The 57,671-nt window shown below is 45.0% G+C and carries 53 protein-coding genes and 1 pseudogene (2 of these 54 running past the window's edge); 38 read left to right on the top strand and 16 right to left on the bottom strand.

Going from position 1 to position 57,671, the window contains the following annotated elements; genetic code table 11:
- The 9 genes and pseudogenes from hflK to rlmB form a co-directional block, all read left to right on the top strand.
- Positions 1 to 47, top strand: partial view of an FtsH protease activity modulator HflK gene (gene hflK / locus EL341_RS01710; RefSeq protein ID WP_047779772.1) — the 3' portion only. Its footprint begins 1,243 nt before the window's first position; the window shows 47 of its 1,290 coding nt (coding positions 1,244-1,290); the start codon falls outside the window, past its left edge; it ends in the stop codon at positions 45 to 47.
- Between the two features lie 6 nt (positions 48 to 53).
- Positions 54 to 1,058: a protease modulator HflC gene (gene hflC / locus EL341_RS01715; protein ID WP_047779773.1), complete on the top strand. Its 1,005-nt coding sequence runs from the start codon at positions 54 to 56 to the stop codon at positions 1,056 to 1,058.
- Positions 1,059 to 2,292: 1,234 nt separating this feature from the next.
- Positions 2,293 to 2,343 (top strand): annotated as a pseudogene (locus tag EL341_RS17760) (ESPR-type extended signal peptide-containing protein); the annotation flags it as partial.
- A gap of 45 nt (positions 2,344 to 2,388) precedes the next feature.
- Positions 2,389 to 9,381, top strand: a complete 6,993-nt coding sequence (locus EL341_RS01720) for an autotransporter outer membrane beta-barrel domain-containing protein (RefSeq protein ID WP_232036579.1) — start codon at positions 2,389 to 2,391, stop codon at positions 9,379 to 9,381.
- 243 nt (positions 9,382 to 9,624) lie between these two features.
- Positions 9,625 to 10,923, top strand: coding sequence for an adenylosuccinate synthase (locus EL341_RS01725; protein WP_047779774.1), 1,299 nt, complete (start codon positions 9,625 to 9,627; stop codon positions 10,921 to 10,923).
- 472 nt (positions 10,924 to 11,395) lie between these two features.
- Positions 11,396 to 11,959 (top strand): YagU family protein, encoded by a 564-nt coding sequence (locus tag EL341_RS01730; protein ID WP_126466848.1) that lies wholly within the window; start codon positions 11,396 to 11,398, stop codon positions 11,957 to 11,959.
- 430 nt (positions 11,960 to 12,389) lie between these two features.
- Positions 12,390 to 12,851: a nitric oxide-sensing transcriptional repressor NsrR gene (gene nsrR, locus EL341_RS01735; RefSeq protein ID WP_126466851.1), complete on the top strand. Its 462-nt coding sequence runs from the start codon at positions 12,390 to 12,392 to the stop codon at positions 12,849 to 12,851.
- Positions 12,851 to 15,283 carry a ribonuclease R gene (gene rnr / locus EL341_RS01740; RefSeq protein WP_126466853.1) on the top strand — a complete coding sequence of 811 codons (2,433 nt, stop codon included), beginning with the start codon at positions 12,851 to 12,853 and terminating at the stop codon, positions 15,281 to 15,283. Before nsrR ends, rnr begins: the two co-directional genes overlap by 1 nt.
- Positions 15,284 to 15,361: 78 nt before the next feature.
- Positions 15,362 to 16,096, top strand: a complete 735-nt coding sequence (rlmB, locus tag EL341_RS01745; protein WP_047779778.1) for a 23S rRNA (guanosine(2251)-2'-O)-methyltransferase RlmB — start codon at positions 15,362 to 15,364, stop codon at positions 16,094 to 16,096.
- 60 nt (positions 16,097 to 16,156) lie between these two features.
- On the opposite strand, the gene EL341_RS01750 is transcribed toward rlmB, so the two are convergent.
- On the bottom strand, positions 16,157 to 16,834 hold the full coding sequence (locus EL341_RS01750) for a glutathione S-transferase family protein (protein WP_126466855.1): 678 nt from the start codon (positions 16,832 to 16,834) through the stop codon (positions 16,157 to 16,159).
- A gap of 76 nt (positions 16,835 to 16,910) precedes the next feature.
- On the bottom strand, positions 16,911 to 17,867 hold the full coding sequence (locus tag EL341_RS01755; protein WP_047779780.1) for an AEC family transporter: 957 nt from the start codon (positions 17,865 to 17,867) through the stop codon (positions 16,911 to 16,913).
- A gap of 276 nt (positions 17,868 to 18,143) precedes the next feature.
- Between EL341_RS01755 and EL341_RS01760 the strand changes: the two genes are divergently transcribed.
- The 6 genes from EL341_RS01760 (at position 18,144) to EL341_RS01785 (ending at position 20,950) form a co-directional block, all read left to right on the top strand.
- Positions 18,144 to 18,689, top strand: a complete 546-nt coding sequence (locus EL341_RS01760) for a YbaK/EbsC family protein (protein WP_126466857.1) — start codon at positions 18,144 to 18,146, stop codon at positions 18,687 to 18,689.
- Between the two features lie 265 nt (positions 18,690 to 18,954).
- Positions 18,955 to 19,353 (top strand): 30S ribosomal protein S6, encoded by a 399-nt coding sequence (gene rpsF / locus EL341_RS01765; protein ID WP_047779782.1) that lies wholly within the window; start codon positions 18,955 to 18,957, stop codon positions 19,351 to 19,353.
- A 9-nt stretch (positions 19,354 to 19,362) separates the two neighbouring features.
- Entirely contained in the window at positions 19,363 to 19,680 is a 318-nt protein-coding gene (gene priB / locus EL341_RS01770; RefSeq protein ID WP_047782450.1) for a primosomal replication protein N, read from the top strand.
- Between the two features lie 4 nt (positions 19,681 to 19,684).
- Positions 19,685 to 19,912, top strand: coding sequence for a 30S ribosomal protein S18 (gene rpsR / locus EL341_RS01775; RefSeq protein WP_000135199.1), 228 nt, complete (start codon positions 19,685 to 19,687; stop codon positions 19,910 to 19,912).
- A 36-nt stretch (positions 19,913 to 19,948) separates the two neighbouring features.
- Entirely contained in the window at positions 19,949 to 20,401 is a 453-nt protein-coding gene (rplI, locus tag EL341_RS01780) for a 50S ribosomal protein L9 (RefSeq protein ID WP_074820531.1), read from the top strand.
- A 159-nt stretch (positions 20,402 to 20,560) separates the two neighbouring features.
- Positions 20,561 to 20,950, top strand: coding sequence for a DUF488 domain-containing protein (locus tag EL341_RS01785; protein ID WP_074820529.1), 390 nt, complete (start codon positions 20,561 to 20,563; stop codon positions 20,948 to 20,950).
- Here EL341_RS01785 and EL341_RS01790 read toward each other — a convergent pair.
- Both EL341_RS01790 and EL341_RS01795 read right to left on the bottom strand, forming a co-directional pair.
- Positions 20,910 to 21,614 (bottom strand): LysM-like peptidoglycan-binding domain-containing protein, encoded by a 705-nt coding sequence (locus EL341_RS01790; protein WP_074820527.1) that lies wholly within the window; start codon positions 21,612 to 21,614, stop codon positions 20,910 to 20,912. The two genes, EL341_RS01785 and EL341_RS01790, sit on opposite strands and share 41 nt — an antisense overlap.
- Before the next feature lie 138 nt (positions 21,615 to 21,752).
- On the bottom strand, positions 21,753 to 22,679 hold the full coding sequence (locus EL341_RS01795; RefSeq protein ID WP_074820525.1) for a LysR family transcriptional regulator: 927 nt from the start codon (positions 22,677 to 22,679) through the stop codon (positions 21,753 to 21,755).
- A 100-nt stretch (positions 22,680 to 22,779) separates the two neighbouring features.
- Between EL341_RS01795 and EL341_RS01800 the strand changes: the two genes are divergently transcribed.
- Positions 22,780 to 23,994, top strand: a complete 1,215-nt coding sequence (locus EL341_RS01800) for an MFS transporter (RefSeq protein ID WP_074820523.1) — start codon at positions 22,780 to 22,782, stop codon at positions 23,992 to 23,994.
- A 102-nt stretch (positions 23,995 to 24,096) separates the two neighbouring features.
- Entirely contained in the window at positions 24,097 to 24,717 is a 621-nt protein-coding gene (gene fklB / locus EL341_RS01805) for an FKBP-type peptidyl-prolyl cis-trans isomerase (RefSeq protein WP_047779788.1), read from the top strand.
- A gap of 78 nt (positions 24,718 to 24,795) precedes the next feature.
- On the opposite strand, the gene ytfE is transcribed toward fklB, so the two are convergent.
- A complete protein-coding gene (gene ytfE / locus EL341_RS01810) occupies positions 24,796 to 25,461 on the bottom strand; it encodes an iron-sulfur cluster repair protein YtfE (RefSeq protein ID WP_074820521.1) in 666 nt (221 codons plus the stop codon).
- A gap of 190 nt (positions 25,462 to 25,651) precedes the next feature.
- On the opposite strand from ytfE, the gene cysQ reads away from it, so the two are divergent.
- Positions 25,652 to 26,428: a 3'(2'),5'-bisphosphate nucleotidase CysQ gene (cysQ, locus tag EL341_RS01815; RefSeq protein ID WP_126466859.1), complete on the top strand. Its 777-nt coding sequence runs from the start codon at positions 25,652 to 25,654 to the stop codon at positions 26,426 to 26,428.
- A 249-nt stretch (positions 26,429 to 26,677) separates the two neighbouring features.
- Positions 26,678 to 26,884: a DUF1107 domain-containing protein gene (locus tag EL341_RS01820; RefSeq protein WP_047779790.1), complete on the top strand. Its 207-nt coding sequence runs from the start codon at positions 26,678 to 26,680 to the stop codon at positions 26,882 to 26,884.
- 91 nt (positions 26,885 to 26,975) lie between these two features.
- On the opposite strand, the gene EL341_RS01825 is transcribed toward EL341_RS01820, so the two are convergent.
- Complete coding sequence (locus EL341_RS01825; RefSeq protein ID WP_047779791.1) at positions 26,976 to 28,340, bottom strand: hemolysin family protein; 1,365 nt, start codon at positions 28,338 to 28,340, stop codon at positions 26,976 to 26,978.
- A 146-nt stretch (positions 28,341 to 28,486) separates the two neighbouring features.
- The gene (gene msrA, locus EL341_RS01830) at positions 28,487 to 29,125 is read right to left on the bottom strand and encodes a peptide-methionine (S)-S-oxide reductase MsrA (RefSeq protein ID WP_074820516.1); all 639 of its coding nucleotides are present in this window, start codon (positions 29,123 to 29,125) and stop codon (positions 28,487 to 28,489) included.
- Positions 29,126 to 29,320: 195 nt separating this feature from the next.
- On the opposite strand from msrA, the gene tamA reads away from it, so the two are divergent.
- The 3 genes from tamA to EL341_RS01845 are packed head-to-tail and all read left to right on the top strand — an operon-like array spanning position 29,321 to position 35,156.
- Positions 29,321 to 31,045: an autotransporter assembly complex protein TamA gene (gene tamA / locus EL341_RS01835; RefSeq protein WP_047779793.1), complete on the top strand. Its 1,725-nt coding sequence runs from the start codon at positions 29,321 to 29,323 to the stop codon at positions 31,043 to 31,045.
- On the top strand, positions 31,042 to 34,806 hold the full coding sequence (gene tamB, locus EL341_RS01840) for an autotransporter assembly complex protein TamB (RefSeq protein WP_074820514.1): 3,765 nt from the start codon (positions 31,042 to 31,044) through the stop codon (positions 34,804 to 34,806). The genes tamA and tamB overlap by 4 nt, the downstream gene beginning before the upstream one ends.
- A gap of 2 nt (positions 34,807 to 34,808) precedes the next feature.
- Positions 34,809 to 35,156, top strand: coding sequence for a gamma-glutamylcyclotransferase family protein (locus tag EL341_RS01845; protein WP_047779795.1), 348 nt, complete (start codon positions 34,809 to 34,811; stop codon positions 35,154 to 35,156).
- A 77-nt stretch (positions 35,157 to 35,233) separates the two neighbouring features.
- Here the strand turns inward: EL341_RS01845 and ppa are convergent, their stop codons facing one another.
- The 3 genes from ppa to fbp form a co-directional block, all read right to left on the bottom strand.
- Positions 35,234 to 35,767 (bottom strand): inorganic diphosphatase, encoded by a 534-nt coding sequence (gene ppa, locus EL341_RS01850; protein ID WP_047779796.1) that lies wholly within the window; start codon positions 35,765 to 35,767, stop codon positions 35,234 to 35,236.
- Positions 35,768 to 36,130: 363 nt separating this feature from the next.
- Complete coding sequence (locus EL341_RS01855) at positions 36,131 to 36,877, bottom strand: sulfite exporter TauE/SafE family protein (protein WP_047779797.1); 747 nt, start codon at positions 36,875 to 36,877, stop codon at positions 36,131 to 36,133.
- Between the two features lie 190 nt (positions 36,878 to 37,067).
- Positions 37,068 to 38,072 (bottom strand): class 1 fructose-bisphosphatase, encoded by a 1,005-nt coding sequence (gene fbp, locus EL341_RS01860; protein WP_047779798.1) that lies wholly within the window; start codon positions 38,070 to 38,072, stop codon positions 37,068 to 37,070.
- Positions 38,073 to 38,243: 171 nt separating this feature from the next.
- Between fbp and mpl the strand changes: the two genes are divergently transcribed.
- Positions 38,244 to 39,611: a UDP-N-acetylmuramate:L-alanyl-gamma-D-glutamyl-meso-diaminopimelate ligase gene (gene mpl / locus EL341_RS01865; RefSeq protein ID WP_047779799.1), complete on the top strand. Its 1,368-nt coding sequence runs from the start codon at positions 38,244 to 38,246 to the stop codon at positions 39,609 to 39,611.
- A 109-nt stretch (positions 39,612 to 39,720) separates the two neighbouring features.
- Here mpl and argR read toward each other — a convergent pair whose 3' ends face one another.
- On the bottom strand, positions 39,721 to 40,191 hold the full coding sequence (gene argR, locus EL341_RS01870; protein WP_047779800.1) for a transcriptional regulator ArgR: 471 nt from the start codon (positions 40,189 to 40,191) through the stop codon (positions 39,721 to 39,723).
- A gap of 296 nt (positions 40,192 to 40,487) precedes the next feature.
- On the opposite strand from argR, the gene mdh reads away from it, so the two are divergent.
- Positions 40,488 to 41,426: a malate dehydrogenase gene (mdh, locus tag EL341_RS01875; RefSeq protein WP_047779801.1), complete on the top strand. Its 939-nt coding sequence runs from the start codon at positions 40,488 to 40,490 to the stop codon at positions 41,424 to 41,426.
- Between the two features lie 69 nt (positions 41,427 to 41,495).
- On the opposite strand, the gene EL341_RS01880 is transcribed toward mdh, so the two are convergent.
- On the bottom strand, positions 41,496 to 41,756 hold the full coding sequence (locus EL341_RS01880; protein ID WP_047779802.1) for a helix-turn-helix domain-containing protein: 261 nt from the start codon (positions 41,754 to 41,756) through the stop codon (positions 41,496 to 41,498).
- A 608-nt stretch (positions 41,757 to 42,364) separates the two neighbouring features.
- Here EL341_RS01880 and EL341_RS01885 point away from each other — a divergent pair.
- Both EL341_RS01885 and EL341_RS01890 read left to right on the top strand, forming a co-directional pair.
- A complete protein-coding gene (locus tag EL341_RS01885; RefSeq protein WP_047779803.1) occupies positions 42,365 to 42,742 on the top strand; it encodes a DNA-binding protein in 378 nt (125 codons plus the stop codon).
- A gap of 29 nt (positions 42,743 to 42,771) precedes the next feature.
- On the top strand, positions 42,772 to 43,146 hold the full coding sequence (locus EL341_RS01890; protein WP_047779804.1) for a DNA-binding protein: 375 nt from the start codon (positions 42,772 to 42,774) through the stop codon (positions 43,144 to 43,146).
- 58 nt (positions 43,147 to 43,204) lie between these two features.
- Here EL341_RS01890 and ispB read toward each other — a convergent pair whose 3' ends face one another.
- Positions 43,205 to 44,176: an octaprenyl diphosphate synthase gene (ispB, locus tag EL341_RS01895; protein ID WP_074820641.1), complete on the bottom strand. Its 972-nt coding sequence runs from the start codon at positions 44,174 to 44,176 to the stop codon at positions 43,205 to 43,207.
- Between the two features lie 271 nt (positions 44,177 to 44,447).
- On the opposite strand from ispB, the gene rplU reads away from it, so the two are divergent.
- From rplU to cgtA, 4 genes are all read left to right on the top strand, one after another.
- The gene (gene rplU / locus EL341_RS01900; RefSeq protein WP_047779805.1) at positions 44,448 to 44,759 is read left to right on the top strand and encodes a 50S ribosomal protein L21; all 312 of its coding nucleotides are present in this window, start codon (positions 44,448 to 44,450) and stop codon (positions 44,757 to 44,759) included.
- A gap of 19 nt (positions 44,760 to 44,778) precedes the next feature.
- A complete protein-coding gene (gene rpmA / locus EL341_RS01905) occupies positions 44,779 to 45,036 on the top strand; it encodes a 50S ribosomal protein L27 (protein WP_047779806.1) in 258 nt (85 codons plus the stop codon).
- 160 nt (positions 45,037 to 45,196) lie between these two features.
- Positions 45,197 to 46,159: a DMT family transporter gene (locus tag EL341_RS01910; RefSeq protein ID WP_047779807.1), complete on the top strand. Its 963-nt coding sequence runs from the start codon at positions 45,197 to 45,199 to the stop codon at positions 46,157 to 46,159.
- 127 nt (positions 46,160 to 46,286) lie between these two features.
- Positions 46,287 to 47,465, top strand: a complete 1,179-nt coding sequence (cgtA, locus tag EL341_RS01915; RefSeq protein ID WP_126466861.1) for an Obg family GTPase CgtA — start codon at positions 46,287 to 46,289, stop codon at positions 47,463 to 47,465.
- Positions 47,466 to 47,534: 69 nt separating this feature from the next.
- On the opposite strand, the gene dacB is transcribed toward cgtA, so the two are convergent.
- The gene (gene dacB, locus EL341_RS01920; RefSeq protein WP_126466863.1) at positions 47,535 to 48,965 is read right to left on the bottom strand and encodes a serine-type D-Ala-D-Ala carboxypeptidase; all 1,431 of its coding nucleotides are present in this window, start codon (positions 48,963 to 48,965) and stop codon (positions 47,535 to 47,537) included.
- 381 nt (positions 48,966 to 49,346) lie between these two features.
- On the opposite strand from dacB, the gene greA reads away from it, so the two are divergent.
- A complete protein-coding gene (greA, locus tag EL341_RS01925) occupies positions 49,347 to 49,823 on the top strand; it encodes a transcription elongation factor GreA (RefSeq protein ID WP_047779810.1) in 477 nt (158 codons plus the stop codon).
- Positions 49,824 to 49,910: 87 nt separating this feature from the next.
- Here the strand turns inward: greA and yhbY are convergent, their stop codons facing one another.
- On the bottom strand, positions 49,911 to 50,204 hold the full coding sequence (gene yhbY / locus EL341_RS01930) for a ribosome assembly RNA-binding protein YhbY (protein ID WP_047779811.1): 294 nt from the start codon (positions 50,202 to 50,204) through the stop codon (positions 49,911 to 49,913).
- A gap of 113 nt (positions 50,205 to 50,317) precedes the next feature.
- On the opposite strand from yhbY, the gene rlmE reads away from it, so the two are divergent.
- The 6 genes from rlmE to EL341_RS01960 all read left to right on the top strand — a co-directional run bounded on the left by rlmE (position 50,318) and on the right by EL341_RS01960 (position 57,131).
- Positions 50,318 to 50,947, top strand: coding sequence for a 23S rRNA (uridine(2552)-2'-O)-methyltransferase RlmE (gene rlmE / locus EL341_RS01935; protein ID WP_047779812.1), 630 nt, complete (start codon positions 50,318 to 50,320; stop codon positions 50,945 to 50,947).
- A 101-nt stretch (positions 50,948 to 51,048) separates the two neighbouring features.
- Positions 51,049 to 52,944, top strand: coding sequence for an ATP-dependent zinc metalloprotease FtsH (ftsH, locus tag EL341_RS01940; protein WP_373876079.1), 1,896 nt, complete (start codon positions 51,049 to 51,051; stop codon positions 52,942 to 52,944).
- 253 nt (positions 52,945 to 53,197) lie between these two features.
- A complete protein-coding gene (gene folP / locus EL341_RS01945; RefSeq protein ID WP_074820505.1) occupies positions 53,198 to 54,031 on the top strand; it encodes a dihydropteroate synthase in 834 nt (277 codons plus the stop codon).
- 6 nt (positions 54,032 to 54,037) lie between these two features.
- The gene (glmM, locus tag EL341_RS01950; protein ID WP_047779815.1) at positions 54,038 to 55,378 is read left to right on the top strand and encodes a phosphoglucosamine mutase; all 1,341 of its coding nucleotides are present in this window, start codon (positions 54,038 to 54,040) and stop codon (positions 55,376 to 55,378) included.
- A 92-nt stretch (positions 55,379 to 55,470) separates the two neighbouring features.
- The gene (locus EL341_RS01955) at positions 55,471 to 56,193 is read left to right on the top strand and encodes a glycoside hydrolase family 25 protein (RefSeq protein ID WP_047779816.1); all 723 of its coding nucleotides are present in this window, start codon (positions 55,471 to 55,473) and stop codon (positions 56,191 to 56,193) included.
- 107 nt (positions 56,194 to 56,300) lie between these two features.
- Positions 56,301 to 57,131: a hypothetical protein gene (locus EL341_RS01960; RefSeq protein ID WP_074820502.1), complete on the top strand. Its 831-nt coding sequence runs from the start codon at positions 56,301 to 56,303 to the stop codon at positions 57,129 to 57,131.
- 135 nt (positions 57,132 to 57,266) lie between these two features.
- Here EL341_RS01960 and EL341_RS17535 read toward each other — a convergent pair whose 3' ends face one another.
- A complete protein-coding gene (locus tag EL341_RS17535) occupies positions 57,267 to 57,431 on the bottom strand; it encodes a hypothetical protein (protein ID WP_158487408.1) in 165 nt (54 codons plus the stop codon).
- A gap of 32 nt (positions 57,432 to 57,463) precedes the next feature.
- On the opposite strand from EL341_RS17535, the gene secG reads away from it, so the two are divergent.
- Positions 57,464 to 57,671, top strand: the 5' portion of a protein-coding gene (gene secG, locus EL341_RS01965; RefSeq protein ID WP_047779818.1) for a preprotein translocase subunit SecG. 125 nt of this gene lie beyond the right edge of the window; 208 of the gene's 333 nt are visible here — the first part of the coding sequence; it begins with the start codon at positions 57,464 to 57,466; its stop codon lies off the right edge, out of view.

Consider the following 57,671-nt stretch of genomic DNA (forward strand, 5'->3'; position numbering starts at 1 on the left):
ATGCTTACAATGACCGCCTTAGTTCTATCGGCTTAGGAAGAGGATAATCACTGATGCGTAAATTACTTATTCCTATTATTGTTATTGTCGTCGTAGGTATTTTTACTTCCCTGTTTGTTGTGGAAGAAGGAAGCCGCGGGATTGTATTACGTTTCGGTAAAGTGTTACGTGATTCACAAGATAATCCGAAAGTTTATGAACCGGGTCTGCATTTCAAAATGCCATTAATAGATTCGGTAAAACTGTTGGATGCACGTATTCAAACTATGAATAATCAGGCTGACCGCTTTGTTACCAAAGAGACTAAAGACCTGATTGTTGACTCTTACGTGAAGTGGAAGATTACTGACTTTAGTCGTTATTACCTGGCAACGGGTGATGGTAATCGTGCCAATGCGGAACGTATTTTAAATAGTAAACTGAGTGACCGCCTGCGTTCTGAGATTGGTCAGCGTGATATTAAAGATTTAGTGACTGACTCCCGTGGCCAGTTAATGCAGGACGTTCGTAATGCATTGAACAATGGTTATCAGGATAAGCCATCTGAAACTCCAGCGGTTGAAGCAGCGAATACTGATACAGCTCCAGCGGCAGATACGTTGCCGGTTGATAACAAACTGCCTTTAGTTAACGCTAACAGCATGGCTGAGCTGGGCATTCAAGTTATCGACGTGCGGATTAAGCAGATTAACCTGCCAACTGAGGTTTCTGATGCGATTTATCAGCGTATGCGTGCAGAACGTGAAGCGGTAGCTCGTCGTCATCGTTCACAGGGTCAGGAAGAAGCTGAAAAAATTCGTGCCTTGGCTGACTATCGTGTTACTAAGACTATCGCAGAAGCAGAGCGTGAAGCGCGTATGACCCGAGGTACCGGTGATGCGACAGCGGCTAAGCTGTTTGCCGATGCATTCAGCCAGAATCCTGATTTTTATGCCTTTATTCGTAGTTTACGGGCATATGAAACCAGCTTTAGTGGCGGCAACGATGTGATGGTACTTCGTCCGGATAGTGAATTCTTCCGTTATATGAAGTCGCCATCTGTTGGGCTGAAGCAGTAAGTTCTCAAACGAATGTAATAGGTCAGGATGAGTTAATCTGGTCTATTTTATAAAACGGTCTCCTTAATAGGAGGCCGTTTTTTTTATTAGATAACATTCTTTTGGGGTGATATTAGCGAATCATTTATTGCTCTTATTGATATATTATCAATAAGACTTATTGTCGGAAAAGGAATAGGAGAAGAGCGATAAATGGTACTGCTTTAGTGTTTCATGGGAGGGAATAGGGTATTTACTTTTTATGGAAGCTGAATGGATATCATTACTATCTATTAATATGCTATTTAGATTGATTATTTATCGTCTTCGGCTAACTTTAAATGGATTATATTTTTAATAAATTATATTAATTTAAGGAGGAATGTTATTTTAATAATAGGATTGATACAACTGTATAATTTAAGCCTATTATATTTAACACACTTTATAATTTACTAGTGGGTTTTATATTGTATTTCCCTATGGTTTTTCATTTGATAGCCTTTTATTGAAAAGCATTTGTAACTAAATATTTCTCTTTTGGTATCGATTTTCAGCGGTTTTTCTAAAATAACAGAGATCTTGAATGCTATATTGTTAATACATTGTTTATATTGAGCTGATTTATCAATATTATTGAGCTGTTATTTACCCAAACTGTCTATTACTTAGCAGGCTAAGTGATTGTGGTGTATACAAGTTGTTGTTTTTATCTAAACCTTAAATGAAACGGTTATATCCATTCTGTATCGTGGATATGTATAGGTGCTGTAACTGGTATTATCTATTTTTCTTGATGATTTAATTAATTTATATTCCATAAGTAAATTATTATTTTTTATTTTAACTCCTTATTCTACAAGGTGGATTTCATTAATATAATTCCTTTTTAATTTAATATTTTATTTGTAATTTTATTTTATATTTTTATTAAATTTATTTTATATAAACAAAAACTTGTTTTTAATTAAACTTTAATTTTATTATCTTTTTATAAACTATTTTCCGTTGTTGTTAAAATTATATTGTTCATTAAATTCATGTGGTTATGTTTTTTTATTTTTGTTTTTTTAGAGGAAGTAAGAAAATTTACTTTTTTATCTATCAAATAATGGATTTCTATCGAGAATATCAATTTGATGAAGGGTCTGTGCGGCAACTACTTTTTAATATGGATATCACTCTAATTTGTATCCATGTGTGGTGGAGTTTATTAATTTCATCATTATTTATTGTTGTGCGTAGAGTAATGGAAATGAATAAAATATATCGAGTTATATGGAATAGCCATTTATGCCAATGGGTTGTTGCTTCCGAATTATGTCGGGGGAAAACAAAAAGTACGGTTAAAATGGACTCATTAGCAGAAAAAGTAGGTTTGTATGGACGAGCAGTGCTTACGGGTGCTGCTATCGGTATGTTTACTCTGGGTAGTCTGGCTGTAAATGCAGTAGATATTACTATCGAATCAATGATTAAACCTGATGATTTTAATTATGGGATGGGTAGTGTTTTAGTGAGTGATGGCATCACTAATATGTCAGGCTCCACAGTATTTAGTAGCTCGGTAGGATCGTCGGTTTACTATATGTCTTTAGTGAAAGGCTACCGCGATAACTTGATTAAAGGTGATGATCCTAGTGAGTTATTTAGCCTGGCAAATGGAGCCAAAAATAATATTATTGTGATTGTCGATTCAGTTACCGGCGGAATGACAACAATCAATACTTATAATAGCGATAATATTGAGCAAACTTATACTAATGGAAATTGGCAGATTGCGTTTTATAAACCATCAGCTGAAGGGACTACGCCGTTTATTCAATCGCAAATCGCTAATGTCACCGGGGGACAATTTAATTTTGATGTCAGTGGTGATATTGGCGATTCTTCAGTTAAAGATACCGTATATATTAAAGTCACTAACGGTGAGGCTAACTGGAATTCAGTCAATACCGTTACGGCGGCACCAAATAATTCAGGTATCGCAGCTGGTGGGGGAACCATAAATACCCAAACCATTACCTCCGCTAATTATGCTGGCACTTTCACAGTGAAAACTAGCGACGGAATACAAACAAAGCATGTCAATAATATTAGCGAACTAAAAGATTATAATAATTGGCTGATACAGCAATTACGTGACGGTAAGTTGGGTGAGGGACCAGTTGCTCAAGAGAACTATAATAACGCTTATGAAGCGGCTTATAGCTTTACCAATCGCACTTACACCATTAATCGTACTCCGGAAACATCATCACCGGACGATCCACTATATATTCTTCCCGGTACTCGCGCGGCCATGCAGGCTGATGGTAGTGGATCTACTGCAACAATTGGTGCTACCGGCGCGATTACTTCATTGGCGGGTTATGGTTTATATGCCACGAATGGCGGTACTGTTGTTAATCAGGGGATATTGACCACTTACGGCAATCAAAGCACTGCTGGAATGTGGATAGAGAGCGGCAGTTCGGGGATAAATAACGGTGTTCGTTATGCGGGGCGGCCGAGTGGGGGGAGTGCGGCCGAGGTGGGAACCGATATGGTAACCGGTTTAGGCTCAACCTATGAAAATACGGGGATAGTCAATATAACTGGCTGGAACTATAACAAATTAGGCGGTGGTAATTCCCATGGGCTCTTTGTTTATGCCGGGGCATCAGCGACGAATAATGGCGCATATAACGTAGGTACGACGACCCAAATTAACGCCGGGATTCCAATTGGCGTGGTGGTCAATGGTGTCGGCAGTGCTTTTACTAATAAGCTTCGAGGTGTGATGTATCTCGGCCGTGGACAAAGTGCCGATATAACATCAGCACCCATCAACCGTGGCGGCGCTGATGTTGAACAGCCCAATGGTGGTCGATTAATCTCTGTTGGCGCCGGCGCTACGGTTAGAAATGAAGGTTCGCTGATTATTGGCGATCTGGTGCAAAACGGAGTGGCGATATTTGCTGGTCATGCTGGATACATGAATGTCGTTAACGAAGGCACTATTGATATTAATGGTCATTACAGTCAGTCACCAGACGTTAATTATGGAATATTGAGTCTCAGTTCGGATGCTAATTCTGTCGTCAATAATGAAGGTATTATACGTGTGCTGGGCATTAATGGCGTGGGTATTCAGACTATGAGCGGGGGGCTAGCTTCGTCCAGCGGTATGATTTATGTTTCCGGGGAAATGAGCCCATCCGGATTACGTAATTACGGTATTTGGTCTCAGGATGCGGGTAGCAAGGTAACGTTAAGTGGCACCATAAATTTATCGGGCAATGGTGGTATTGCTGCCCATGCGCGTTCTGGTGGCAGCATTGCCATTGAGGGGAATGGGCAAATTAGATTTAGCTCCGGTAAAGGCCATATTGGCTTCCTGATTTATGGTGCTGATGCCAGCCTGAATAATAACGGTACAGGCGCAATGAATGTCTCTACCGAGAATTCAACCCTGTTCCGTATGGAGGATGGCGCTGACTTTATCCGAGATATTGAAGCTCACTCGATACTTACTGCTTCAGGCAAAAATTCTACTGCAGTACACGTATCTGGTTTTACCAACACCAGCTCAGGTATTGATGTTTCAGCCTTTAACTCCGGTAAAATGACGCTAAACCTATCAGGTTTAGGGGCTACCGGCATTCTGGTTGCCGGTGGGGCTCAGGGTAAGATTGAGCCAGGTACTATTATCAATCTTACTGGCGTTGGCGCTATTGCCGGGGTTGCCGATGGTCAGAAGTATGATCTGTCTGGCGCGATGGTCGGTGATAAGGTTGCCGGTTTATTGGCAAATTCTGCACTCAGTGCGGGGGATTCTGCTTTTGGCAGCGGCACAATTTTAGTCGCAGGTGCTGACTTAAACTCCTCACTCAATAACGTGACTGGCTATATCAGCAGAAATACTGCCTTGTTACATAATTCCGGCAATATCAATTTTACCGGCGAAAAGACCACCGGTATTCGTGTTGAAACCGGATCTGTTGCGGAGAACTCCGGCAATATTTCCGTTGATGGTGTTGCTATTCACGTTGAGGGTCAGGACTCAAGAGTCAGCAACGTGGGGGGAAATATTGTTGCTTTAGGCGGGGAAGCGGCAATTAAAGTCGGTAACGGAGCATCGCTAAACCTGACGGGTAACGGTTTAGGAAATATCGAGGGCCGGGGTACTGCCCACGGTGTGCTATTAGCCAGCGGTGCAAAAGGGCTAATCGTTGACGGTGCAGTTATCAACGTTAATGCGGCTGGAGCTACTGGTTATGGCATTGAAAACCAAGCAGAGATTAGCGGTATTCAGCTAAAAGACACCACTATCAACGTTGCGGATGGTATCGCGGTCAGAACAGCGGCTTCTTTAGCCCAAACCAACAGTGGAACGATCAATATCAGCGGTAGTGGAACCGGATTGGCATTTCATGATGCTGCCGGAGGTAATATTACTGGCGATTTAGATTTATCCGACTCGGCCAACTTAGTGATTAATCTTAAGGGTACTGGTGGAACGGGGGTTCTGGTTAATGCCGAAGATGACTTTACGGTTAAAACCGGTGCCAGCGTAAATGTGGTACAGGCCGATGGTGGCGTGGCATTGGTGGTTAAGAATGCCGCGAAAGAAGTGATTCAGAGTGGAAATTTGATATCAAACTCTCTGAGTCAGCCAGTGGTGGATGCTGGCAAGGTTAGTGCTTTTACTAATCAAGGAAAAATCTTTGCTAGTTCTAATACGGCATTGGTTATGGCGTTTCAAGATGCGGTGAATACCATTGTCACTAATGACACCGGGGCTGAAATTCGTGGTGCCGTGGCGTTGAACGGCGGTGATAATCAATTATTGCTCCGTAATGGTAGTTCCCTGGATGGGAAAGTATCACTGGGCGATGGTAATAACTTAATTATGTTGGAAGGCAGTGCTCAGGTTAAGCATGTAGAAGCCGGTAGTGGGAATAACACCTTTATTATCAAAGAAGGCGGGGCACTATTTGATCTGCTGGATGGGGGGATTGGTGCAGGTCGTGATGAATTGATCTTTGATGGTGCGGTGCATACTGTCGCATCAACCGCCGCAATAAAAAATATTGAGGCGATGAAGTTAAAGAATCAATCACGGGTAACCATTAGCGAAGCGTTAGTGTTGACTGATAATGGAGACGATGTTGGCACCGTTGATATTGAAACTGACAGTGAACTGGCTATTAATCCCTCGTTGGCCGGAGATTTCATTTTTAAGCCAACATTAACCGGTGGTGGCATGCTGTCTGCCGAATTGGATTCAACAACATCCGCATTTTCTCTGGATGGAACTGTGGGTTCAGGCTTTAGCGGAATTTTACGGCTTGGTACCAGCCGTTTTGACCTGTCATCACTTAATACCTTGGGGCTAACCCAAGCCACGCTACAGTCAGACCTTGGCAATATAACGACGGTAGGTAGCGGTATTCAGAATATCGGTGGGTTCACGTTTAACGGCGGCAAGTTGGTTGTCGGCACCATTGCGCCGGGCGATAAGGTTAGCGATAGCCGTATAGAAACCTCCGGAACCTTGGATGTTCGCAGGGCTGGAGTGGTACAGGTAACGATGCCAACCAGCGTGATTAATCATGTTCCCTCAGTGAATACTCATAACAATCTGATGGAACAAGATGATGAGATGGCTTTAGTTAATCTGGTCACGGCAGCAGGTAGCGTAATTGGTACCGGCGGACAGTTGGTTTTGCAGGATGAAAACGGCAACGTGATCAGTGACGCGCAACTGTTTGATATTAATCAGAATGGCGTGGTGGTTGCTGAAGGCACTTACGATTATCAATTATTAACCAGTTCTAATGGCGTAGACAGCGATGGTTTATATATTGGTTATGGCCTAAAAGAGTTAGCGCTCCTTGGTACAGGCAGTGATGCTTTAATACTTACACCTAACGCTGGGGCAACAGGATTGGCAGCAGATTTACGAGCCAAGCTGACCGGTGATGGCGATCTGGCGATTGAGGCCGGTAATCAGACCGTTTCGTTATCTAATGGGGGGAACGATTATACCGGAAGCACCACGGTACGGTCGGGAACCTTGCTGCTGGCGAATAATAACGCATTGGGTCAGACCGATATCCTGAGCATTGAAAATGCGGCCAGCGTTAATACCGGTGAATATAGCCAAACTATAGGTGCGTTGAATGCTGCTATTGGTTCACGGTTAACTATCGCCGACGGTGGTCTACTGACAATTAGTGATAGTCAGCGCACCCTCGGTATCACGGATGGAGGTTTGATTGAAGCTGATACCTTATTCGGTGGCGGTGGCTTAGCGTTAAAGGGCAGCGCGCTGACGGTTAATGGAGCAAATAATGGTTATAGCGGGAACGTCTCCTTAACCGATAGTTCCTCTTTATTGATCAATGATGTTGCTGGATTAGGGCGTATTGGCCTGATTACCTTAAATGGTGCATCGGATATTCTGGATATTAATCTGGTGTCGGCATCTGACCTGACTAAATCGCTTTCTGGTCTCGGACAGGTGACATTACGTAATAATACGGACTTACAGCTATCAGGAGATAGCAATGGTTTCAGCGGCCAGTTTAATGTTGAATCTAACGCGGTATTAAGAGCCGCCAAAGCATCAGCGTTAGGCTCTGCTGAAATTGTTAATGATGGAGTGACGCACTTAACCGCAAATACCCACTGGGAATTCATTAATCCTATGACCGGACAGGGAGGATTGATTAAGTCGGGGCAGGGGAATCTGGTTATCAATCATGATTTACAGTATACCGGAAATACAACGGTAGAATCTGGCACCCTAATTATTGGCGATAGCCTCAGTTCATCCGGTGCATTATCCGCAAGTTCACAGGTCAATGTGCTGAGCAATGCGGCATTGGCGGGAACCGGGACGATTAACGGGCCCGTTGATAATCAGGGGATTTTGACATCGTTAAATGCTTTGGCAGGGTACGACGTTGATGCGAGTAATTTGAGTGTTGGTTCATTAAATAACCAAGGGGTTGTTCAGTTAGCGGGGTACCGTATTGGTAATACGCTGACAGTTAACGGCAACTACGTAGGTGATGGCACATTAATTTTAAATACTCGATTAAATGATGATGCCTCCGTGACCGATAAGCTGGTGGTGACTGGTGATACTGCTGGTCATACTGGGGTGGTGGTGAACAATACCGGTGGTCAGGGCCAGCAAACCACCAAGGGCATTGAAGTTATCCGCATTGGCGGCGTTTCAGGTGGAACATTTCGTCTGATGAATAGGGTCGTTGCCGGTGCTTATGAATATTTCCTGTTTAAAGGGGATGCGAGTGGCTCAGAGAGCAGTTGGTATCTGCGATCAGTATCACAGTCTACTTCACCGCTTCCCGGCGAAGAGGAAGGTGGCAATAAACCTAAGCCAGAAGATAACACACCGGTATATCGTCCTGAGGCCGGTAGCTATATTTCAAATATGGCCATTGCCAGTACATTGTTTAATCTGCGACTGGCGGATCGCGAAGGTCGAGCTGAAAACTCGAGTATGTGGCTACGCCAGGTTGGGGCACATACTCAGTTCCATGATGCTTCTGGTCAATTGAAGACTACCAGCAATCGTTATGTGGTACAGGGCGGTGGTGAAATATTTGCTACTCGACTAGCAGAGACCGATCGTTTAGGTGTGGGCGTTATGCTGGGCTATGGTAGAGCCAGTAACCACACGGATGCACGCAGTGGTTATTCGTCTAAAGGTGAGATCGATGGATACAGCACCGGTATTTATGCTACGTGGTATCAGGATGCTCAGACCCTTAATGGGGCATACCTTGATAGCTGGGTTCAGTACAATTGGCTGGATGGTAAAGTGAATGGTGAGCAGTTATCGACTGAACGCTATGATATCGATGGCTTTAGCGCCTCGGTAGAAACCGGCTATCGTTATCCGGCTTATCAAGGGGTTAGTGGGGATGTATTTATCACGCCTCAGGCTCAGATAACCTGGAGTGGTTTGAAAGCTGACGATCATACGGAAGCCAATGGTATTCGCGTACGGGTTGATGGCGATGATAATATCCAAACCCGCCTTGGGCTGAAGGTTTCCCGTGATGGTTTTAGCGACCAAGATCGAAACCGAAAACTGTTTACCGCTTATGCGGAGGTGAACTGGTTACACAATAGTGAGCTTACTGGTGTGGTTATGGATAGTACCTCGGTGCAGCAATCAGGCAGTCGTAATCTGTATGAGGTGAAGCTAGGGGCTGAAGGTCGTTTGAATGAAGGACTAAATCTCTGGGCTAACGTTGGACATCAGCTAGGTGATGATAGCTATGGTGATACCTCAGTTGTGTTAGGGGTAAAATATCGCTTCTAACTGATATCAATAAGATGAAATAAATACGGGCATCTTAGGATGCCCGTATTTATTGACATGAAAAATTCGATAAACCGTAGCAGCATGCTGAACAATTCATTGAGTAAAAACAAGAAAACCTAACTTTTTTAAGCAATAAAAAAGGAGGCACTGGTCTGATTTGAGAAAACTGTGTTAAAAAGTACTGAAAGTAAAAAAATGTAATGGTAGAATTCTTTTTTAACTGACTTGGTGAATAGTGAGATGGGCAAAAACGTCGTCGTACTGGGCACTCAATGGGGTGACGAAGGTAAAGGTAAGGTCGTCGACCTGCTGACTGAACGGGCTAAATATGTTGTACGCTATCAGGGCGGACACAATGCAGGCCATACTCTGGTCATTAACGGTGAGAAAACCGTTCTTCATTTGATTCCTTCAGGTATTCTTCGCGAAAACGTTACCAGCGTAATTGGTAACGGTGTGGTGTTATCTCCAGAAGCTTTGATGAAAGAGATGCGTGGCTTGGAAGAGCGCGGCATTCCTGTGCGTGAGCGTCTGCTCCTGTCAGGTGCTTGCCCGCTGATCCTACCTTATCATGTGGCGCTTGATGCAGCCCGTGAGAAAGCGCGTGGCTCTAAAGCGATTGGTACAACTGGTCGTGGTATTGGACCGGCTTATGAAGATAAAGTCGCACGTCGTGCTTTACGTGTTAGCGATCTCTTTAATAAAGAGACCTTCGCAACAAAACTGAAAGAAGTGATGGAATACCATAACTTCCAGTTAGTCAATTACTACAAAGTTGACGCGGTAGATTATCAAACCGTTCTGGATGATGTCATGGCAGTTGCTGATATATTGACCGCTATGGTGGTGGATGTATCTGAGCTGTTGGACAACGCCCGTAAAAAAGGCGAGTTAATGATGTTCGAAGGCGCACAAGGTACGCTGCTGGATATCGACCACGGTTCTTTCCCTTATGTAACGTCTTCAAATACCACCGCAGGTGGTGTTGCAACGGGTTCGGGTTTAGGTCCGCGCTATGTTGATTATGTTTTAGGTATTGTTAAAGCTTATTCAACTCGTGTAGGTGCAGGTCCGTTCCCGACCGAATTGTTTGATGATGTTGGTGAGTTTCTTTGTCAGAAAGGCAATGAATTCGGGGCAACAACCGGTCGCCGCCGCCGTACTGGCTGGTTAGATGCGATTGCCGTGCGTCGTGCAGTACAGCTGAACTCGCTGTCAGGCTTTTGTCTGACCAAGCTGGATGTATTGGATGGCTTGAAAGAAGTGAAGATTTGCGTTGGTTATCGTATGCCGGACGGCACAGTGGTTGAGACTACACCACTGGATGCTGATGCCTGGGAAGGTATTGAGCCGATTTATGAGAGTTTACCGGGCTGGTCTGAAAGTACTTTTGGCGTGAAAGAGTTCAGTAAGCTACCTCAGGCAGCGCGCGACTATATCAAACGTGTTGAAGAGTTAACCGACGTGCCTGTAGATATCGTTTCTACTGGTCCAGATCGTTCTGAAACAATGATTTTACGCGATCCGTTTGACGCATAATAACGATTGTTATTTATCGTTATAAAAGACGTTAGATAATCGAATACCAGTCAGTTTAGTCTGACTGGTATTTTTTAGTGTTATGTTTGTTTTTTTACCCTTCTTTTACTCCTCAGGATTATTCCTCTTTATTGGTTATTACGTTATCTGAGTTTGATTTTTATCTCTATTAACAAGTTGGCAATATATTTAGCAATGTATACAGAGTTTGTTTTATTAACGTTTTTGACTAATATTGAGATTGAATTAGCAATGTAGATTTAATTAGGATGCTAGATTTATTATTTGACACTTAACCAGATTATAATTTATTAATACGTTACCCATAATTACAGATTTATCAGTTCTGAATTTTTAATATGTATTATGGGGGGTGCAATAGTTGCTCAGTTTTTATTGAGTTATTTTGCAATTTTAATCTTTATCATTGGATATTACATTTTATAATGTAACTATTCTTTAAGGTAATAAAATGATATTTAAAGGATTGTTCGTTCAAACGGAACCATCCCGTCGTCGATATGGATTGGCGTTTTTGATTGGCATTATTTCTGGTGTTGTATCAGGCTTTGTAAAATGGGGGGCGGAAGTACCATTACCACCACGTACTATTTTGGATGGTCGCGCAGAATTTAATCCCCCTTATCTATTTTTACGTGATTATTTAGGTATAGATCCAACTGCGACAGTATATACATTCTCAGAACATATTATTAACCCAGTGATGGTGACTCATGTCATATTTTCTGTGGTTTTTGCTATTGGTTACTGTGTTGTGGCTGAGCGCTTTCCAAAAGTTAAATTATGGCAAGGCGTTATGGCCGGTATTATTGCCACGGTTGTTGTTCACGGAATCAGCTTCCCACTGCTTGGATTAACACCTCCGCTAACAATGTTACCTCTTGATGAATATATTTCTGAAATTTTTGGCCATATCGTTTGGTTCTGGTCGATAGAAATTATTCGCCGGGATTTACGTAACAGAATAACGCATGAGCCAGATGCTGAAGTGCCATTAACTTCACCTTATCGTTAATTTGGTATTGTAAAGTGTTAGAGGGGAACGTTGTGCTGAAAGCACACTTCCCCTAAATCCCCATTCAGCTTCCCAGAATATCAATGTTGTTCCTATTTCTGACCGCTGGTGTTTGTCATTGACCTTCCTCGGTTTTGTTGAGCGTTTTTTCTGTTTTAGCGCTCTGAAAATTATTAGCTTTTGGCGCCAATCGTTTATAATTAACACATCAGTTTTATTCAGTTATTTCGCTAAAAAGGTCGCTATCCGGATAATTTTCGAGCGTGCAGTGGGTAGGTTTGTTATTCTGACCGCAGAATATGTGGTGGGGTGCGTGAGCTCGAACGGCCGTAACGTTATAATTTATTGTTAATAATGGATTTTATTTTCAAAAATGTAATTATTGTCAAGTTAACGCGGCTCTGAATAGGATTTTAGCAAAGGGGTATTTGTGCAATTAACCAGTTTTACCGATTATGGTCTACGGGCTTTAATCTATATGGCCTCACTGCCTACGGGTGAGCTGACTAGCATCTCTGAAGTCACCAACGTTTATGGCGTTTCCCGTAATCATATGGTGAAAATAATTAATCAACTCAGCCGGATTGGTTTTGTGGATGCTGTTCGCGGTAAGAATGGTGGTATTCGCTTAGGTAAGCCTGCGGTAGACATTAAAATTGGTGATGTTGTTCGAGCTATTGAACCGCTGGCTTTAGTGAACTGTAATTCTGAATTTTGTCACATTACTCCCGCTTGTCGACTAAAATTAGTGCTGGATAGCGCAATTAACGTTTTTTTAAAAGAATTAGATAATTACACTCTTGCCGATATGATCGTTGATAACAGTGATCTCCAGGAACTGCTATTTATGGCGCATCCTGCGATATCGACAAATAAAAATAAGGATAACTAATGTCAAAAGATCCTTTCTTGGCCCGTGAGGCTGAAAAATACGGGGACCCCATTCCCAGCCGTGAATATATTTTGGATTTATTGTCTAAACGACAAACTCCTGCTAGCCGTGATGAGCTGGTAACAGCGCTGGAACTGGAAAGCGAAGAACAACAAGAGGCGCTGCGTCGCCGTTTGAGAGCGATGGAGCGTGACGGTCAGTTGGTGTTTACCCGCCGTCAATGCTATGCCCTACCTGAACGCCTGGATATGGTTAAAGGTACGGTGATTGGGCACCGTGATGGTTATGGATTCCTGCGGGTTGAAGGTAAAAAAGATGATTTATATCTTTCTCCTGAGCAGATGAAGTTAGCGATTCATGGCGATGTGGTCTTAGCCCAACCGATGGAAGAGGATCGTAAAGGTCGCCGTGAGGCGCGTATCGTCCGAGTTTTAGTGCCTAAAAATAGTCATATTGTCGGTCGTTATTTTACCGATGCGGGTATTGGCTTTGTGGTGCCGGACGATAGTCGTCTGAACTTTGATATTTTGATTCCACCAGAAAGTATTATGGGTGCCCGTATGGGGTATGTGGTGGTGGTTGAATTAACTCAGCGTCCTACCCGTCGTACTAAGGCTATTGGTAAAATCATCGAAGTGTTGGGCGATAATATGGGAACGTCAATGGCGGTGGATATCGCCTTGCGTACTCATGAAATCCCTTATGTTTGGCCTGATGCCGTACTGAATGAAGTCAACGGTCTGAAAGAAGAAGTGCCGGAAAAAGCGAAAAAGGGTCGTGTAGACCTGCGAGATTTACCTTTGGTCACCATTGATGGTGAAGATGCTCGCGACTTTGACGATGCAGTTTGTTGTGAGAAGAAGAGCGGCGGCGGCTGGCGTTTATGGGTAGCCATTGCTGACGTTAGCTACTATGTCCGTCCGGGAACGTCTCTGGATGCCGAAGCGCGTAGTCGGGGTAACTCGGTTTATTTCCCTTCTCAGGTTATTCCAATGCTACCGGAGGTGTTATCCAACGGTCTGTGTTCGTTGAATCCTCAGGTCGATCGCTTGTGTATGGTTTGCGAAATGACGGTGTCTAAAACCGGCAAACTAACGTCTTTTGAATTCTACGAAGCGGTTATGAATTCCCATGCTCGTCTGACTTACACCAAAGTTGCGCATATTCTGGACGGGGATGCAGAGCTACGTGAGCACTATCAGCCATTGGTGCCGATGCTTGAAGAGCTACATGCCTTATATAACGTGTTAGATAAATCTCGCGAGCAACGTGGCGGCATCTCTTTTGAGACCGATGAGCCGAAGTTTATCTTTAATGCAGAACGCCGCATTGAGCGTATTGAATCCTTGGTGCGTAATGACGCCCATAAGATCATTGAAGAATGTATGATTCTGGCAAATATCTCGGCCGCTCGATTTGTGGAAAAAGCGGAAGAGCCTGCGCTATTCCGTATCCACGATCGTCCGAAAGGCGATAACCTGGCCTCGTTGCGCAGTGTTCTTGCTGAACTGGGATTAAGCTTGGGTGGTGGATTAGAACCGGCACCGAAAGATTACGCTAAGTTGATGGATGCGGTAGCGGATCGCCCGGATCGTGAAATGTTGCAAACCATGCTGCTACGCTCAATGAAGCAGGCGGTATATGACCCGGAAAACCACGGTCACTTTGGTTTGGCATTAGATGCCTATGCTCACTTTACTTCACCGATTCGTCGCTATCCTGACCTTTCTCTGCATCGGGCAATCAAGTTTTTGCTGGCGGGTAAAAAAGGCGGTTCAACATCTAGCGGCGGCTGGCACTATTCAACCGAAGAAATGTTACAGCTGGGTGAGCACTGTTCAATGACTGAGCGTCGGGCTGATGAAGCTACTCGCGACGTTGCGGATTGGCTGAAGTGTGACTTTATGCAGGATCACGTTGGAGAAGCCTTTACCGGCACCATTTCCAGCGTCACCGGCTTTGGTTTCTTTGTGCGTTTAGATGATTTGTATATTGATGGTCTGGTGCATGTTTCCACACTGGAAAACGACTACTATCGCTTTGATAACGTCGGGCAGCGGCTAACCGGGGAGTCCTCTGGTCAGACTTTCCGTTTGGGTGATAAAGTTGAAATTCGGGTTGAAGCGGTTCATCTGGATGAACGTAAAATTGACTTTGCGTTGGTGTCCAGTGAACGCCGTCCGCGTGGTGAAGGTAAAACCGCTAAAGATCGGGGCAAAAAAGGCGATAGATTGAAAGCCGATGGGTATGCTGCCGATGCTAAGGTGCAGGTGAAAAAGCCGAGAAGAAGTAAGCCAAAGCCTGAAGAGAAAGGAAGCAGTAAACCGGCAGCTAAAGCGGCTAAACCGAAGGCGAAAAAGCCTTCGGCCAAAACCAAAAAGATAACGTCGGCATTAAAAAGCAAAAAGGCGAAAAAAGCCGCTGAGCTTTAATACGCTCGAAATGTGATGACAGGGCGGCCTAGCGTGTCGCCCTGATTTTTTATAATAGATTTTAGAAGAACTAATGTTATGAGCGAAATTATTTACGGTATTCACGCCGTTAAGTCATTATTGGAGCGCGATCCACAGCGCTTTATTGAAGTATTTATTCTTAAAGGTCGTGAAGATCGTCGTTTACTGCCGCTGGTGCAGGAAATTGAACAGCATGGTATCTCTGTTCAGGTGGCTAACCGTCAATGGTTGGATAATAAAGCTGAAGGTGCGGTGCATCAGGGCATTATCGCCAGAGTGAAAGAAGGGCGACAGTATCAGGAAAACGATTTGCCAGATTTGCTGGAGGGTTTGGATAAACCCTTCCTGCTGGTGCTGGATGGCGTGACTGACCCTCATAACTTGGGGGCTTGTTTGCGCAGTGCTGATGCTGCCGGAGTTCATGCGGTGATTGTTCCGCGTGACCGTTCCGCTCAGTTGAATGCTACCGCGAAGAAGGTCGCCAGTGGGGCGGCGGAGACCATCCCATTAATTCGCGTTACCAATCTGGCTCGCACTCTGCGTTATCTGCAAGAGCAGAATATTTGGATTGTCGGAACCGCCGGTGAAGCAGATCATACGCTGTATCAAACCAAGTGTACCGGACCGGTAGCTTTAGTGATGGGAGCTGAAGGTGAAGGCATGCGTCGCCTGACCCGTGAACACTGTGATGAACTGATTAGCATTCCGATGGCGGGAAGCGTGTCATCGTTAAACGTGTCGGTAGCAACCGGGGTATGTTTATTTGAGATCGTCAGACAGCGCGGCGAGTAAGGTTGCGTTGTTTTAGCATACATCGGGCGGTTAACGTAACCGCCCGATATTTATTAGTCTTTAAGCTCGCAGATCCTGAAGGATGATACCGACCTCCTGCGTTTCTCGTTCGTGCTCTTCCTCACGCCAAACTTCTTTCAGGGCTTCCTCTTCCCATTCCATCATCGATTGCAGGTTTAGTAATCTTTCCGCATAAGCCTTAGCCGCTGGGGAAACAGGGAGATCGTAACTTTGAATACGAAAGGCTACTGGCGCGAAGAATGCATCAACCGCAGTAAATTTTTTCCCCGCCAGGAAATGACCGCCAAACAGGTTCAGACCCTGCTCCCACAATTCACTCAAACGAGCCAAGTCTTTGAGCAGGGCCTCAGAATGTTGATGTGGTCGTACGCGTATCCCCACGTTCATTGGGCAGGTATTGCGCAAAGCGTTAAAACCGGAATGCATCTCCGCACTGGCGCAGCGTGCCCAGGTGCGGGCTTCTCGTGACTCAGGCCAAATTTCCGGGTGATCTTCAGCCAGATACTCGGCAATCGCGAGGGAATCCCAGACGGTAATCTCTCCGTCGGTCAGACAAGGTACTTTTCCCGATGGTGAGAAACTGCGAAAGCTGTCCCAGTTGGTGTCGGTAAAAGGAACGATAATTTCCTCAAAAGGCAAACCTAGCTGGCTGAGTAAAATCCAGGGGCGAAGTGACCATGAAGAGTAATTTTTATTGGCAATATATAACTGGTACATAAAGGGCTTCTCCTGATAGTTTATCGGTGAGTCGGTAGTTTGCTATTTCAGTGTAGGACAGAATCCATTTAGACCTTTAAACACGCACGCCAATCAGGGTGAGAATCAGCGGGGTGGTGATAGCCGAGAGTACGGTAGAAATCACCAGACTCGACGCCGCAGGGCCCACAATCACGTTAAACTGGCGCGACATAAGATAAACGTTAACGCCAACGGCCATCGAACCCAGTAGTACCACCACCTGTGTCTCCATCGGCGGCAGTCCAAGAATGATGGCTAATAACCAGACAATGAGCGGCTGTACGATCAGTTTTAAGGTACAGATCATCGAACTTATCTGCCAGCCGTCGCGAATCCGGTATTCAGCTAACCCCATTCCCAGAGCAATTAATGACATTGGTGCGGCTATTTGCCCCAGCATACTGACGGGCTGATCGATAAAGCCGGGTAAATCATAACCGGTCAGGCTAAATAAGGTACCTGAGACAATGCCGATAATCAGTGGGTTTTTTAGTACGTTTAGTGCGGTATGGGTAAAGCCTTTAATTGACAGAGAGCCGTTTCTTGACCACTCCACGGAGATGGTGACCAGAGTCCAGAGTATCAGGCCATTAAACACCAAAACCAGTGCCACGGAAGGCAGAGAGGCTTCACCGAGGGCCACCGTGGCAACCGGGATCCCCAGCATCACGTTATTCGAGAATATGCCGCCTAAGGCAAATACCGAACCGGAGGTGCCATCAAGCTTTAATACTTTTGCTGCCAAAATCCGGCCAATCACGAATACAATCAGGCAACTGCCAAAAAAGGCGATTAACAGGCGGGCATCAACTGGTGGCTGTTTTGAAAAATTACACATCATGCGAAATAGCATGGCGGGGAGAGCGACCGAGAACACAAATTTGGTTAAACCATCAGCGACATTTTTATTCCATTTAGCCCAGCGGATTAAGCCGTACCCTAAGATGGCTAAAATAAACAGAGGTGCAGAGAGCACAATCTGATGCCATAAGGGAAGAAGAAAGCTTTGCATGGATTCCCGCTTAATATAAAAAATAATGGATTATCATATTGGCTGTTGTATGGGAACGGCCAAATGAGCAGAGGACGAGTACCGATCGTTCAACCGATCCTCTTACGACTATACGTTGCGTCGGATAAAGGTCAATACGCCCACGGTGATTCAGAAATAAGTGCTTTATTTGGTTGTTCAATCGCGAAATAACCCTGTCATACCGACTTTTATAGAAAGAGTTGTTGGTTAAGTATTGCGGTGGTATCCCTTGATTTATCAGGGATACCCTTCATTATGATAGCCGGACTATGGCTAACTAGATTACGATTAAGAGAGAACACCGTGTCATCAATTATTTTTAATCAGCTTATTTCCTTACTGGAACAGGGAAATGCACGCTTCCGAGTAATGGAACATGCGAGCGCCGGACGCTCGGAAGACGCGGCGAAGGCCAGGGGAACCAATATCGAGCAGGGCGCCAAGGCGCTGGTTTGCCACGTAAAAGGCAACGGTATTAAACAGCATGTGTTGGCGGTGTTACCCGCCCACCGTAAAGCTAACTTGTCGGTGTTGGCGCAACAGGTCGGTGGCACTCGGGCTTCACTGGCTAGTCCGAAAGAGGTAATGGAATTAACCCAGTGCGTTTTTGGCGCGATTCCTCCCTTCAGCTTTCATGCCGATCTGCAATTAGTGGTTGATCCGTTGGTGTTCCAGCAAGAGGAAGAGATGGTATTTAATGCCGGTTCGTTGGAACGCTCTATTTTGTTAAACGTTGAGGATTACCAGCGGATTGTTCAACCATCGCTGATTGCATTTTCTGAGGCGAATATCACTGAATAGTGAATAAAGGTGTCGTTGGTTACACCTTCCTTGCCGGTATTTAGGCTCGGTGCTTGAAATAGAAGCTATTGACCAAGTTGAATCCCTCATTAATTCAAAGAGATTCCGTTGATTGATAAACAAAGACTGAATCTCCTTGAAGTTCCTACGCCATAAACGTACAATTCAGCGTCATTTTTTTCAGCCGTACACTTAACACGTTCCTTGCTTCCATGGGCCACGGCTGACCCTGACAGGAGGCTGAATAATCCGTAAGGAGCAATTGATGCGTCATTACGAAATCGTTTTTATGGTCCATCCAGACCAAAGCGAACAAGTTCCAGGCATGATCGAACGTTACACCGGTGCGATCAAAGCTGCAGGTGGTGAAATTCACCGTTTAGAAGATTGGGGTCGTCGTCAACTGGCTTACCCAATTAACAAACTGCATAAAGCTCACTACGTTCTTCTGAACGTTGAAGCACCGCAGGAAGCGATCGATGAACTGGAAACTAACTTCCGTTTCAACGATGCCGTTATCCGTAGCATGGTAATGCGTACTAAGCATGCCGTCACTGAAGCTTCTCCAATGGTTAAAGCGAAAGATGAACGCCGCGAGCGTCGCGAAGATTTTGCTGAAGAACTAATGGATGAATCAGATGATGCTGAGGATTCTGAAGAGTAATTGCCTGTGTTGACTGCAAACCGTTTGGTATTGTCTGGTATCATTATCAAGACCCCCATTCGAAAAGTAAGTCCATCTGGGGTCCCGCATTGTCAGTTTGTGCTAGAGCACCGCTCACAACAGCAGGAAGCCGGTTTTAACCGACAAGCATGGTGCAGAATGCCCGTGATTGTTAGTGGACAGCAGTCTCAAGCGTTAACTCACAGTATAACGGTCGGCAGTAGCCTGAAAGTAACCGGTTTTATTAGCAGCCATCAAGGCCGCAATGGGCTGAATAAATTAGTGTTACATGCCGAGCAGATTGAATTGATAGATTCTGGAGACTAGCCATATGGCACGTTATTTCCGTCGTCGCAAGTTCTGCCGTTTCACAGCGGAAGGCGTTCAAGAGATCGACTATAAAGATATCGCAACGCTGAAAAACTATATCACCGAGAGCGGGAAAATTGTCCCGAGCCGTATTACCGGTACTCGTGCTAAATACCAGCGTCAGCTGGCTCGTGCTATTAAGCGCGCACGTTACCTGTCTTTGTTACCGTATACTGATCGTCATCAGTAATCGGCAACGATCCACGAACTTTAAGAGGATACGGTAATGCAAGTTATTCTACTTGATAAAGTAGCTAACCTGGGTAGCTTAGGTGATCAGGTTAATGTTAAATCGGGCTATGCTCGTAACTATTTGGTACCGCAAGGTAAAGCGGTTCCAGCAACCAAGAAAAACGTTGAGTTTTTCGAAGCTCGTCGTGCAGAGTTAGAAGCTAAATTGGCTGAGACTCTGGCTGCTGCTGAAGCTCGTGCTGCTAAGATCACTGGTCTGGGCAACGTGACTATCGCTTCTAAAGCAGGCGATGAAGGTAAATTGTTTGGTTCTATCGGTACTCGCGACATCTCTGATGCAGTTACTGCAGCAGGCGTTGAAGTGGCTAAGAGCGAAGTTCGTCTGCCAGAAGGCGTTTTACGCGCTGTTGGTGAGTACGAAGTGAGCTTCCAGGTTCACAGCGAAGTATTTGCTAAACTGAACGTTATCGTGGTTGCTGAAGACTAATTATTAGTTTTCTTACCATGTTTAAAACGCCGGCTTATGCCGGCGTTTTGCTATTTGTCGGTTGGACTTCATCGATTTCTTGTCTGGATTAGCGGGGGATCGGTTTGGATAGGATATATTGTTAAACAATATGATGTTCACTGCTTAACCGGAGTCGCTATGGCGAATATTCAATTAGTCAGAGTTTATGATATGACCACGCCAGTGGCTGAAAACAGCTTTCTAACGGATCGACTTTGGCCTCGAGGAATAAGTAAAGCCAAGTTAGTCGACGTCACTTGGTTGAAAGACGTTGCGCCAAGTAATGATTTGCGTAAGCGATTTCACGCTGATACCACTCGCTGGGATGATTTTCGCCGCGATTACTATGCGGAATTGAACGCGGGAAACGCATGGTTACCGTTACTGGCATTATTGCGCCAGGGGAAAAATATTACGCTAATGTTTGGTAGTAAGAACATTGAACATAACCAAGGCGTAGTATTGCGTGATTTCTTACTGGAAAAGTTTAATGGTCTCGACGAAAGCGTCCATTACTCTGGCGAGTAAATAGCGCCGATTTATTTGCCGAAAGTTCCACTTCTAATGCGGTCACCTGTTTATCACTGGTGAGCTTCACCCTGATTTTTTGCCCAATTCTTAATGCGTTAACCGGTTTTCCTGAGCCTTCGACCTGAGCCAGCAAAAATGCATCACTTACAATAAAATGATTATCTCTGAATAACTGCGTTAGCGTATGGCCTTTTTGAATGGTGAACTCTTGCCATTGCTCATTATCGGCTTGGGGAGCAGCAGGTTGCTCAATTGGCGATGGTTCTGGTTGGGGGGCTATCTGAGGTGTAGCTTGAGTTTGTGCTATTTGCGGAGCAGGTTCCTCAATGGGGGCGGGTGTTTCTGGTTGCTGATTCAAAATACGATTGGCCCGCTCCATTTCTGCATTATCCTGAGGAGGAGAGCTGGTCTGGGCGGTACTGGGGGTTGATAAATCAACGGGCGTGGAGCTATGACCGATTTCTATGTCACCATTTTTTTCATTTGGCCAAAGAAAAGCACAGAGAATCAGCAGCGCTGCCATTAGCACGCCTCGTCGATGAGCATAAGGTAATGGCTCCATCCAGTTAAAGCTATCGGGCAGATGCCATATCTTTAATAATACGGTGTTAAGCGGATTATTACCGGTATTCAGCCGCTCTCTGCCTTTGTTTGCCTGCATTGCTGTACCCCATCTATAACTCGGTCAGGTTTGCACTGATTAATTTGAGCAATCTGTCATCTGATTTGCGATAGTGCAATTTTACCCATAATAGACCGAATAACATAGGTTATGTAAACAATATAAATATATCCTGTTCTATTCATTCATCGCATTGGATGGGGTGTCATCGCTGGCAGCCGTGTTTTGCTCGGCAATGGCCTCTTGCATCAATTGTAAAAAGCATTCGGCGGCTTTTGATGGTGATGGTCCCCAAACGCAATGCACTTTTCGCCTTGGCTCTTCCTTGATGGGAATAGATATCAGTGAATGAAGGCGCTGAGCGGTTGATATGGGTACGATACCGATAGCCAATCCCTGACGAACCAGATTTTCCAGCCACTCAATATGATCTATTTCGAAGCTGACATGACGTTTAATCCCGGCGGCCTGAAAGGCACGGTCAGTTTGTTGACGTGCGCCACAGCCAGCGCAGTAGTCAACCAGAGATTCTCCGGCCAGCGTCTGTAGAGTAACCTGTTTCATTTTTGCCAGTGCATGGCTAGGTGACAGTAGAGCAACCAGTGGTTCATCTGCTATTTGCTGGTGGGGCAATGAAAGTATGCGTTTTTCACCGGGCCAAATGCCGGTAAAGGCAATATCGGTTTTCTGCTGTTGAATATCCGTCATCAAATTTTCACTCATACCAACGTATAGTCGGATATTGACCTGAGGGTAGCGTTGGTGAAATTGATACAGAAGAGCCGCCAGATCGATAGCATTAAGCGTAGATATGGTGCCGATAGTTAACTTGCCAGAAATTTGATTATTGCTGGCAGCCACTTCATCAATCAGATGCTGTAGTGAATCCAGTACTTTTCGAGTGGGAGCGATAATCGCCTGACCGGCAGGTGTGAGTTTGACCTGTCGAGAGGTGCGGTTAAATAATTCGCAGCCCAGTTCCTCTTCCAACTTAGCGATTTGATGACTTAAAGCTGACTGGACAATATGACAGCGTTGGGCGGCGCGGGTGAAGCTTTGCTCTTCAGCGACCGCCAGAACATAAGTGAGCTGCTTTAAATTCATATCTATCTCTTTATGAGATGAATAAAATGAAAATTATAAATTAGGCCTATGGATAAAACTACCTGATAATCGCGGTATCATCATTTTAAGAATCTCCATAATGAATCAAAGTACAGAGAATAAAGTATTAACGCCAGCGCTGATTGTCGTGATGTCAATCGCTACCGGTTTAGCCGTTGCCAGTAACTATTACGCGCAGCCTTTATTGGAAACGATAGCAAAAGCGTTCTCGTTATCCGTCAGTCAAGCCGGGTTTATCGTAACCGCAGCCCAATTGGGCTATGCCGCCGGATTAATGTTTATTGTTCCCCTTGGCGATCTGTTTGAACGGCGTCGGCTTATTGTGTTGATGACGTTACTTTCCGCCCTCGGTATGCTGATAACCGCTATGTCTTCTACCGTAATCGGCGTGATTATTGGCACTGCTCTCACCGGACTGTTCTCTGTGGTGGCACAGATTCTGTTACCTCTGGCAGCAACTCTAGCTGAGCCCGCGAAACGTGGAAAAGTCGTCGGCATGATTATGAGTGGCCTGCTGCTGGGTATTTTGTTGGCAAGAACCGCGGCTGGACTATTGGCTTCTTTGGGCGGCTGGCGTACCGTTTATTGGGTAGCGGCTGGCTTGATGGTGGTGATGGCGCTGGTGCTGTGGATAGTTTTGCCGCGCTATAAACAAAGTAATGGCCTTAATTACCCGCAATTGCTGATTTCTATTATCGTGCTGTTTTCCCGTAACACCACCTTACGTACTCGCGCTTTTCTTGGCGCTCTGTCATTTGCCAATTTTAGTATGCTGTGGACATCCATGGCTTTTCTGCTGGCTTCCCCACCCTATAACTATTCTGAAGCGGTAATTGGTCTATTTGGTTTAGTTGGTGCCGCCGGTGCTTTAGCCGCCAGTGGGGCGGGTCAGTTGACAGACAAAGGGAAATCCAGCTTGGTAACGACGCTGGGGTTAGTGCTGTTGTTTGTTTCATGGTTGCCGATTGCTTTTGGTCAGTACTCTATTTGGGCATTAGTCATTGGCATCGTGTTGCTCGATCTGACGGTGCAAGGTGTACACGTCACTAATCAGTCAATGATTTATCGTATGATGCCGGAGGCTCGAAGCCGTCTGACCGCAGGTTATATGACCAGTTACTTTATTGGTGGTGCGCTGGGCTCACTAATTTCTGCGGTGGCGTATCAATATGGGCAATGGTTGGGCGTCTGCATTGCTGGAGCAATATTAAGCCTGATAGGGATTGTTATTTGGTGCCTGACTAAACGAAAAATTGAGCAGGAAGCTGTGCTATATATGGATTCTGCGATATAGCTGGTCATCAGCTTTTTGCAGTTGACCTTTTTCCCGTTGAATTACCTGTGCTATGCTTTGGCCTTAATTTATCTTTCCAAGTTTATTTTCTAAGGAAAAACGATGACACAGCCATCTTTTGACAGCATAGAATCACAGGCCAGCTATGGCATAGGCTTACAGGTTGGGCAGCAATTACAAGAGTCTGGTCTGGAAGGCCTGGTACCTGAGGCGCTATTAGCCGGTTTAACTGATGCTCTGAATGGTAATCATCCATCTGTGCCGGTTGACGTTGTTCACCGTGCGCTGCGTGAAATTCATGAACGCGCTGATAACGTTCGTCGTGAAAAGCAGGAGAAAATGGCCGAGGAAGGTGTACGCTACTTGGAAGAGAATGCTAAACGTAGCGAAGTGAACAGTACCGAGTCTGGATTACAATTTGAAGTCTTGACTCAGGGAGAAGGTTCTATCCCGGCTCGTCAGGATCGCGTACGTGTTCACTATACCGGTAGTCTGATTGACGGCACGGTATTTGATAGCTCAGTTAAACGTGGCGAACCGGCTGAATTCCCGGTAAGTGGTGTGATTCCTGGCTGGATTGAAGCGTTGACGTTAATGCCAGTAGGTTCAAAATGGAAATTAACCATTCCTCATAACTTGGCTTACGGCGAGCGTGGTGCGGGTGCTTCTATCCCACCATTTAGCACGCTGGTCTTTGAAGTCGAGCTGTTAGACATTCTGTAATGATTGCCGCTCTCTGATGAGGCGATTCATCAATAAAACAGCCGGGTAATACAGCCCGGCTTTTTTACGCCATTTGTCTTATTCCCCGCGCAGAGCCCGTGGGAACAGAATATTATTTTCCAGATGGATGTGGTCCATCAGGTCAGTAATAAATTCATCAATGGAAGAATAAAGGGCTCGCCAGGTGTTACAGGCCTCTTCAGGTGCTGTCAGGTTATTGGTGAGCTGCTTAATGATTTCTACATCATCACCGGCCTGATTATGTTCTCTTTCCATGACGCTGACCGGACCGCTAGCCTGAGCCCCCATTCCTTGCTGAATCATTGGGAACAGAATTTGTTCTTCTTTCATCATATGCTGAACCAGATCCTGATAAACGATATCTAATCTGTCAGCCAGTCCGTGCGGACAGCTGGGTTTATTGCCATGTACCCGTTCAACTTTTTGCGCCAGTAAAATCAGTTCAGGTAACTGTTCGCGATGGCGTTGGTGGTAGCGTTGTAAAATATGGGGAATCATCTCTGAGTAAGAGGCAGTGAGCCAATTCTTGTCATCAGTAGGCTTGGCGGCAAGTTGTGTCAGTTGCTCATTTAATACATCAATGTTGAGCATCTTTCTGGTGGCGGCTCGGGTCAGGGTTTGTTTACCACCACAACAGAAATCGAGATCGTATTGACGGAATAACCGAGTAGCGCCGGGAATAGCAATAGCCAGTGCGCCAAGAGATTGAGCTGAGTAGTCCATAAAGCACCTTATTTAATTGATTTAATAAAATGTATTTTAAATACATGTTTAATAAATTCAATCTATTTTTGCTGGTATTCTTTGGCGTAAGGTCGTTTAAAGGGAGGCTAGTTTATTGATTGGTTGGTTATTATGGTAAAAGCCGCTAATCTAAATTATTCGTGTTTTATCTCAGAAACAGGTGTGAATTATGGTGCAGGTATCAGAAACGTTAGAGGCAATCTGCCAGCTATCTCTTCAGGCCGGTGAGGCGATTATGGCGGTTTATCAGGGAGATAAACCGGTAGAAGCTAATATCAAGTCTGATAGCTCACCGGTAACGGCGGCTGATTTGGCCGCCCATCAGATTATTGTCTCAGGGCTATCTGCACTCACCCCGGATATTCCGATATTGTCCGAAGAATCCCCTCAGGAATGGGAGATCAGGCGTCATTGGCAGCGTTACTGGTTGGTTGATCCGCTGGATGGTACTAAAGAGTTCCTGAATCGTAATGGTGAATTTACGGTCAATATTGCCTTGGTTGAGCAGGGGATTCCGGTCATGGGGGTGATTTATGCCCCGGTATTGGATGTGCTTTATGCGGCAGAAGGTCGTAGCGTCTGGAAACAGTTTGCAGGGAAACGTCAGGCGATTGCTCCTCATGGCGGCTACCCGCCAAAAGTAGTGTGTAGCCGGTCACATCGCGATCATCAACTGGAACAGTTTTTAGCCTCCCTCGGCGATTATGAAACGACCGCGGTAGGTTCATCACTTAAATTCTGTTTGATTGCTGAAGGCCGTGCCCAGATTTATCCGCGTTTTGGGCCAACCTGTATTTGGGACACCGGAGCAGGACACGCAATTGTTTTAGCTGCTGGGCTACAGGTGAATAATTGGCAGGATATTCCGCTTAGTTATGCACCTGCGCCATCGTTTATTAATCCAGGATTCTACGTTTCGGCAAACCCAAGGAATAAAATGAGCTAAATTAGCAACAAATATTGTCATGATAAAATTTACAGGTTTTTTATTCGAATAATTTAAGGTTGTAACCTATAGTTAGTGGCAGACATAGCTTTCCTAATATTTCATTAAGTTATGTAAATAAGATTAAAGAGGCTATGTGTACAGCCCAAAAATAGTGTTAACTGTATGTAATAGCTAGCGCCACTAAGACGCTTTTTGAGTGGCCGGGCTATCGTGGCGTTAGTCTGAAATAAGAATGGAGGACGTGAAATGAAAATCTTCCCTAGCTACAATCCACAAAGGATTGCGCTATACGTGAAGACGCTCTTTCGTGGCAGACTTTACATCAAAGGTATTGGTGCTTTCGAGTTTGACATGGGGAAAATTCTGCTTCCAAAGGTAGGCGATAAGATTCACTTTAATGTAATGTCAGAAGTAAACCGCGAAGTTCAGGAGTTACGCGCACAATTTGCTTAAAAGTGAATAATTAATCATTGAAGTATTGAACCTGTGGCCATCTAATAAGATGGCCATTTTGTTGCTTAGCGTTAGGTTTGGCGAGGTGGGATTACTGCTCTGACTTGCCCTCTTTTTCCTCTTTCTTCTCTTTAGCTATTTCTTTGGCCAGCTCTTCAGCAGCGATGACTGAGCTATTATGCAATTGAGTCACCAGAAGTTGGTCTATTTTGTAGCTATCAATATCTACCACTTCAAATTTGTAGCCAGCAAATTTTACCGAGTCAGTGCGCTTTGGAATTTTACGCAGCATGAACATCATAAAGCCGCCGATGGTTTCATAGTTTTCTGACTGTGGAAATTCATCAATCGACAGAGAACGCATAACATCATCAATTGGCGTTGCACCATCAACCAACCATGAATGTTCATCGCGGGCGACAATTTGTTCTTCTTCCCCTGGACCAAGGAGATCGCCCATCAGCGTGGTCATGACATCTTTCAGGGTGATAATGCCCACTACCAGCGCATATTCATTAAGAATAACGGCAAAGTCTTCACCAGCCACTTTAAAGCTCTCCAGCGTCTCTGACAGGGTCAGGGTGTCTGGAACGATCAGTGGGGTGTGAATTTGCACTCCGCCTTTCAGGGTTAAACTTTGATTGCTCAATACGCGAATCAGCAAATCTTTGGAATCAACATAACCAATTATTTGGTCAATGGAGCCGTTACATACCAGGAATTTTGAGTGGGGATAGTTAGCAATTTTGTCTTTAATCTGCTCTTCTTGTTCATCCAGTTCAAAATACACTACATGTTCACGGGCGGTCATCGAAGAAGGAACGGTTCTTGATTCCAGTTCGAATACATTTTCAATTAACTCATGTTCCTGTTTGCGTAGCACGCCAGCCAGCGCACCGGCCTCAAAAACGGCATAAACATCATCAGAAGTGATGTTGTCATTACGCACCATTGGGATATTAAATATCCGGCAAATCAAGGTGGCCATTCCATTAAAGAACCATACCAGCGGCCGGAACAAAATAATGCAGAAACGCATTGGATTGATAATCCGGATGGCAACTGCTTCCGGTGATGTCATGCCAATGCGTTTTGGAGTGAGATCTGCCAACAGGATAAACAGGCTGGTGACAATAGAGAAAGAGATAATAAAACCAAGTTGTTCGGCTAAGGCTGGCTCCATAAAACGACTAAGAAGAGCCGCAAGATAAGGGGAGAAAATAGAATCGCCAACGATACCGCCAAGAATGGCAACGGCGTTAACGCCAATTTGCACAACGGTAAAGAAAATACCGGGGGTTGCTTGTAACTCTAATACGCGAGCCGCATTGACGTTACCTTCATCCACCATCATTTTCAGCCTCATTTTTCGTGAGGCGGCGAGAGAGATCTCGGCAATAGAGAAGAACGCACTTATCGCGATCAACAAAATAATCAGTAATGCACTGTTTAACATAATTTATCCGCGGTTATACCGGAAATAGGATCTGAAGTTGAATACTTTGAATGAATAAAACAGCGTAACGGGCTATAAGAACCGGTGTACTTTAGTCCGTTACCACTGATTTAGTATAACAGTTGGTTAAATCTTGTCATCTGTCTTTAGTTTTTTGGCGGCAGACAAATTCCAATTCCACCAAGATTACAGTAGCCGTTAGGGTGTTTTGCCAGATATTGCTGATGCTCATCTTCCGCAAAGTAGAACGGTTTTGCCATGGCGATTTCCGTGGTTACCGGGCGTTTATCATGAGCATCGGTCATGGCGATTTCAAAGGCGGCTTTGCTGTCCAGAGCCTGCTGCAACTGTTCTGGAGTGGTAGCATAAATTGCTGAGCGATATTGGCTACCGATGTCATTCCCCTGACGCATGCCCTGAGCCGGGTCATGATTTTCCCAAAAGAGTTTTAGCAATGACGGATAGCTGATGAGGGTTGGATCAAATACCACTTTGACTGCTTCCGCATGACCGGTTTGTCCACTACACACTTCCCGATAGGTTGGGTTTGGGGTAAAACCTCCGCTATAGCCGACCGCCGTGCTAAAAATACCGGACTGCTGCCAAAAGAGACGCTCAACGCCCCAAAAACAACCCATTGCAAAAATGGCGGTGGCCATATTTGGCGGGATACTTGTCATCGATGAGTGTAAAACCAGATGTTCCGGGGCGACTTTCATGGCTTCATCTCGACCTGGAAGCGTTTTTTCTGGCGAGATAAACTCTAATATATTAAAGGGCAACATAAACGAACTCCGCATGTTTTTGTCAAGATAAGGTTAAGGATGTTGTAACTATGAGCATCTTTATCGACAATATACCGCTAATTAAATGTTAATAGGGTATAGAATGAAGCATTGCCGAACTTTATCTACCCTTAGTTATTGAAGTAAATCGGACTAATTATTTTAGGAGCCTGCGTGCCACGATCACGATATAGAATGTTCCCTTTGCTACTACCGTTTATGTTAGTAGTTTCATCAGCCCGGACGGCTGATTTGAGCCTGGAGGTGAAAGGACTAAGTGGTGATTTAGAACAAAATGTTCATGCATTGCTCTCAACAATACCAGAAAATGAAATTGCTAATACTCCCCGTTTTACCAAACAGGTTGATGAAACTATCCGTAAAGGATTGCGAGCCAAAGGATATTATAATCCAGAGATTCAATTCGATGTTAGCCAGCCAGCCTTTGCTTTAAAGCCGGTATTGACCGCAACCGTTATCAAAGGGGAACCGGTGCGTATTGAGGAAACTCATATCAGTATTACCGGGCAGGGCAAAGACGATGAAAGATATATTAGTCTATTAAAAACCGATGTGCCGGCAAAAGGCACCATTCTCGATCATGGAGCTTATGATAATTTTAAAAGCGCATTGACCGGGCTGGCTATTCGTCGGGGTTATTTTGATGCCAATCTTGAAAAAAGTCAGTTAGGCGTGGCGGCGGATTTACATCAGGCGTTCTGGGATATCGATTTTGACAGTGGCGAACGCTATCGCTTTGGCAAAGTGACGTTTGCGCATTCTCAAATTCGTGATGACTACTTACAGAATCTGGTGCCTTTTAAAGAAGGTGAATATTACACCTCAGCTCAACTGTCTGAATTAAACCGTCGACTTTCCTCAACCAACTGGTTTAACAGCGTGGTTGTCTCGCCAGATTTTAACGGTGTTTATGGCGATAAACTACTGCCGTTGGAAGGTGTTTTGTCGCCAAGAAGTCAGAATGCCATTGAACTTGGTGGTGGTTATTCCACCGATATTGGTCCTCGGGTAAAAGCGAACTGGAAGAAGCCATGGATAAACGATCGAGGCCACAGCTTTGAATCCAGTATTAACCTGTCGGCACCGGAACAAAGCCTTGATTTCAGCTATAAAATCCCGTTGCTAAAAAGCCCGCTGGAACAATATTATTTATTACAATCCGGTTATAAACACGAAGACCACAACGATACTCAATCCAGCTCAGGAACGTTTAACGTTGCCCGTTATTGGGACACCGCTAGCGGCTGGCAGCGTTCAGTGAATTTGCGCTGGAGTTTGGATAACTTTACCCAAGGTTCTGTCACCAATACCACCATGTTGCTCTATCCTGGCGTTAACCTAAATCGGACCCGCCAAAGGGGAGGACTAATGCCAATGTGGGGCGATAGTCAAAGTTACTCTCTGGATGTTTCTGATACAACCTGGGGCTCAGACGTTAACTTTGCCGTTGTTCAAGCTCAGAACGTTTGGATTCGCTCTCTGGGGGATAAGCATCGCTTTATTGCCAGAGGAAACCTTGGCTGGATTGAGACCGGCGAATTTACGAAGGTGCCTCCATCACTGCGTTTCTTTGCCGGTGGCGACCGTAGCATTCGAGGTTACAAATATAAATCGATTTCACCCAAAGACAGCGATGACAAACTGACAGGGGCATCCAAACTGGCTACTGGCTCACTGGAGTATCAATATAATGTGAGCGGTAATTGGTGGGCTGCGGCATTTGCTGATGGGGGAGATGCAGTTAATAAACTGGATGATTATACCTTTAAAAAAGGTGCTGGGGTTGGTGTACGCTGGGCTTCACCCATTGGACCGATCAAGTTTGATATTGCGGCACCAATTGGTGATAAAGATGAGCACGGTATGCAGTTTTATATCGGATTAGGGCCAGAGCTATGAAGATAAAAAAATGGATAAAGCGCGTTATCATTGGCCTGCTGCTGCTGATTGTTTTGCTAACGGGCGCACTGGCGCTGCTGTTGGGGACTCAAACCGGCCTGCATTTAGTGCTTAATAACCTCCCTCGCGTAGTATCAGGCCTACAGATTGGTCGTGTTGAAGGTGGATGGCGTGATTTAACGCTATCGAAAGTAAATTATGCTATGCCAGGTATTGATGTTGGGGTGGAAGAGTTTCATCTTTCGATTAATTTTACCTGTATTCCCGAGGGTAAAATTTGCGTTAATGCGGTGACGGCTAAGGATGTCGATGTCAAGATTGATACCGCCCAGATTCCTGCGTCTGCGGTGGTAGAAGAGCCACCTTCTGAGCCGGTTACCGATATTCGTACACCGTACCCGATTGAGCTGAGTCTGCTGCGCCTGAATAATGTTAACGTCACCGTTGATGATATCGCCATTACGCTAAATGAATTCCGTACCGCGGCCAGTTGGCAGCAGCGTGAAATCAATATACAGCCGACCAATATTCGCCAGCTATTGGTGGTGTTACCGCAATCCACCGAGGTACAGCAACCACCGGTTGCTAAGCCATCCCAACAAGAAACGACCGGGGAAATGTTAGCAGCGTTGTTTGATAAACCGCTGTTGGCATCACTACCGGAAGTCCATTTACCCATGGATTTCAATTTACCCAGTCTGATTGGTGAAGATCTGCGTTTAACTGGCGCGGCGCCGATCCAGATAAATCGTTTGGAGCTACAGGCAGCCACCAAAGATTCTCATATTCAGATTCAGTCACTAAAGGTTAATGCGCCAGAAGGTATTGCCGCGTTAACGGGCGACGCCTCATTAAGCGGGAACTGGCCGGTTAATTTAACCTTGAACGCGACGGTAAACGATCCCTCTTTGAAAGGGGAGAAGGTTAAATTATTAGTGGCTGGTGATGTGGTCGGCCGTTTGACGCTGGATGTGAATGCTTCAGGGCCGGTTGGCGCTCAGCTAAAGGCTGAAACTAATTTGGCTAGCGCAGGATTACCGTTATCGCTGACGCTGGAGAGCAAGCGGGTACAGTGGCCTTTTACGGGCAAAAGTGATTATCGAGTGAATGATACTCGCCTGAAATTGGATGGTCGTGCGACCGACTATTCATTGTCGTTACGTTCTGCGGTTGAAGGAACCGATATTCCTCCTGCCAGCTTATTGGTCGATGGGAAAGGCAACGTACAACAGTTCAATCTTTCCCGATTACGCCTCAGTGCTTTGCAAGGGAAAGCGGAACTCAGTGGTGTGGTTGATTGGAGCCATGCCATTAGTTGGCGTTCGCTGTTAACTATTGATGGCATTAATACCGCCAAACAGTGGCCTGAATGGCCCGCTAAGTTGAACGGTAAAGTGACCACCAAAGGAAGCTTAAACGGTGGAAGCTGGCAGTTGAACGTTCCAGAGATCGATCTCAACGGCCAGGTTAAGCAAAATCGGCTATCGGCTACCGGGGCGCTCAAGGGTAATGATTCTGGACAATGGGTTATTCCTGGGGTGAATCTGGCCTTGGGTCCGAATACGATTGATGTTAAGGGTAATTTAGCCAATAAATGGATATTGGATGCCAATATTGATGCGCCTAAGTTAACCGGTATGTTGCCGGGGTTAAGCGGCGTAGCGAAAGGCACCATTAAACTGAGGGGCGACGCCAAGTCACCACAGTTATTAGCTGACCTAAATGCCAATGGTTTGGGATGGCAAGACTTAAAGATCGCGAAAGTAGTGCTTAACAGCGATATCACTTCTGCCAATCAGGTGAAAGGCTCGCTGGCACTAAAAGTGAGTGATTTAACGCAAGGGGATTTAAACATCAGCCTGCTGAGTCTGGAAGCAGAAGGAAATGAAGGTAAGCATCACCTCAATTTGAATATCAATGGTAAACCGGTTTCGGGACAGCTGGCATTAAACGGTAGCTTTGACCGAACCCATGAGCGTTGGAAAGGGGCACTCACCAATACTCGATTCAATACCCCAGTTGGCGAGTGGCAGATTTCTCGGGATATTGCATTAGACTATCGCAATGCCCAACAAACTATCAGTATTGGGTCACACTGCTGGCGTAATCCGAATGCGGAACTTTGCGTACCAAAAACGATTGAAGTAGGTCCAAGCGGTCAGGCGAGTCTGGTTCTTAATCGGTTTGATCTGGCCATGTTGGCACCAATGCTAGGTAAGGAAACCAAGGCTCAGGGCATCTTCACTGGTAAGGCTGATGTCAGTTGGAAGGCTGGAGGCGGTTTGCCTCAGGCTAAGGTGGCTCTTAATGGTAATGGCGTCGCTGTTACACAGATGATTGATGGCCGAGCACTACCTATTGCGTTAGACAAACTCACGCTGGATGCCAATATGAATGGTAATCGGGCGCAGCTTAATTGGCTGATGAAAATAGCTAATAACGGTAGTTTTAACGGTAATGTTCAAGTCAGCGATCCGCAGGGGAGTCGTAACCTGTCCGGCAATGTGCAGATTGATGCCATATCGTTGGCGCTGCTGAAGCCTGCTCTGGAGGGGAATGAGAAAGCGGATGGTATGCTGAATGCTAACCTACGCTTGGGTGGTAATGCACAAAGCCCAAGAATAACCGGATCGCTGGCGCTGGAAAAATTGCAGCTGAATACGCAGTGGGTGCCGCTAGTTGTGAAAGACAGCCGTCTGGCGCTTAACTTTAACGGGACTAGCTCCGAACTTAACGGTTTAATTCAGACAGAAAAAGGTTCTTTGACCTTGGGAGGCAATGCTGACTGGCGTCACATTGATGCCTGGCGGGCCAAAATTACCGCAAAAGGCGACCGAATTCGCATTTCTATGCCTCCGACAGTGATGCTGGATGTTTCTCCTGATATTGTTTTTGATGCTACGCCGCAATTATTGACGTTAAATGGTTCGGTGGGTATTCCGTGGGCCAGAATTTCTGTTGAAGAGGTGCCGGAAAGCGCTACCGGTATTTCTTCTGATGAAGTCATGCTGGATCGTAATCTGCGCCCGGTTGAAACCAAATCCACACCTATTGCCATTAATAGTAACTTGGTGGTGAGCATTGGTAACAATGTATCTATTAAGGCATTTGGTCTGAAAGCGCGTTTACAGGGCGATCTCAAAGTTGTTCAGGATAAGAAAGGTTTAGGGTTAAACGGTCAGGTGAATATTCCAAGTGGCCAGTTTAGGGCTTATGGACAAGATCTGGTCATTAAGAAAGGCATGATTCAATTTGCAGGGCCGCCAGATCAGCCGATGTTGAATCTTGAAGCTATTCGTAATCCTGATGCGACAGAAGATAGCGTTACCGCAGGTGTTCGGGTCACCGGGTTGGCTAGTGAGCCTAAGGTGGAAATTTTCTCTGACCCTGCGATGTCACAGCAACAGGCTCTCTCCTATCTGCTTAGAGGGCAGGGGCTAGACAGTAGCGGCGGTGATAGTGATATGATGACCTCAATGTTGGTAGGGCTAGGCGTAGCGAAAAGTGGTAAGCTGGTTGGTCAGATTGGCGAAGCGTTTGGCGTCAAAAATTTATCATTGGATACACAAGGAGTTGGTGACAGTTCTTCCGTAGTTGTGAGTGGTTATATTATGCCGGGTTTACAGGTCAAGTATGGCGTTGGAATATTTGATTCACTGGCGACATTAACGCTACGTTATAGACTGATGCCAAGGCTGTATCTGGAGGCTGTGTCTGGCATCGATCAGGCACTGGATGTGCTCTATCAGTTTGAGTTTTGATTATGCGAATTATTGTTTATGGTAGTTTACGTCGGGGGCAGGGAAACAGTCACTGGATGACTAATGCCCAATGGCTTGGGGAGTATCGTATCTCAGGCTATGAGCTTTATGATTTAGGGCATTATCCAGCGGTGATTAAAGGCGAGGGTGAAATCGATTGTGAAGTTTATCGGATTGATTCTTCTATTCTGGCAGAATTGGATGAATTGAAGAACGATACGCGAGACTACCGACGCGAGCTGGTACAAACGCCTTATGGCAGTGCATGGATGTATCTTTATTTGCACTCTGTTGAAGGTTTAAAGCGTATTGACAGCGGCGATTGGGTTCATCGAAAAAATGAGGGATAGGTCAGATATCTGACCTATGATCACCCCAAAAAGAAAAGAGCACGTATTTACGTGCTCTTTTTTGTGGAACCACAAAATTATTTTGCTTGTTTAGCGCGCTCGAAAGAAGACAGAATTTCGGCTTTAGCGGCAGCAGCATTATCCCAACCGTCAACTTTAACCCATTTGCCTTTCTCTAAATCTTTGTAGTGTTCAAAGAAGTGAGTGATTTGTGCACGTAGCAGTTCAGGCAAGTCATTGACGTCTTTGATATGGTCGTATTCTTTACTTAGTTTAGTATGAGGAACCGCCACCAGCTTCGCATCTTCACCAGATTCGTCGGTCATTTTTAATACGCCAACCGGACGGCAGCGAATGACGGAACCTGGTACTAACGGATAAGGGGTTGGGACTAAAACGTCAACCGGGTCGCCATCTAAAGACAGGGTGTGGTTGATATAGCCATAGTTACATGGATAGAACATAGCGGTTGACATAAAACGGTCAACGAAAATAGCACCGGTCTCTTTGTCTACTTCGTATTTGATTGGGTCGGCATTGGCTGGAATTTCAATAACAACGTAGATATCTTCTGGTAGGTCTTTACCTGCCGGTACTAAATTAAGGCTCATCTCTATTTCCTTTTGATCAAATAAAGTTGGGTTAGAATTGTCGCCTATTATAGCCGACTCTGGGCATGAATCTTCAATTTTTGACGTAATTCGCAGATTATTGCTGATACGGCAAAGCTAACCAGCGGAAAGTTTTACCGATAGTGGGGAAATGAACTCAGGAAACGGAGCGAGTATAGATAATCAAACCGGCTAAAATCACGCCACCGATACCGGATAAGGCACATATGAAAATGAATGCCACAACGCTTTTGTGGATAATATTGTTCATGGCCAATATCTCTGATAATTGTAAATTGAATCCATTATAAATGTTTTAAAAATGTAAACAATAATCAATTTACCGATGGATAGGCGTAATGGTTAAACCAGTGCCCGAATAAGCAAGGCTATACCTGAGAGTAGAATAACAACGTTGATGATTTTCAGGAAGTTTTCTCGGGACAGCTTAATCGTAATCCGACGGCCAATAAATACACCGAGAATCATTGCCGGGAATAAAGCCAGCGCCATGGTTAGGAATGACCAGTCGCTATAAACACCGGCGACAAAGAAGATAACGATACGAGTAAACGTGCTAAGTCCGATTAAGGTACTTTGGGTAACGCGAATACTGTTTTTATCCGGAATTCGGCCAGACAAATAAATGGCATAAATAAAACCACCGCTGCCAAAGAGTGCGCTGAAAATACCACCAATAAATCCAAAGGGCACAGAGGCTTTGGTCGTGTATTGGGCGGTTGGTTTGAAACCGCTGAGCGAATAAATCGCATAAGCAATAACAAATATAGCCAGATAGATAAGCAAGCTATCCGGATTGGTATACAGCAAAACGGCAGCACCTAACAAACTACCAAGTATCATTAACGGTACCAGCCGTTTTACTTCACTGATTACCGCATTCTTTCGATCTCTTAAAACATTAGTGATGGCAGCAGAACAGTCAAGCAGCGCCAGCAGCGGAACGATTTTATCGACGGGAATGAAAAATGCTAAAAGCGGGCTGGCAATCAGTGCGGTACCAAATCCAGTAATACCGAAGATAATATAGGCAAACGTCAGACCAACACCGATGATAGCCAAATCTAACAGCTGAAGATGTTCTGGCATATAAGCCCTCTTATCTACCGATCTTATCTTTATAGCGTCACGATATTTTACTTCATCTTGAATGTAAAATAATTTGGTTGCTAATGTTTTTATTTTGTTAGCTTACGCATGTTCGCTGTAGTTTAGGCAATAAAAAAGGCAGAAAATATCTGCCCTTAATTTATGATTTTGAGACTAACCCCGGGAGATGTTACGCATCCGGATAGTTATGCATAAAGCGTTCGGCATCTTTTACCATTGATTCGGTACCGATAAACAGCGGCATCCGCTGGTGGAGTTCTTCAGGAATGATATCAAGGATCCGTCGGAATCCATCACTGGCGCGACCGCCTGCTTGTTCTGCCAGGAAGGCCATTGGATTGCACTCATACAATAAGCGCAGTTTGCCTTTTGGATGTGATGCAGTGCTTGGATAAAGGTAAATGCCGCCTTTTAGCAGGTTACGGTGGAAGTCCGCGACCAGAGAACCGATATATCTTGAAGTATAAGGGCGGCTGGTGGCTTCATCCTGCTCCTGACAATATTTCAGGTATTTCTTAACGCCCTGTGGGAATTTGATGTAATTACCTTCGTTAATGGAATACATATTCCCCGTTGCCGGGAAGCGAACTTTCTCATGAGACAGGCAGAAAACGCCGATAGATGAATCATAAGTAAAGGCATGTACGCCAGCACCGGTGGTATACACTAACATGGTTGAAGAACCATAAACGACATAACCTGCGGCAACCTGACGATTCCCCGGTTGCAGGAAATCTGCTTCGGTGATTGGCTGACCAATCGGTGTAATACGATGATAAATGGAGAAAATAGTTCCTACAGAAACGTTTACATCAATGTTAGAGGAACCATCCAGCGGATCCATTAATACAACGTATTTTGCGTTTGTTGAACGTTCGCCTTCAAAGATAACAATGTCATCTTCCTCTTCTGAGGCAATTCCGGCGACTTCTCCACGGGCTTTCAACGCGGCTTTAAGCTTTTCATTCGCATACAGATCGAGCTTCATTTGAACTTCGCCCTGTATGTTTGAAACGCCATTTGTTCCAAGAATATCAACCAAACCCGCTTTGTTAATATCGCGGTGGATGATTTTAGCGCCTAGTTTAATCGCAGAGAGCAGTGAAGTCAGTTCACCAGTAGCATGGGGGAAGTCTTGTTGCTTCTCGACGATAAATTCGCCTAACGTTTTCATGAACAATTCCTAGTCGGCTGAAGAAAAAATGGCAGTCATATGCCATCGATATTTTATTGTAGTAAATTTTAACTAAAGGTTAAGCAAATTGATAGGTTATTCCCCTTCTTATAGCTTGTCTAAGGCGTTAGAATGAGAGCTAACTCGATACACCAATAAACTGGAAATATAATGCATATTCATATTCTTGGTATTTGCGGCACGTTTATGGGCGGTATTGCGATGCTGGCCCGTGCTCTAGGACATCAGGTTACTGGCTCAGACGCCAATGTTTATCCGCCGATGAGTACCCTATTAGAACAACAAGGGATTGACCTGATTCAGGGCTATGAGCCATCACAGCTGAATCCACGTCCTGACTTAGTGATCATTGGTAATGCCATGGGGCGCGGTAATCCTTGTGTTGAAGCGGTGCTGGAAGATGGTATTCCTTATATTTCTGGTCCTCAGTGGCTGCATGACAATGTATTGCGCGATCGCTGGGTGATTGCCATTGCGGGTACGCATGGTAAAACGACGACCGCAGGCATGACGGCCTGGATCCTCGAACATTGTGGCTATAAGCCGGGCTTCGTGATTGGTGGCGTACCCGGTAATTTTGATGTGTCTGCTCGCTTAGGAGATAGCCCATTCTTTGTGATTGAGGCTGATGAATATGATAGTGCGTTCTTTGATAAGCGTTCTAAATTTGTCCATTACTGTCCTCGAACGCTGGTGTTGAATAATCTGGAATTTGATCATGCGGATATTTTTGAAGATCTGCGAGCGATTCAAAAGCAGTTCCATCATTTAGTGCGCTTAGTTCCGGGGCAGGGCAAGATTATTCTGCCGGAGAACGATCTGAATTTAAGACACGTTATCGGAATGGGATGCTGGAGCGAGCTTGAAATGAGCGGCGAAGGTCAACAATGGTCAACCAATAAGCTCACGCCGGATGCCAGCCATTATCAGGTGTTATTGAATGGTGAAGTGGTCGGTGAAGTGAACTGGTCACTGATCGGCGAGCATAACATGCATAACGGTTTGATGGCCGTTGCCGCTGCCCGTCACGTTGGTGTTCAACCACAGGATGCTTGCGGAGCATTGGATGAATTTATCAATGCTCGCCGTCGTCTGGAATTACGTGGTGAGGTGAATGGCGTCACTGTTTATGATGATTTTGCTCACCATCCGACGGCTATTTTAGCCACGTTAACCGCGCTGAGAAGTAAAGTTGGCGGCACCGCTCGCATTCTTGCGGTGTTGGAGCCTCGCTCGAACACCATGAAAATGGGTATTAGCAAAGATGAATTGGCTCCGGCATTTGGTCGCGCCGATGAAGTGTTTATCTTGCAGCCTGCCAACTTGCCATGGCAAGTTTCAGATATCACTGACGCCTGTATCCAACCGGCGCACTGGTCTGGAGATTTGGATGCGCTGGTGAATATGATTGTGAATAGCGCTCAGCCAGGTGACAACATTCTGGTGATGAGTAACGGTGGTTTCGGCGGTATTCACGAGAAATTACTGGCAGGGCTAAAGCAAAAACAGTTTCTGTGATAAAAGTCGCGGTAACACTTGCGACTGATTTAACGAGGCTTGTCAGCCGTTTCATTATGAAACGGCTTTGCTTCAAGGCCTTTGGCAGACTCAGGGCCTTTTCATCCGACTACAATTCTTGCTCGAACAGATCGAGAATGGCGTGATAAAGCTGCTCTACGCTGAAGCCTCTGGCCGGTGTGGTAAATATGGTATCGTCGCCCGCAATAGTGCCGAGAATGCCTTCAGATTTACCCATAGAGTCAAGCAGACGGGCTAATAATTGCGCTGCACCGGGACTGGTATGGATAACGACTAATGCATCGTTATAATCTACATCCAGAATCAGGTTTTTCAGTGGACTGGTTGCTGTCGGAACGCCTAATTCGGTTGGCAGGCAATATACCATCTCCATTTTGGCATTGCGGATACGCACAGCACCAAACTTAGTCAGCATTCGAGATATTTTTGATTGATTGATATTTTCAAAGCCTTCATCCTGCAGGGCTTGAACAATTTCTCCCTGAGAACTGAGTTTTTCTTCTTTTAACAGCGCTTTGAACGCCTTAACCAAATCATCTTGTTTTGTTGGATGTCGCATCTTGCACCGCTGATAGTTGGATAACAATATCCTTATTATGAATAAAAATTCGCTAGGACTCAAAATTCTTTATTTAACTTTGAATTTTGTGAACAAATTGTTTCAAATTTGTAGTTTGCACGACCAAAAAGTTTTTAATTACGGTTTTTATGACCAAAAAGTTTTTAATTGTTTATTCTTTGCAGCATATCTCAATCTTAAATTTAACAATTGGTGATTATAGTCACGATACTCTAAGCTTCAGGTGATTTTTTAATTACGCATCAAGAAAGGCATCAACAATAAAGGAGTAATGAATGAAGATTACAGTTCTAGGCGCAGCCGGTGGCATTGGTCAGGCTCTAGCCTTATTGCTGAAAACGCAATTGCCAGCAAATTCCGAACTCGCTCTCTATGATATTGCACCGGTTACTCCGGGGGTTGCGGTTGATTTAAGTCATATCCCTACCGCGGTTAAAGTAACGGGTTTCAGCGGTGAGGACGCCAAACCAGCACTGCAGGGAGCCGATATCGTTCTTATTTCTGCCGGGGTTGCTCGTAAACCAGGTATGGATCGTTCCGATTTATTTAATATCAATGCCGGGATTGTTCGTAATCTGATTGAGCAGGTTGCTGCAGTATGTCCAAAAGCCTGTATCGGTATTATTACCAATCCGGTCAATACCACGGTTGCTATCGCTGCTGAAGTGCTGAAAAAAGCGGGTGTATACGATAAGAATAAGCTCTTCGGGGTCACGACGCTGGATATTATTCGCTCCAATACTTTTGTGGCGGCTTTAAAAGGTAAGCAGCCTCAGGATATGAACGTTGCCGTTATTGGCGGACACTCAGGGGTAACCATTTTACCTTTGCTGTCGCAAATTCCAGGCGTGAGCTTTACCGAGAGTGAAATTGAATCATTAACCAAACGTATCCAAAATGCAGGTACTGAAGTTGTTGAAGCAAAAGCGGGTGGTGGATCTGCAACGCTTTCAATGGGACAGGCGGCTGCACGCTTTGGTTTATCGCTGGTACGCGCTCTACAGGGCGAAAAAGATGTTGTGGAATGCGCCTATGTTGAAGGTGATGGTAAATATGCCCGTTTCTTTGCTCAACCACTCTTGCTGGGTAAGAATGGTATTGAAGCCAGAAAAGATATTGGCAACTTGAGTGCATTTGAACAAAATGCGTTAGATTCTATGCTCGATGTACTGCATAAAGACATTGAACTGGGTGAGAAGTTTATTCAGGGTTAATTTCTTAATAACGCGTTAACTGACCGCTATCGGAGGCATTTCCGATAGCGGTTTTTATTGTGGGAAAGTCTATCTTTCTTTTCTTTGGCGGTTGGCTCGCAATTGATGAGTAATAGGGTCATAGTACCGACTGGGCCATATTTCAGAAGGGTGTTTTTCCAGTGCATCAGCGATTAACCATTCTCCTTTTGGCCATGGACGAACGAGCGCATTTGCTAAGGTAGATGAACTTAAACCTGACTGGCGCGACAGGGCTGCCAAGGTTGTACCTCGTTTACGCAGGGCGGCAATAATATCAGCGGAATGCCAATTTTCTTTCCTTGGAATCATTAACGATCTCCTATTGGTGTCGATGGGTCAGAAGGCAATTTATGAATAGAAATTTGCAAAATATTTTTATTTGATAAAGTCATTTTCTGTTTTTTTGTAAACTTTATATCAACAAATTTCCAAATAAATTTCAAATGATTTATTTCTATTGATGGCAATGAATGTTTTTATTGATTTGATTTGATTTGAAAGGTTTTTATTTATATTGCTTTTTACTTTTTAATTTCTTTTTATTTGATATTCCATTTTTTATTTCAATAAAAGATAGGTTCTTTTTATATAAAATCGGCTTGTTTTTTGTATCCAAAGTATTGCCTTTCAGGTGGATATATTGCTATTTATAGCCATATACATGGCGATTCTCCTTAATATCCCAACGCATAAGATGCATGTATACAATCACTTACCCTGTCTTTTCAGACAGGGTAAGTGATTTAGTTAGGTATTTTTTTATTCAATCAACTAACATAAACTGGTTACTGAACATATTTACTTTATTCATTATAAACTGGGTATGCGACTCTGATTGAAATATCTAATCTGTTTTTTAAGAAACACTTTGAGTGGCGGAAACCGGCAGGAATCGTGAGCGAAAGGGATGGTGTTTTATGAAAAAAGAATGGTTTTCAACAAATGAATTAACGGGAATTGCCGGATTGCCTTCAACCATTCAGGGAATCAATCAAAAAGCACGACGAGAGCAGTGGAAAAGTCGTAAGCGCACAGGCGTTCAGGGAAAGGCGCTTGAATATCATATCGATAGCATTCCGGACAAAGTTAGGTTGGTATTGCGCACCCATGAAGAAGGGGCGAAATATAGCGCCATGGTGAACGATCCTTTTTCTATCTGGGTTACTGCATATAATCAATTAACGCCGGGAGAGCGTGAGCGCATTGTTTCCCTCATTGTCCGCCATGGTATTTCAGGGCTAATGGAAAAAGTCGATATGCTTGCCAAATCGCCTGAGCCTGCAGATGTTTGCTAAATGTCCGCACGCTTATAACGGATAGGCTTATGAAAAAAGAATGGTTTGCAACAAAAGAGTTAGTGGGCGTTGCTGGGCTACCGACAACCGTTCAGGGTATCAGTCAAAGAGCTAAACGTGAAAGCTGGCAATACCGTAAACGCGTTGGTGTCCAAGGCAAAGCGGTGGAATACCATATCGAGAGTATTCCTGAAAAGGTGCAGTTAGCTTTACGGCTACAGGAAGAGGGCGCTAAGTATAGTGCTCAGGTTAATGAACCCCTAACTATCTGGATGAGTGCTTATAATCAATTGACTCAGAAAGAGCGTGAACAGCTGATTTCCTTGCTACTGAGGCATGGTGTGGCTGGGTTAATGGCCAAAGTAAACGGGTCGTCAGACGATAGTGAAGAGAGTAGCGACTGAAAAGTCGTTTTGATCGGCCTACAAAAACGGGCCAATAGTTGGCCCGATTTGGTATGACCTAGGTATTGCGGTGTACTGAAAGACGCGCTAATGATTCTAGCGCCGTCCTATAAGGCGTGTCAGGCAAACAAGATAAGGCAGAGATGGCCTTGCCTGCTTCTTCTTCCGCCCGCTGCTGGGTATAAACCAGAGAACCACACTGATTCATGGTATCTAACACGCTTTCCAACAGATGGCGTCCATTACCTTGCTCAATAGCCTGACGAATTTGCGCAGAACGTTCTGGCGTTCCATTGTGCATGGCATGCAGCAGTGGCAATGTCGGTTTACCTTCGTTTAAGTCATCGCCTAAATTTTTACCTAATTTGGCTCCGTCCGCGCTGTAATCCAACAAATCATCAATAAGCTGGAAGGCGGTACCAATATAGCGGCCATAGTCCTGCAACGCTTTCTCTTGTTCAGGCGTCGCATCGGCCAGTATGGCAGACGTTTGGGCGGCGGCTTCAAAAAGGCGGGCAGTTTTGCTGTAGATGACCTGCATGTAGTTTTCTTCAGTGATATCCGGATCGTTACAGTTCATTAACTGCATAACCTCTCCCTCAGCAATCACATTGGTTGCTGAAGACATCAACTTCAGAATCTCAAGGGATCCCAGACTGGTCATCATTTGGAAAGATCGGGTATAGATAAAATCACCGACCAGTACGCTGGCAGCATTGCCAAATGTCGCGTTGGCGGTGGCTTTTCCTCTGCGCAGATCGGACTCATCCACAACGTCATCATGTAATAGGGTTGCGGTATGAATAAATTCGATCAGCGCTGCGGAGGTAATATGCCCCTCGCCCTGATAATTCAGCGCTCGGGCAGCAAGTACCGCAATCATGGGGCGTATACGTTTACCTCCACCACTAATAATGTAGTGTCCTAACTGATTGATAAGCACTACATCGGAATCTAACTGGGCCAGTATTGCGGCGTTAACCGCAGCCATGTCCTTTTCTGCTAACTGCGTGATTTTTTCAATGTTCATAGCGTCAATTATAATATTATCATTTTGATATTGGGAGCCATCCTCTAGCGCAGTAAAATGAACGCTGGGGCCGGATGATTGTACTTGAAAATGAGCATAGATGAACGCCATAAAATGTGCTTAATTATTTTCTTCTCATTCTTATCATATTCTGAGCTTGTCAACGGTAAGATTTTTGCGTAGAATTCGCGCCCTATTATGAATATTTTATAGCGCACTCTAATACACATTAAATTGGCTGGAAGTGAGTGTGCGGAAATGCGGAGTTAATATGTACGCGGTTTTCCAAAGTGGTGGTAAACAACACCGAGTAAGCGAAGGTCAAACTGTTCGCTTGGAAAAGCTGGACATCGCAACTGGTGAGACTATTGAGTTTGATCAGGTGATGATGGTTGCTAATGGTGATGACGTTAAAATCGGCGTTCCATTTGTAGACGGCAGCAAAATCAAAGCAGAAGTTGTGGCGCACGGTCGTGGCGATAAAGTTAAAATCGTTAAGTTCCGTCGTCGTAAACATTACCGTAAGCAGCAGGGCCACCGTCAGTGGTTTACTGATGTTAAAATCACTGGTATCAGCGCTTAAGGTATAGGAGAGCGGATAAATGGCACATAAAAAGGCTGGCGGTTCCACACGAAATGGCCGCGATTCTGAGAGTAAACGTCTGGGCGTAAAACGTTTTGGCGGTGAATCAATTCTGGCTGGCAACATTCTGGTTCGTCAACGTGGAACTAAATTCCATGCGGGCACCAACGTAGGTTGCGGTCGCGATCACACTCTGTTTGCTTTAGTTGACGGTAAAGTCAAATTTGAAGTAAAAGGTCCGAAAAATCGTAAATTTATTAGCATCGTAGCTGAATAATTTTTCGAGCCTCAATAGATGTTAAGGCCCCGCAATGATCATTGCGGGGCTTTTTGTTTTCAAAGTATGCTACTTTATTGGCTGATATTGGACTTACTGACGCGAATGATGATGGTGAAAGTGAGTTATTATTAAGCTGTTTCGGAGCCGCTGGGAATAAATGTCGCAAGTTAAGCAAAGTATGGCATTAGGCGTTACGTTTGCCCTGATAACCGCCGTGTTGTGGGGGGCAGTACCTATTGCTATGAAACAGCTGCTTCCGGTTATGACGCCTTATACTTTGGTGTGGTACCGTTTTAGTATCTCAGCGATTGGGCTAGGCATTGTTTTGGCTCTTCAGGGAAAGCTACCACGGTTAACGCTGTTCAGGCGTCCTCGCTGGTTTCTGATATTGATTATTGCAGCACTTGGATTAGCAGCGAACTTTGTTCTTTTCAGTTCGGCATTACAGTATTTGTCGCCGACGGCTTCTCAGGTTATTGGGCAACTTTCCCCAATGGGCATGTTGTTTGCCAGTGTGATTATTCTTAAAGAAAGCATGCGTATTACCCAAATTATTGGCGCAGTTATGCTGATATTGGGGTTGGTATTCTTCTTTAATACTAATCTGGTCGAGATTTTCACTCGCTTGACTGATTATACTTTAGGCGTGCTGTTGGGGGTTTGTGCTTCTTTAGTATGGGTATGCTACGGGGTGGCGCAAAAAGTGTTACAGCGTAGATTATCAGCCTCTCAGATTTTATTTTTACTCTATGTATTAAGTACAATCTTCGTCACGCCAATGGCTACCCCCGGTGAAATATTTAAACTGAATACCTGGCAGTTGGCTTGCCTGGCATTCTGTGGCTTAAATACCTTGGTGGCATACGGTGCCTTAGGCGAGGCAATGGCGCGTTGGCAGGTGGCTCAGGTCAGCGCGTTGATTACTTTAACGCCACTATTTACTTTATTATTTTCTGACTTATTAGCATTGATATGGCCGGATGTATTCTCCATGACAGTGCTGAATATACTTGGATATAGCGGCGCATTTATCGTAGTGATTGGCGCCATGTTTTCCGCAGCGGGACATAGATTATTTCCCCGGCGGGCAGAGAAAACACCCGGCTTACCCCTTAAATAACATTTTATCAATATCCCTGACGCAATATGACATTGTAGGTCAGAGCCGGTAATGGGCTATAGATGATGGGATAAATTGATGTTAAGTCATATGGGTAACCGGACAGATAAAATTACGGAGACAGTGAATGAAATTCGTCGATGAAGCAGTCATTCGCGTTGAAGCAGGCGACGGCGGTAATGGTTGTGTAAGCTTCCGCCGCGAGAAATATATACCTAAAGGTGGTCCTGACGGCGGCGATGGTGGTGACGGCGGTGACGTGTTCATGATCGCTGATGAAAACCTCAACACGTTAATTGATTACCGTTTTGAGAAATCGTTTCGTGCAGAACGCGGTCAGAATGGCCAAAGTAAGGCTTGTACCGGTCGCAGAGGGCAGGATATCACCATTAAAGTTCCGGTTGGTACCCGTATTATGGATCAGGGAACCGGGGAAGTGCTGGGTGACTTGACCAAGCACGGTCAGAAGTTGATGGTCGGGAAAGGTGGTTTCCACGGATTGGGTAACCTACGCTTTAAATCATCAATCAACCGTACGCCACGTCAGAAAACTAATGGTACGCCGGGCGATAAGCGTGAGCTATTGCTGGAGTTGCTGTTGTTAGCCGATGTTGGGATGCTGGGGTTACCGAATGCCGGTAAATCAACGTTTATCCGCGCGGTGTCTGCTGCAAAGCCAAAAGTGGCTGACTATCCGTTTACGACCTTAGTACCTAGCCTTGGTGTGGTACGTATGGATAGTGAACAGAGTTTTGTGGTGGCGGATATTCCTGGCCTGATCGAAGGGGCTTCTGATGGCGCGGGCTTGGGTATTCGTTTCCTTAAACATCTTGAGCGTTGTCGGGTACTGTTGCACCTTATCGATATTGCGCCAATTGATGAGTCCGATCCGGTAGAGAATGCTCATGTCATTATTAATGAGCTGCATCAATACAGTGAGAAACTGGCCGAAAAACCGCGTTGGTTAGTCTTCAATAAAGTGGATTTAGTTGATGAGGAAGAGGCACAAGCCAGAGCTAAAACTATTGCTGAAGCACTGGGCTGGGAAGATAAATACTATCTGATCTCTGCCGCCAACCGTGAAGGCGTTACGGCGCTTTGCTGGGATGTGATGGCATTCCTTAATGCAAATCCGAAAATTAAGGAGCTTGAAGAAACGGCTCCTGAAAAAGTTGAGTTTATGTGGGATGACTACCATCGTACTCAATTGGAAAGTCCTCCGGATGAAGTTGATGATGAAGACTGGGATGACGACTGGGACGAAGATGATGAAGATGGCGTTGAAACGGTATATGAACGTCGTTGATTGAGTCATTGCTTGATGAAAAAAAGGCTGCCTGTTGGGCAGCCTTTTTCGTTATGACGTTAATTCGATTTAGTTATTGTTATACAGATCGCGATAAAGCTGGCTTTCAAAGTTAGCTAACGTGGTTTTACGGCTTGAGCGTTCGTTTGGTGACATCGTGTAGCTGGACAGGAATTGGACAAAGGCTACTTTTTCACCGCTGGCGGTAGTCATAAAACCGGCAAGATTATAAACGCCCTGTAGAGCTCCGGTTTTGGCTGATACTTTGCCGCTCAGGTTAGCTTCTTTAAAGCCGCTGCGGGAACGTAACGTACCATCCTGACCTGCGGTAGGCAGCATCGAGATAAAATCCAACTGGCTATCATGTTGAGCGATATATTGCAGGACTTGCATCATAGTATCCGCCGCAATCAGATTGTGGCGCGATAAGCCTGAGCCATCGGCAATAACTGTATTGCCAATATCAATTCCCGCCTGTTGGCGAAGAATTTGGCGGACTGCCGTCGATCCTGAACGCCATGTACCCGGTACGTTATATTGCTTACTACCAAGTGTGCGAAACACGGTATCTGCAATCATATTGTCCGAGCTTTTTAGCATCACCGTTAACAGGTCATGGAGTGGTGCTGACTGAGTCTGCGCCAGCACTTTAGCCGGGTTATTTTTATTGGTTTGATAACGAATTGCGCCAGTTTGAATACCCGCCTGTTGGAGTTCACTCTTCACTATTTTGCTGGCGTAATCGGCACCATCCTGAATGGCAAAAGCCAGTGTAATGGGCTTATCTTGCTGGGTTAAACAGCCCGTTAGCGTGTAGCGCTGGTTTTCCTCAGCGACGACATCAAACTCACAGAAGCGAGCATTAGGCGAGTTTCTGGGGTAAGAGCGAACCTGACTGATAACCTGTACCGGATAATAAGAGGCAACTTGTACTGTCGCCGTATCACCTTCACTTTTTGACGTTTGTAAGGCAACGGTAAAACAGTTTTTATCAATAATGGCAGCGGATGGTGGGGCGCTAAAGCATTGGGTCATATCGTTCCATGACCAGCCTGGCGCTTTATCGTGACTGGCAAATGCTGAAGTATCAATAACCAGACTGCCTGACACTTTACGGATATTTTGTTGTTTCAGGGATTGAACCATTGAGCGTATCTGTTGGCGTTTTAAGGTTGGATCGCCCGTAAAACGGATAATCAGATCGCCGTTGAGCACCCCATTACTGACGGGAGCATGGCTTTCAAGGGTGGTAGTGAAACGATAATCTGGGCCAAGCTGTAACAGCGCGGCCAGGGCGGTGACCACCTTTTGAGTACTGGCTGGCAGGGTTAATTGTTTCCCATGGTAATCAATTGACGGTGTTGGTGACCCGACTTTTTGTACCATTAATGAGAGGTTTGCGCCTTCAGGGAGTAACTGAGTGTATTGCTCAACAGGTGCTGCATGTGCACTGACGATCAAAGTGCCTGCGATGCCGCTGAAAACTTTCAATAAACGCATAATGATTGGTTACCTGCCTACCTGCATAAAAGAAATAATGATTACCCGACACCATTGCGGTATAGGCGTTATGCAGCCTTGCGCACGAAGGGGTAAAGGTTTAGTTGTGCAAAAGTGTACCACTATTTAAGCGGCTAATTTATACCAAGATTAGCATATGATAATCTTGGTATAGTTATGCCATAAAACTAAACGATGACCCCGATGGAAGTCTAAGGTAAAATAGCCATTATCTATAACATCTAGTTTGACCTGATGAAGTTATATCGGGTCGGGCGTTTTTTGCTTGTAAAGCGGTGGCGATGGTTACAGCTGCCGTTAATTATTTTATCAATCGCCAATGATTTCAAAATAATAAGCGATTTGAGAGGGAAGAGAGTTATGCGACAAATTCCAATGACGTTACTGGGTGCTGAACGATTACGTGAAGAGCTTGACCACTTAAAAGGCGTTCGTCGGCCGAAGATTATTGCTGATATCGCTGAGGCCCGTGCCCATGGCGATCTGAAAGAGAACGCAGAATATCATGCCGCTCGTGAGCAGCAGGGGTTTTGTGAAGGCCGAATTCAGGAGATAGAAGCAAAGCTGTCTAACGCTCAGGTTATTGATGTGACGAAGATGCCCTATACTGGTCGGGTTATTTTTGGCGCAACGGTTAAAGTGATGAATCTGGATACTGAAGAAGAAGTTACTTACCGTATTGTTGGCGATGATGAAGCTGATTTTAAACAGAATCTGATCTCGGTGAATTCACCGATGGCTCGTGGCCTAATTGGTAAAGAAGCGGATGATGTCGTAGTGATCAAAGCACCGGGCGGTGATATCGAATTCGAAATTCTGAACGTCGAATATCTTTAATCAGTTATCGGTTATGGATGTGCTGGTTATTTAATCGAGTGTAAAGAAATGAAAAAAGGCGACAATTATCACCTTTTTTCATCAAACTTAGCGTGGCAGGCTAATTTTTTTATCTTTACTTGCTCGATAAAGAACTAAAATACTACCGATCATCTGCACGTTATTAGCGCCAGTTTCACGAACGATCGCGTCAGCAATCAGTTGTTTGGTTTCACGATCTTCCGTTGATATCTTCACTTTGATCAGCTCATGATGTGCTATGGCATGTTCAATTTCAGCGAGAACGCCTTCGGTGAGACCGCTTGCACCGACCATCACAACCGGTTTTAATGGGTGTGCCAGGCCTTTAAGGTGCTGTTTTTGCTTGTTAGATAAATTCATTTTCTTTACGTCAGTTTGGGGTTGGGGGTTGAAAACGGTGTATTCTACCGCCATCTGTGAGTTATCACCAAATTTGGTGTGCAGCGAATATAAGTATATGGTTGGAATACCGCATGGGTAATAAAAAGCGTTCGGCCAGTTCGACGCGCTGGTTACAAGAACACTTTAACGACAAATATGTGCAACAAGCGCAGAAAAAAGGGCTACGTTCCCGCGCATGGTTTAAACTAGATGAAATACAGCAGACAGACAAACTGTTTAAACCGGGCATGACGATTGTTGACTTAGGGGCTGCTCCTGGCGGGTGGTCACAATATGTTGTGACACAAATTGGTAACAAAGGTAGAGTAATTGCATGTGATATTTTACCTATGGATCCAATCGCTGGAGTTGATTTCCTTCAAGGCGATTTTCGTGATGAGATGGTACTGAAGACTTTATTGGAACGCGTAGGTGATAGTAAAGTTCAGGTTGTGATGTCTGATATGGCGCCGAATATGAGTGGTACTCCTGCCGTTGATATTCCTAAGGCGATGTATCTGGTTGAATTGGCGTTAGAAATGTCTCGAGATGTTTTAGCGCCAGGCGGGAGTTTTTTGGTTAAGGTCTTTCAAGGGGAGGGGTTCGATGAGTATTTACGCGAAATTCGCTCCATGTTTAATAAAGTAAAGATTCGTAAACCTGATGCTTCACGAGCTCGTTCACGTGAAGTATACATTGTAGCGACTGGGCGCAAACTATAGTACCCTAACGCGTATTGTTAACACCATTGTAATATGAGGTTAATTCCTTGAGTGATATGGCGAAGAACCTAATTCTCTGGTTAGTCATTGCTGTTGTGCTAATGACTGTATTTCAGAGTTTCGGGCCTAGCGATTCAGGCGGCCGTCGAATAGATTATTCGACGTTCATGACGCAGGTTAGTAATAATCAGGTCAGTGAAGCTCGGATTAGTGGACGCGAAATTCAGTATAAAACGCAGCCGGATAATGCGGCTCATACTACCTATATGCCAACAGAGGATCCGCTACTGCTGAGCCTGCTGTTGAAAAATAACGTGAAAACCGTTGGTGAACCACCAGAGCAGCCTGGCTTCTTGCAGCAGGTGTTTATCTCCTGGTTCCCAATGTTGTTGCTGATTGGCGTTTGGATTTTCTTCATGCGTCAGATGCAAGGCGGCGGCGGTAAAGGTGCGATGTCGTTTGGTAAAAGCAAAGCGCGCATGTTGACCGAAGAACAGATTAAAACCACGTTTGCTGATGTTGCTGGTTGTGATGAAGCAAAAGAAGACGTTAGCGAATTGGTTGAATTCCTACGTGATCCGAGCCGTTTCCAGAAATTGGGCGGTAAGATTCCAAAAGGCATTCTGATGGTGGGGCCACCTGGTACTGGTAAAACGTTGCTGGCAAAAGCGATTGCTGGCGAAGCCAAAGTGCCATTCTTCACTATTTCTGGTTCTGATTTCGTTGAAATGTTTGTCGGTGTGGGTGCATCCCGTGTCCGAGATATGTTTGAACAGGCCAAGAAAGCTGCACCGTGCATCATCTTTATCGATGAAATCGATGCGGTAGGCCGTCAGCGTGGCGCTGGTTTAGGCGGTGGTCATGATGAACGTGAACAAACGCTAAACCAAATGCTGGTTGAGATGGATGGTTTTGAAGGCAATGAAGGCGTTATCGTTATTGCTGCAACTAACCGTCCAGACGTTCTGGACCCTGCATTACTTCGTCCGGGTCGTTTTGACCGTCAGGTGGTGGTTGGTTTACCAGACGTTCGCGGCCGTGCACAGATCCTGAAAGTGCATATGCGTCGTGTACCGGTATCGCCAGATGTTGATGAATCAGTGATTGCTCGTGGTACCCCAGGGTTCTCCGGTGCTGATTTAGCCAACTTGGTGAACGAAGCCGCTTTATTTGCTGCGCGTACCAATAAGCGTGTGGTGTCAATGGTTGAGTTCGAAAAGGCCAAAGACAAGATTATGATGGGTGCAGAGCGTCGTTCTCTGGTGATGACGGAAGAACAGAAAGAGTCTACCGCCTATCACGAAGCAGGACATGCGATCATTGGTCGTTTGGTACCTGAACATGACCCGGTTCATAAAGTCACGATTATTCCACGCGGCCGTGCGCTAGGCGTGACCTTCTTCTTACCTGAAGGTGATGCGATTAGTGAAAACCGTCAGAAGCTGGAAAGCCGTATTTCAACGCTGTATGGCGGCCGTTTAGCGGAAGAGCTGATTTATGGTCCGGCTAAAGTGTCTACCGGCGCATCTAACGATATTAAAGTTGCGACCTCTATTGCTCGCAACATGGTGACTCAGTGGGGCTTTTCAGAGAAGTTAGGTCCGTTACTGTACGCTGAAGAAGAGGGTGAAGTCTTCTTGGGCCGTTCGGTTTCGAAAACCAAACATATGTCTGATGAAACTGCGCGTATTATTGACCAGGAAGTGAAGTTTCTGATTGAGCACAACTATCAGCGTGCAAGACAGATTCTGGAAGATAATATGGATATCTTGCATTCGATGAAAGATGCATTGATGAAGTATGAAACCATTGATGCACCGCAAATCGATGATCTGATGGCTCGCCGCGAAGTTCGTCCTCCTGCGGGTTGGGATGAAGCGCAAAGTGGTGGAACCAAGCCACCGGCGGGTAATGCTCAGTCTCCGGCTAAGCCTGAAGAACCAAAGGCGCCAGAGTTCAATCAAACCGATGAGCCAAGCGATAAACCTGCGGTATAAGTCGCGGTTTAAAGGTTGGTGATGGGTTGCCAATATTGATTTGATAAAAAGCTCTCCTGATGGGGAGCTTTTTTTATGCTATTTTTGCACTGTCAAAAGGTGGTGTGGTTTTGGTGAGTCAGCCGATTGTGTTATTGTCTTTTGCCTTATTCGGGATAGGTTCGTTACCGACAGAGGTCAATCGGTGTTTTGATATTCATCGACAGATAGGGGCCTGTAGCCCCGTTGTTATTTAAGGATTAAGGAATTCATCATGAAGTTAGAGAGTAAGGGGTTAACGTTAGATTTGGCTTACCCACAGGTGATGGGGATCCTAAACGTAACGCCTGATTCTTTTTCTGACGGGGGGCGCTTCCGCCAGATAGATAATGCGCTGCGGCATGCGAACGAGATGATTCAGGCTGGCGCAACGATCATCGATATCGGTGGCGAATCGACGCGTCCGGGGGCAGCGGAAGTACCGCTTGATGAAGAACTGGAACGGGTGATACCGGTTGCGGAAGCAATAGCAAAAAATTTTGAAGTCTGGGTGTCAATTGATACATATAAACCCGAGGTTATGAGAGAATCTCATCGGGTTGGCGTGCATTTAATTAATGACATTCGCGCGTTGCAGGAGCCTGGTGCTTTGGATGCTGCTATAGAAACCGGTTTGCCGGTATGCCTGATGCATATGCAGGGTATGCCAAGAACCATGCAGCATGAGCCAAAGTATCATGATGTTGTGGCCGAGGTAGATGCCTTTTTTAGCGAACATATTGCCCGCTGCGTTAATGCGGGGATGGATAAAAATAAAATATTACTCGATCCTGGCTTCGGTTTTGGTAAGGATCTGAAGCATAATTATCAACTATTGGCCCATTTGTCAGAGTTTCACCATTTTGGACTGCCGCTATTGGTTGGCATGTCGAGAAAAGCGATGATAGGGCAGCTGTTGAATGTTTCTCCCGATCAGCGAGTGATTGGCAGCGTTGCTTGTGCCATTATTGCAGCTATGCAGGGGGCACAAATCATTCGTGTGCATGACGTAAAAGAAACGGCGGAAGCAATGAGAATTGTAGAAGCAACACTTTCTGCTAAAGGATAAAATGACATGAGCGGTAATCGTAAGTATTTTGGTACAGATGGTATTCGGGGCAAAGTGGGTGAACATCCTATCACACCTGAGTTTGTACTTAAGTTAGGTTGGGCTGCAGGTAAAGTATTAGCGCGCCATGGTTCGCGTAAAATCATTATTGGTAAAGATACCCGCATTTCCGGCTATATGTTGGAATCCGCATTGGAGGCCGGTTTGGCCGCTGCCGGTTTATCCGCTTCTTTTACCGGACCGATGCCCACGCCGGCGGTTGCTTATCTGACGCGTACTTTCCGTGCCGAAGCTGGAATTGTTATCTCTGCCTCCCATAACCCTTATGATGATAACGGCATAAAATTCTTTTCCATTGATGGCACTAAGCTGCCTGACGAAGTAGAAGAAGCGATTGAAGCAGAAATGGAAAAGCCGTTAACCTGCGTTGAATCTGCTGAACTGGGTAAAGCCAGTCGGATTAATGATGCCGCTGGTCGCTATATCGAGTTCTGTAAGGGCGGTTTCCCCAGTGAGCTTAGCCTGAGCGAGCTAAAAATTGTGGTGGATTGTGCCAATGGTGCCACCTACCACATTGCACCGAGCGTATTGCGTGAATTAGGCGCTAATGTGATTACCATCGGCTGTGATCCTGATGGTATGAATATTAATGAAAAATGCGGTGCTACCGACGTTACTATGCTGCAACAGCGCGTATTGGCTGAACAGGCGCATATTGGTATTGCTTTGGACGGCGATGGCGACAGGGTCATTATGGTTGACCATCAGGGTAATAAAGTCGATGGCGACCAGATTATGTACATCATTGCCCGTGAAGCACTACGTCAGGGACAATTGAAAGGTGGTGCTGTTGGCACGCTGATGAGTAATATGGGTCTGGAACTGGCGCTTAAGCAGTTAGGAATTCCATTTGCCAGAGCAAAAGTAGGCGACCGCTATGTGCTGGAAAAAATGAATGAACTGGGCTGGATGATCGGCGCGGAGAATTCAGGGCACGTTATCTTATTAGATAAAACCACCACCGGTGACGGTATTGTCGCTGCGCTACAGGTTTTAGCCGCTATGGCTCGCAACCATATGACGTTACACGATTTGTGTAGCGGCATGAAATTGCTACCACAGGTGCTGGTAAACGTTCGTTTTGCCGGTCAGCACGATCCCCTGGCTGCTGATAATGTTAAGCAGGTATTAGCCGAAGTTGAAAAAGAGCTGGTTGGTCGTGGCCGAGTATTACTACGTAAATCAGGGACTGAGCCATTGATTCGCGTGATGGTAGAAGGCGATGATGATAAGGAAGTACTGGAACTGGCTAACCGTATTGCCGATGCAGTGAAAGCTGCCGGTTAATTTTTTGTTTGCCAGATCGTTATAAAATAGGGGGGGATATTTCCCCCTGTTTTAATTGATAAATTAAAATAATAAAAAAGGAATTTTTAGGTATGCGAATCAATTTTCTACTGCGTATTATTTTTTCCTTAATTATCATTGTATTTCTTCTGGTCTATTCTCTCTATAACGGCTTTATCCGATTTAATTATCCTTCGCTGACGCAATACCCTATTCAGGGCATTGATGTCTCTCATCATCAAAAGAACATTGACTGGAACCGATTAGATAAGAAAAAGGTTCGCTTTGTTTTTATCAAGGCCACGGAAGGAGGGGACTTTAAGGATAAAAGCTTCATGACCAACTGGCATGCGGCGCGTGAACAGGGATTTATTGTTGGGGCCTATCACTTTTTTGTTTTTTGTAAAACTGGTGCTGAGCAGGCGCAAAACTTTATTGAAACGGTACCTAAAAAATCAGGTACATTGCCTCCGGTTCTCGATCTGGAATATGGTGGCAATTGTCAGCTTACTACCAGTAAAGAACGGATTCGGGCTGAAATAGAGGAGATGGTTAAGCAACTGGAAAGCGCTTATGGCAAAAAGCCCATTCTTTATGCTACCAGAGAGTTTTTTGATGACTTTTTAGTTAATGAATTTAAAGAGTTACCTATCTGGATCAGGGATATCTATCGCCACCCTTCATTGAATGATAACAACCGCAAGTGGCTATTTTGGCAATATGCTAACCGAGGGCGTTTAGATGGGATCGAAACCTTTGTCGACCTCAACGCTTTTAATGGTTCAGAAACAGAATTATTCACACTTTTAAAATAGGGCTATTTATATTAATCATATTTACAGATAACTATTTTACGTGACTATTTCATGGTGGTATTATTATTTAAAACGGAATTAAATAATAATGAAAGGGAGTAGGATCAATGGCGCTAATGAGGTTTTTTATTACTCATTTCTTTAAGTTGTTTTTTGTATTAGTTATTCTTCCTATTTCTACCTCCTATGGGTTAACTCCAGAACGCAGCTTAACTAAAGCTGAGAATGCTATTTTTTCTCTTAATTTGGTATTAACCGAAAATGCCGGTCATTCTATATTTCCCCCCACTTATCGTATGAAAAAGTTAGAGGAAATCACCCGTCAAAATGGTGAGTGGATGAGCTCGAGCCTGATTGAATATAACCCGCTAGGTCACATTACTCGGCTGGATCGCAGAGAAAAAAACCGCCGCGGTGAATCCGTTACCAAAATTTATCAAGATGAAAGTGGTCAATGGATTAAAAGTATTAAATGGTTAATCAAGGGCAAAGAATCCGACGTTGGAAAAATGATTGTTCGTTATCAACACGATCAGAATGGCCGTATTATTCGCAGTGAATTGATGAATAGTGAATGGATGCGGGAATATATTTATAATGATGACGAACAGTTAACCGAAATTGTTGAGAAGCAACAAGTTAATAACGGAATTGGCGTCCAATATACGGTTAAGAAATATTATTATAATGCCAGAGGTTTTGTCGCCCGTAGAGATTTTTGGACCGGCCGTAATCATTTTGTTTCCACGTTATATTTCGATTATAACGAAAAAAATACGCTGGAGCGCATTACTGCTGAAGCCATTGCACATTCAGCCCAGAAAAAACGTGGAGAGAAGGTCTATTCCTATTATGACCAAAAGCATAACTGGTTACAGGCGGAATGGGGTACTGAAGAGAACAAATTTACTCAAAACAGAGAGATAGACTATTACTAAACCTTTTTTGTTACTTTTATTAGGGTTGGTTTTGGATTAACTTATTGTTTTTATATATATTCCTTATGTTTGGCTGCAAGAATTATCATTCAGCCATAGATAAATGAGTGCGGATTCTTTTATAATAGCGCTCAACTAGCCACAGTCAGACGGTAAACTGCTGATTTTTTCCGCAAATGCGCGTCGGTTGCTAAAATGCGCTTGCACCTCTTTGTGGCTTTCGTTAGTATTCACACCCGCTCCAGTCGGGATAGAGGGATTATTCACTTTATCTCTGGTAACTGGCAAAAGCTTTAGCACGGGATTATCCCGCAAGGATTACAGGCAAGAATATGTACGAAGCGCTTCTTATTATTTTCCTGCTGGTAGCTATCGGACTGGTTGGTCTGATCATGCTGCAGCAAGGCAAAGGTGCTGATATGGGTGCCTCTTTCGGTGCCGGTGCATCTGCAACTTTATTCGGTTCTGGCGGCTCAGGTAACTTCATGACCCGCACGACAGCGATTTTAGCTACGCTATTTTTCATTATTAGCTTAGCGC

Source organism: Pragia fontium, from assembly GCF_900638655.1.
Lineage (GTDB): Bacteria > Pseudomonadota > Gammaproteobacteria > Enterobacterales > Enterobacteriaceae > Pragia > Pragia fontium.

Excerpts from the sequence above, each read along its gene's own strand:
- hflC (WP_047779773.1), top strand. The coding sequence starts at position 54 with ATGCGTAAATTACTTATTCCTATTATTGTTATTGTCGTCGTAGGTATT.
- EL341_RS01720 (WP_232036579.1), top strand. The coding sequence starts at position 2,389 with ATGGACTCATTAGCAGAAAAAGTAGGTTTGTATGGACGAGCAGTGCTT.
- EL341_RS01725 (WP_047779774.1), top strand. The coding sequence starts at position 9,625 with ATGGGCAAAAACGTCGTCGTACTGGGCACTCAATGGGGTGACGAAGGT.
- EL341_RS01730 (WP_126466848.1), top strand. The coding sequence starts at position 11,396 with ATGATATTTAAAGGATTGTTCGTTCAAACGGAACCATCCCGTCGTCGA.
- rnr (WP_126466853.1), top strand. The coding sequence starts at position 12,851 with ATGTCAAAAGATCCTTTCTTGGCCCGTGAGGCTGAAAAATACGGGGAC.
- rlmB (WP_047779778.1), top strand. The coding sequence starts at position 15,362 with ATGAGCGAAATTATTTACGGTATTCACGCCGTTAAGTCATTATTGGAG.
- EL341_RS01750 (WP_126466855.1), bottom strand. The coding sequence starts at position 16,834 with ATGTACCAGTTATATATTGCCAATAAAAATTACTCTTCATGGTCACTT.
- EL341_RS01755 (WP_047779780.1), bottom strand. The coding sequence starts at position 17,867 with ATGCAAAGCTTTCTTCTTCCCTTATGGCATCAGATTGTGCTCTCTGCA.
- EL341_RS01760 (WP_126466857.1), top strand. The coding sequence starts at position 18,144 with ATGATAGCCGGACTATGGCTAACTAGATTACGATTAAGAGAGAACACC.
- rpsF (WP_047779782.1), top strand. The coding sequence starts at position 18,955 with ATGCGTCATTACGAAATCGTTTTTATGGTCCATCCAGACCAAAGCGAA.
- rpsR (WP_000135199.1), top strand. The coding sequence starts at position 19,685 with ATGGCACGTTATTTCCGTCGTCGCAAGTTCTGCCGTTTCACAGCGGAA.
- rplI (WP_074820531.1), top strand. The coding sequence starts at position 19,949 with ATGCAAGTTATTCTACTTGATAAAGTAGCTAACCTGGGTAGCTTAGGT.
- EL341_RS01785 (WP_074820529.1), top strand. The coding sequence starts at position 20,561 with ATGGCGAATATTCAATTAGTCAGAGTTTATGATATGACCACGCCAGTG.
- EL341_RS01790 (WP_074820527.1), bottom strand. The coding sequence starts at position 21,614 with ATGCAGGCAAACAAAGGCAGAGAGCGGCTGAATACCGGTAATAATCCG.
- EL341_RS01795 (WP_074820525.1), bottom strand. The coding sequence starts at position 22,679 with ATGAATTTAAAGCAGCTCACTTATGTTCTGGCGGTCGCTGAAGAGCAA.
- EL341_RS01800 (WP_074820523.1), top strand. The coding sequence starts at position 22,780 with ATGAATCAAAGTACAGAGAATAAAGTATTAACGCCAGCGCTGATTGTC.
- fklB (WP_047779788.1), top strand. The coding sequence starts at position 24,097 with ATGACACAGCCATCTTTTGACAGCATAGAATCACAGGCCAGCTATGGC.
- ytfE (WP_074820521.1), bottom strand. The coding sequence starts at position 25,461 with ATGGACTACTCAGCTCAATCTCTTGGCGCACTGGCTATTGCTATTCCC.
- cysQ (WP_126466859.1), top strand. The coding sequence starts at position 25,652 with ATGGTGCAGGTATCAGAAACGTTAGAGGCAATCTGCCAGCTATCTCTT.
- EL341_RS01820 (WP_047779790.1), top strand. The coding sequence starts at position 26,678 with ATGAAAATCTTCCCTAGCTACAATCCACAAAGGATTGCGCTATACGTG.
- EL341_RS01825 (WP_047779791.1), bottom strand. The coding sequence starts at position 28,340 with ATGTTAAACAGTGCATTACTGATTATTTTGTTGATCGCGATAAGTGCG.
- msrA (WP_074820516.1), bottom strand. The coding sequence starts at position 29,125 with ATGTTGCCCTTTAATATATTAGAGTTTATCTCGCCAGAAAAAACGCTT.
- tamA (WP_047779793.1), top strand. The coding sequence starts at position 29,321 with ATGTTCCCTTTGCTACTACCGTTTATGTTAGTAGTTTCATCAGCCCGG.
- tamB (WP_074820514.1), top strand. The coding sequence starts at position 31,042 with ATGAAGATAAAAAAATGGATAAAGCGCGTTATCATTGGCCTGCTGCTG.
- EL341_RS01845 (WP_047779795.1), top strand. The coding sequence starts at position 34,809 with ATGCGAATTATTGTTTATGGTAGTTTACGTCGGGGGCAGGGAAACAGT.
- ppa (WP_047779796.1), bottom strand. The coding sequence starts at position 35,767 with ATGAGCCTTAATTTAGTACCGGCAGGTAAAGACCTACCAGAAGATATC.
- EL341_RS01855 (WP_047779797.1), bottom strand. The coding sequence starts at position 36,877 with ATGCCAGAACATCTTCAGCTGTTAGATTTGGCTATCATCGGTGTTGGT.
- fbp (WP_047779798.1), bottom strand. The coding sequence starts at position 38,072 with ATGAAAACGTTAGGCGAATTTATCGTCGAGAAGCAACAAGACTTCCCC.
- mpl (WP_047779799.1), top strand. The coding sequence starts at position 38,244 with ATGCATATTCATATTCTTGGTATTTGCGGCACGTTTATGGGCGGTATT.
- argR (WP_047779800.1), bottom strand. The coding sequence starts at position 40,191 with ATGCGACATCCAACAAAACAAGATGATTTGGTTAAGGCGTTCAAAGCG.
- mdh (WP_047779801.1), top strand. The coding sequence starts at position 40,488 with ATGAAGATTACAGTTCTAGGCGCAGCCGGTGGCATTGGTCAGGCTCTA.
- EL341_RS01880 (WP_047779802.1), bottom strand. The coding sequence starts at position 41,756 with ATGATTCCAAGGAAAGAAAATTGGCATTCCGCTGATATTATTGCCGCC.
- EL341_RS01885 (WP_047779803.1), top strand. The coding sequence starts at position 42,365 with ATGAAAAAAGAATGGTTTTCAACAAATGAATTAACGGGAATTGCCGGA.
- EL341_RS01890 (WP_047779804.1), top strand. The coding sequence starts at position 42,772 with ATGAAAAAAGAATGGTTTGCAACAAAAGAGTTAGTGGGCGTTGCTGGG.
- ispB (WP_074820641.1), bottom strand. The coding sequence starts at position 44,176 with ATGAACATTGAAAAAATCACGCAGTTAGCAGAAAAGGACATGGCTGCG.
- rplU (WP_047779805.1), top strand. The coding sequence starts at position 44,448 with ATGTACGCGGTTTTCCAAAGTGGTGGTAAACAACACCGAGTAAGCGAA.
- rpmA (WP_047779806.1), top strand. The coding sequence starts at position 44,779 with ATGGCACATAAAAAGGCTGGCGGTTCCACACGAAATGGCCGCGATTCT.
- EL341_RS01910 (WP_047779807.1), top strand. The coding sequence starts at position 45,197 with ATGTCGCAAGTTAAGCAAAGTATGGCATTAGGCGTTACGTTTGCCCTG.
- cgtA (WP_126466861.1), top strand. The coding sequence starts at position 46,287 with ATGAAATTCGTCGATGAAGCAGTCATTCGCGTTGAAGCAGGCGACGGC.
- dacB (WP_126466863.1), bottom strand. The coding sequence starts at position 48,965 with ATGCGTTTATTGAAAGTTTTCAGCGGCATCGCAGGCACTTTGATCGTC.
- greA (WP_047779810.1), top strand. The coding sequence starts at position 49,347 with ATGCGACAAATTCCAATGACGTTACTGGGTGCTGAACGATTACGTGAA.
- yhbY (WP_047779811.1), bottom strand. The coding sequence starts at position 50,204 with ATGAATTTATCTAACAAGCAAAAACAGCACCTTAAAGGCCTGGCACAC.
- rlmE (WP_047779812.1), top strand. The coding sequence starts at position 50,318 with ATGGGTAATAAAAAGCGTTCGGCCAGTTCGACGCGCTGGTTACAAGAA.
- ftsH (WP_373876079.1), top strand. The coding sequence starts at position 51,049 with ATGACTGTATTTCAGAGTTTCGGGCCTAGCGATTCAGGCGGCCGTCGA.
- folP (WP_074820505.1), top strand. The coding sequence starts at position 53,198 with ATGAAGTTAGAGAGTAAGGGGTTAACGTTAGATTTGGCTTACCCACAG.
- glmM (WP_047779815.1), top strand. The coding sequence starts at position 54,038 with ATGAGCGGTAATCGTAAGTATTTTGGTACAGATGGTATTCGGGGCAAA.
- EL341_RS01955 (WP_047779816.1), top strand. The coding sequence starts at position 55,471 with ATGCGAATCAATTTTCTACTGCGTATTATTTTTTCCTTAATTATCATT.
- EL341_RS01960 (WP_074820502.1), top strand. The coding sequence starts at position 56,301 with ATGGCGCTAATGAGGTTTTTTATTACTCATTTCTTTAAGTTGTTTTTT.